Consider the following 57,671-nt stretch of genomic DNA (forward strand, 5'->3'; position numbering starts at 1 on the left):
GTCTTCTACAACATTATATAGTGATGCTATGAGATGTTCTCGTAATGAATGGTTTAACGATTTTAAATCTGCTCATCACCTTGATGCATCTTCTATATTAAAATTTCATAAAACAGCGGGTAGTGGTAATGACGATTATGGTGTTATTATGGATCGAGGATTTGTGAAAACTACTAGCATTACTCAAATTCAAAAGCAAAAAGATGCGCTTGTTATGCGTTATGAAAATCTTCAAGATCACACTGTTACTGTAAAACACATTAATCTCACTCAGTCGGTAAATGAATAATACGGGCATCATTTTAACATTGGCTTACCCAGAAACCATTGTGATGGTATCTAAAGAGTGGTTTTCTCCTTTTTTGCAATATTTTGGTATTGGTAAAAAGAATTACCTAAAAGCAGGTCACGCTGCGTTGGTTTTAATCAATAAACAGACGGGTATATTGGAATACCATGATTTTGGTAGGTATATTACACCAGAGCCTTATGGGAGAGTACGGGGGAGTGAAACCGACAACGAATTGCATATCCCGATAAAAGCTATTATTGAAAAAGAAGCCATAGTTAATTTAGAAGCTATTTTGCAATTCTTGGCTACCCACCCTAAGATAACACATGGTGATGGTAAATTAGTGGCATCGGTTTGTAAAGCTGTAGACTACAGGAAAGCCAGGCAGCACATAACCATGATGCAAGAAAAACATTTTATTAGGTATGCAGCCTTTATGAAGAATGCTTGTAATTGTGCCCGTTTTGTTACAGATGCACTCATAGCATCGGTAACGGATGTCTTTATAAAAAAAGCTTTGAAAAAATCAAAGCGATTTACACCAAGTACTGTTGGAAATGTTTTGTTGGCAGATACAGAAAACAATGTGTTTGAAGTTTCTGAGTTGGGTGAAGTGTCAGAATTTAAGGGTTCGCAAAAAAGCGAGAACTTGCGTTGTTTTTTAGATCCATTAAAAGACCATAAACCTAGTTTTATAGGAACCTTAAAGCCGCGCCATGTTGATGCATTGCACGAAAAAGCACAATGGCTGCCAGGAATAGCTGCAGGTGCTTGGTTTGAATTGCATGAGACCGATCATGACAAGGTCTATCAGTATAGGCGTATATCGCCTTATGGTCACGTTGATGTCCATGATCTGTTTTGTGTTGAGAATACTTCATTTAACTACCATGAAGCCTTTGAATTTATACATTATTCAAATTGCAGCTTCTTTCATATAAGGCAGCATGGAACTGTTTTTAAGTTTGAACGGTTAAAAAAGAATATATACTAGTTAATTGCAAAAGGAGCACTTAATTTAAAGGTAGGTATAGTAACCTTAAACTTTTTGGTAGTGGTGAAATTAACCATATTGTAATGGCCATGCATGGCACCAAATGGTGATGTAAGTAAGCAACCAGAGGTATAAGTATGTGATTCACCAGGTTTTAAAACAGGTTTCTTGCCAATAACGCCTTCACCAGAAACAATTTCTACATTGTTTAAGGCGTCTAAAATAGTCCAGTGTCTAGCATTGAGTTGTACAGAATCCTTGCTTTGGTTTTCTATAGTTATAGTATAGCCAAAAGCATATTGTATTTTATAGTTTTTATAAAATGAGCCTTCGTAGTTAGTTTCTACTGAAATTTTTATGCCTCTTGTAACTTGTTGAACCATGTTATGTATTGATATACAATATGTTTTGGTTGCTAAAATAATAAATATTACATAGTAAATAGTAATTTTTAGGGTCTTTGCTTCAAAAAAACTGTTAAAAGGTATATTTAGTTTGAAATATTTACAGAGCTTCCTGCCCCAATACCAATTATTTTATCATAACGTGCCCCCAAATCCCTGTAATATACAATTACCTTATAGTCGTTTTCTGTTTGATAGAAGTTTCCACTTATAATCCCCTCATTTACACTACCATTGTTGTTTGTAGTTACATATTTGTAATTATAAAAGCCTTGCTTTAATAATATTTGACACTTAAAGAGTCCGCTGTCTTCATCGTAACTCATTTTGTTGGTTTCATCCAGAGCATAATTATTAAAATTACCATAGACATATACAGGTAATCTGGTGTCAAAATTAGAATTGGGAAGTAGTGAAAAATGCATCCAAACATAATCTGCTTCAATACTTGGGTTGTCTGCATCAACAACAGTTATTACATAATTTCCATTAATATCTGGGTTGTAGGTATAAGGTTTGTTGGCCCTTTCTATATTTGTAAATAAATAGTTATGATAGAGCTCTTGCAAATCAATAAATTGAATTCCGGTGTTGGCAGCCCTAACGTCCTTGTTTTCAAAGAATAGATATTCGTTACCTCCCCAAAAACTAGTTTCGGTGTCGTATTTGTAAATAAGTTGGTTGCCTACAGTGTATAAAGGCTTTAAGTTTTTTATGGCCGTTTTTAAATTGTTGTTTTGAACAATTAATGCTTTTACTGTTTGTTTGGGATTGTTAAATCGGATGCTATTTGAGGTTATGGTAATATCCACACGTTGCTTTTCTTCAATAAAAGCTATGTTTCTGGAGCGTTTTATACTAACTCCAACAGTAGCTTTGTCTTCATATATCATGAATTTTCTAGAAAAAATAAGGTCGTTATAGCTATTGTAAACATAAATCATATAGTTGCCTGAAACTTTCAAGGCTTTAGTTTGTTGATTTGGAATGGTTAATTTGTAATGCGAATAAATTTGATAGGTGTTAAAAGAATTTTGATAGCTCCTTATTCTTTGGTTGTCAAAACCACTCAAGTATTCAGATTTAACCAAAACCGAAGGAGTCCAGTCGTAATTGTAATGTTCAATTTTATAATAGTAATCGGCTTCATTCCCATTAAGGGCATCAAACTCCAAAACAAGATATTCACCAAGTTTTAAAATAGGCAGTTGGGTTTCAGGTGTATTGCCTTTGAAATTAATAGTCTTAATATAGTCTGGCGGATTTACTTCATGGATTTGTGCAAACCCAATCGAGTAAAAAAGCAGCGAACACACGGTGTATTTAATAGCTCGTATCATTTATTTGAAGAATATGTTGTAAATATATACAAAATTAATGCCTTGTTGGCAAGGTGTTATTTAGAATGAATACAAATAATAAACTATAATAAACAAAATATATTATTACTGTAGAAATTTGTATTTTTGCAGCGATTTTTAGACAACTAATTTCAATACTTCAATATAAAAAATATGTCAAACGACATTCGCATTAAAAAAGGTCTAGACATTAAGCTTAAAGGTGAAGCAGAAAAAAACCTAGAAAAGGCAATTTTAAGTAACTTTTATACCTTAAGACCTGAAGACTTCCATGGCGTTATACCTAAATTAATTTCTAAAGTTGGGACCAAAGTAAAGGCAGGAGAGCCTGTTTTTTTTGATAAGTCTGATGAAAACGTAAAGTTTGTTTCCCCAGTTGCTGGAGAGATTATTGAAATTGCCCGTGGAGAAAAACGTAAAATTTTATCGATTAAAATACAGTCTGATAAAGAACAGGTGTATCAGGACAATGGTAAGTTCGATATTGAAAACGCTAAGCCAGAGGATGTAAAGAACCATTTGTTGGCATCTGGTTGTTGGCCCTTTATAAAACAACGTCCTTATGATGTTATAGCCAAACCTCATAAATCTCCAAAAGCGATATTTATTTCTGGTTATGCCAGTGCACCTTTAGCTGCCGATTTGGATTTTACCCTTAAAGGTAAAGAAGCCGAGTTACAAGCCGCTGTTACAGCATTAGGCAAGTTAACCAAAGGTAAGGTACATGTCTCAGTTGGAGCTAACTCCAATTCACCTTTAGCAGGGCTGTCTGGAATTACACTTCATAAAGTTTCAGGACCGCACCCATCAGGAAACGTGGGTACCTTAATAAATAAAGTAGACCCTATAAACAAGGGAGAAACCGTATGGACTGTAAATGCCCAAGATCTTGTAATAATTGGAGAATTGTTATTAACTGGAAAATTTAATGCTGAACGTATTGTGGCATTAGTTGGGTCTACCATAGAAAAGCCAAGGTATTTCACTACAAAATTAGGAAGTGAAATAGCCACGATGATTTACGATAAAGGTATTTCTAAGGATGCTCATGTACGCATCATATCAGGTAACGTATTAACCGGTAAGCAAATTAATCCCGATGGTTATTTGGATTATTACAGTAATGTGGTTTCCGTAATTCCAGAAGGTGATGATTATGAATTTTTTGGCTGGAATAAGCCTGTATTCAATAAAATATCTACATCTAGGGCTTTAACATTTTCGTGGTTAAACCCTAAAAAGAAATACGATTTAAATACCAATACTAATGGCGAGCACCGTGCTTTTGTAGTAACTGGTAGTTATGAAGAAGTGTTTCCTTTTGACATTTATCCTATGCAAATACTAAAAGCTTGCATGTACAAGGATTTAGACGAAATGGAAGCCTTGGGAATGTATGAAGTGGCACCAGAAGATTTTGCCTTAACAGAATTTATATGTGTATCTAAGCAACCACATCAAAAAATAATTAGAGAAGGTTTAGACTTAATGCTTAAAGAAATAGGATAAAATGGGTTTAAAGAATAATTTACATAAACTTAAAGAAAAGTATAAAGGCACCAAAATGGCGCCAGCATTTAATGCAATACATACTTTTTTATATTTGCCAAATGAGACCGCACATAACGGAACTCATATAAAAGCAGCCGATGATTTAAAGCGTACCATGAACACCGTAATTATGGCAATGGTGCCATGTTTGATTTTTGGTATGTTCAATGCAGGATACCAACACAATTTAGCTGTTGGTGATATTGCATCTGTTTCAGCTGGATTTTTAAGTCCTGAATTTTGGACATTGGATAACTTCCTAATTGGTTTCAGGAAAATTCTGCCTCTGGTAATTGTTTCCTATGGCGTTGGACTTGGTATTGAATTCTTATTTGCAGTTATTAAAAAACACGAAGTAGAAGAAGGTTACTTAGTAACCGGTATGTTAGTGCCACTTATTGTTCCGGTAGATATTCCACTATGGATGTTGGCTGTGGCAGTAGCCTTTGGTGTGGTTATAGGTAAAGAGGTTTTTGGAGGTACAGGAATGAATATCCTTAATCCAGCACTTACTATCAGAGCCTTTTTGTTTTTTGCTTATCCTACTTGGATGTCTGGTGATAAAGTTTGGGTTGAAGGAGCCGTTGCAAGAGATAAAGCCATTGCTGCGGGCCAGAACCTAGATGCCATTTCAGGAGAAACCATTTTAGGTAGTTTAGCGCAAAGTAAAGAGATTGCTTACTCGACGGCAGATATGTTCCTGGGATTCATTCCCGGTTCGGTAGGAGAGACTTCAACCTTGTTGATTATCTTAGGAGGTTTGTTTTTAATCTTTACTAAGATAGGAAGTTGGAGAATCATGTTGTCTTCTGTTATAGGTGCTTTGGTTATGGGATTGGTATTCAATCAAGTTGTCGATGCAGGCATTATAAACGAAGGTAGTAAATTTTATGGTCTAATGAATACCCCATTCTGGCACCATTTAATTATTGGTGGTTTTGCTTTTGGTATAGTGTTTATGGCTACCGATCCTGTTACTGCTTCGCAAACCAACAAAGGAAAATGGATTTACGGATTTTTAGTTGGGTTTATTTCCATATTAATACGTGTATTCAACCCAGCATATCCCGAAGGCGTTATGCTAGCCATTCTTTTAATGAACGTGTTTGCACCAACCATAGATCATTATGTGATTAAAGGTAATATTAAGAAAAGAATGAAACGTTTAAAAGTTAAAACGGTTTAATAATGGAAAAGAGAACGGAAAAAAACTCATATACGATTCTATTTGCCATAGGTATGGTACTTGTGGTAGGAACGTTGTTGGCATTTGCAGCATCATCGTTAAAACCAAACATTGATGAAAATAAGCGTTTGGAAAAGCAACAAAATATTTTGTATGCTATGGGAGTGAATGAAAACGATGAAAACAGTGCAAATTTTGTGTCCACAGATAAAGTAGCGGATGAATTTTCAAAGTACATAAAAAAGCAATTGGTTATAGAGGAAGGTAGAGTGTCTGAAGATGACCAAGCCTATTTAATAGATGTTAAAAAACAACAGACCAATGCCAAAACCGGTGGGATTAGAAAATTACCGCTAATGGTTGGAGAAAAAGAAGGTAAAACATACTATATAGCCCCTATTAGAGGTAAAGGTCTTTGGGATGCTATTTGGGGTTACATTGCTATGGATGAAAATATGGTAATTCAAGGCGCCTATTTTGACCATGCGGGAGAAACACCAGGTTTAGGGGCCAATATTAAACAGCGGTTCTTTATGGACGATTTTATTGGTGAGCATTTATTGGATGCTTCTGGTAATTTTAAAGGTGTTGATGTAGCCAAGGGTAATGCAGATCCAAAAAACGAAAATAAAACAGATAATGAGGTTGATGCCATTGCTGGAGCTACCATTACAGGAAATGGTGTTACAGCAATGATCAAGAGTGATTTAAAGCTTTACAAACCTTTTTTCGATAATCTAAAAAATAATTGATCTATGGGAATTTTATCAAAAAAAGATAGCAAACTGATATTAGATCCATTAGCGGACAACAATCCTATTACCATTCAAGTATTAGGTATTTGTTCGGCTTTGGCTATTACTGCCGAACTAAAAGCCTCTATAGTAATGGCAATTTCTGTTATGGCTGTTTTAGGTATAGGGAATGTGGTAATTTCATTAATGCGAAACATTATTCCTTCCAAAATTAGAATTATTGTACAGCTTGTAGTGGTTGCAGCCTTGGTAATTATTGTAGACCAAGTTTTAAAAGCTTTTGCATATGAATTAAGCAAAACACTATCAGTGTTTGTGGGACTTATTATTACCAACTGTATCATTATGGGGCGTTTTGAGGCGTTTGCTTTAGCAAATGGTCCTTGGAGGTCATTCCTAGATGGTATTGGTAATGCAGCTGGTTATGGCTTAATTTTAATTATAGTAGGGTTCTTTAGAGAATTGTTTGGTTCTGGTACTTTATTAGGATTTAGTGTACTGGGTGACGCTATAGAAAAAACAGGATTGTATAAGTATGGTTATGAGAATAACGGATTTATGTTATTATCACCCATGGCATTAATAGTTGTAGGAATCATTATTTGGGTACAACGTAGTAGAAATAAAGCATTAATAGAAGATCATTAATTCCGAATTCATAATTAAGAATATATGGAACATATAGAATTATTTTTCAAATCAATATTTATAGACAATATGGTATTTGCCACGTTCTTAGGAATGTGTTCTTATCTGGCCGTGTCTAAAAAAGTAAGCACAGCTATAGGTCTTGGTGCTGCTGTAATTTTCGTTTTAGCTATTACAGTACCTTTAAACTGGTTATTGGACCAATATTTATTACAGCCAGGGGCCTTAAAATGGTTGGGAGCAGAATATGCCGAGTACGACTTAAGTTTCCTATCATTTATCATGTTTATTGCTACTATAGCTACTATGGTACAATTGGTTGAAATAGTAGTAGAGAAGTTTTCGCCCTCACTGTATAACTCACTTGGTATCTTTTTACCACTTATAGCAGTTAACTGTGCTATTTTGGGAGGTTCATTATTCATGCAGTCTCGTGAAATTCAAACCTTAGGTTTGGCAACAACATATGGTATTGGATCTGGAATAGGATGGTTTTTAGCCATTCTGGCCATAGCAGCTATTCGTGAAAAGATTAGATATTCCAATGTACCGCCTGCATTAAGAGGCTTAGGTATTACATTTATTATAACAGGATTAATGGCCATTGGTTTTATGAGTTTTGGAGGAATGTTAACAGGTGGTGACGATGATTCTAAAAAAGAGGAAAAAACCGTTAAGGTCGATTCTAAAAAAGACAAACAAGAAGAAGTGTTAGCTAACAACATAAAAGGAAATGAGTAATATGATATTAGCCGCAGGTACCGTAGGAACAATATTAGCAACAGTAACAGCATTTTTAATTATTACGCTTTTATTAGTAGTATTGCTATTAGTAGTTAAACAAAAATTGTCGCCTTCAGGTCCAGTAAAAATAACCATTAACGGTGAAAAGGAGATTGAAGTAGGATCAGGAGGGAGCTTGTTATCTACTTTAGGCAATGCAAAAATATTTCTACCATCTGCATGTGGTGGAGGTGGAACATGTATTCAATGTGAATGTCACGTACTGGAAGGTGGTGGAGAAGCATTACCTACCGAAACCCCTCATTTTACACGTAAAGAATTAAAAAGCGGTGCACGTTTAGCATGTCAGGTTAAAGTAAAGCAGGACATGAACATTACTATCCCAGAAGAGGTTTTTGGTATTAAGAAATGGGAAGCAACCGTAGTGCGTAACTATAACGTAGCGTCATTTATAAAGGAATTTGTTGTAGAAATCCCAGAAGATATGGGTTACAAAGCAGGAGGGTATATTCAAATAGAAATACCGCCATGCGAAGTAAAATACTCTGATATAGACATTACAGCACATCCACAAGAGCACGAAACGCCAGATAAATTTCAAGCAGAATGGGATAAATTTGGTCTTTGGTCCTTAGTGATGAAGAATGATGATACGGTTGAGAGAGCCTACTCTATGGCTTCTTATCCAGCCGAAGGTCGCGAGATTATGTTGAATGTTCGTATTGCAACCCCGCCATGGGATAGAAATAAAAATGGCTGGATGGAAGTAAACCCTGGAATAGCTTCGTCTTACATATTTAATCAAAAGCCTGGAGACAAAGTAATTATTTCAGGTCCTTACGGTGAGTTCTTTATTAACGAATCCGATTCTGAAATGCTATATGTAGGCGGTGGAGCAGGTATGGCTCCTATGCGTTCACATTTGTACCACTTGTTTAAAACCCTTAAAACCAATCGTAAAGTAACGTATTGGTATGGAGGACGTTCTAAACGTGAGTTATTCTATTTAGATCACTTCAAGCAATTAGAGAAAGATTTCCCTAATTTTAAATTCTATTTAGCACTATCAGAACCGTTACCAGAAGACAACTGGAAGGTTAAGAAAGACATTAATGATACTGAAGGGGACGGGTTTGTTGGTTTTATTCACAATTGTGTGATCGATAATTATTTAAGCCATCATGAAACACCTGAAGATATTGAGTTATATTTCTGTGGGCCACCATTAATGAATAAAGCGGTTCAAAAAATGGGAGAGGATTTTGGAATCCCAGATGAGCACATAAGATTTGATGACTTTGGAGGATAATAAACATAAATAGCAACTAATAATAAAATAAAAGCGGCTTTTTCTCAGAAAGCCGCTTTTATTTTGCCATTTTTAGATTGGTTAGGCCTTTGGAGGAATGGGGGCTGGTACTATGTTTTCAACAGGTTTTTGGTTTTTTAAATAAGCAAAAATAGCCTTTAGATCATCATCAGTAAAATTTTTATAATGTTCCCAAGGCATTGGCGGTAATAAAGGTCTACTGTCTTCATGACCTTTAAAAAGTCCTTTTTTAATACAAGTTAAGAATTGTTCTTCCGTCCAAGTTCCTATACCCGTATCGTCTGGTGTTAAATTAGCGGCAAATGAAGTACCCCATGGCCCTGTAGCTGATGTAAGTCCCATAGAAAATAAAACATACGATTGCGCCGTTGCTGGATCGTAAGGCGGTAATGCTTCCTCTGCTGGATGGCCAGAAAGTAACCGATCGAGGTCTAGCTCCATGCCTTTCTCTGAGAATTTTTTTGGTGAGTGGCAATCATGACATCCATTAGTATTAACAAGGTATCCACCGCGTTCAACTGGATCAACAACAACGGTTTCAACAGGTTCATATTCAAATGGGGCTTTGTCCTTTTTGTTGGAATTACATGCGTACAATACCAGACATAGGACAGTCACTGAAAATAAGACATTTGTTTTCATAAACTGGTTGGTTAGTGTTAAATAAATAATTAATATGAAGATACATATTTCGTTTTAATTTAAAAAAACTTTATTTATGCCACTAGGCCTCCATAATTTCAATAACTCAATAATGACTACTAAAATATCATGGGCAAGAAAAACTTAAACAATATGATAAGCAGTAATACAGAAATAATGTTCAGTACAATGCCTACTCGAGCCATTTGGTTAACTTTAATATAACCACTGGCAAAAACAATGGCATTAGGTGGGGTGGCCATGGGGAGCATAAAGGCACAGCTACTGGCAATGGTTACAGGAATTAAAAGGTATAATATGGGAATTTCCAATCCAATGGCAATTCCGGCCACAACGGGTGCCAAAACAGCAGTTAATGCTACATTGCTCATCAACTCCGTCATAAATAACATTAAAATAATTAATAATGATGCTGTTAGTAAAATGCTAATATTGCTGTTGGAAATATGGTTAGCTACGGCATCTACAATACCAGTGGTCGACATGCCCTCGGCTAATGCCAAACCACCACCAAAAAGTATTAAGATGCCCCAGGCCAGATTTTTGGTGTCACCCCACTGTAATATAAAATCACCTTTTTTTAAATTAAAGGGAACTGTAAACAAAGCTAAAGCTCCAAAAACACTAATCATAGTATCAGAAAGCCCTAGAGCAGGTATTATAGAATTTAAAAGGCTCCTAAAAATCCAAAGAAAGACTGTAACCCCAAAAATGAAGAGTACATGTTTTTCCTTGGGAGATAGTTTCCCAAGCTTTTGAAGCTCCAAATCAATAAAATCTTTAGAAGCATTAAATACTAATCCTTTATTTGGGAAAAGCCATTTAACCAAAACCAAGTAAATGATTCCAATTAAAATAATAGAGAAGGGCAGTCCTAATACCATCCATTTTACAAATGAAATTTGAATGTTGTACTCATTTTCAAGTAGCCCAATTAAAATGGAGTTTGGGGGAGTACCTATAACAGTGGCAATACCACCTGCATTAGCAGAAAACGCAACACCAAGCATAACGCTAATAGCAAAGTTTTGATCTTTTTTTGTAAAGCCATCGGTATCATTAATAAGCAACTGTATAACAGACATGGCTATAGGCAACATAACTACGGTACTGGCCGTGTTGCTTATCCACATACTCATAAAACCAGTAGCAATCATAAAGCCTAAAACAATCTTATTGGGTGTTGTGCCCGTTTTTTTAATAATGCTTAAAGCAATACGTTTATGAAGGTTAACTTTCTCTAAAGCCAATGCCAGAACAAAACCTCCAAAAAACAGAAACACGATAGGACTGCCATAATTAGCACCTACAGCATCCATGGGCATCACTTTGAAGAGCGGAAATAGCAGTAATGGTAATAAGGCTGTAACCGATATAGATACCGCCTCAGTAATCCACCAACATACCATCCACAGCGCAGAAGCAATTACAAACGTGGCGTTTATAGAAATGGTTTCAAAGGTGTAAAATTGAAGAAGAATAAATAATATGGGGCCTAAGAAAAGTCCAATTTTTTTAGAGCTGGAGTGCGCTTTCATTAATATAATTCTTATAAATGGTTTAGTTAGTGTTTTTAAAGTTAAACAATTTTTTATACTAGCTTAACCAAATTATTAATATTATTTTTGCATTATGGGTAAACCTCTAACAAAACAAGAACTACATAATTTGGCCATGAACCATGTTGGAAAAGATTTGGAAGAACGTGGCTTTGAGTTTATTGCCATTAATAGTAAGCTGAAAAAGCACCCACAATTTGTTTGCATTGATAAAAATAAACAGTATTATTTTGTTATAGTAAGGGTGGTTATACTACCAGATAATCCAAATAATTATGATGTGGTTTGGATGGAAACTTTTAAAAAGCATGCCAGAGAACAAAATGCTAAAGTGCTTTATGCGGGTGTAGGTATTGGCAATTTAGAAGGCGGAAAGCGTCCTATCTATCTAAACGAGGATTATTTGTTGGAATACAATGGTATTCAAGTTTTAGAAACCAATCTTAATTAAATGAAATACTTTTTAAGCCTGTTTTTAGTGTTATTTATTATTTCTTGCAATGAAACCTATAAAACAACCAAGCTAGCTGGAACTGCTTTTGGAACAAGTTATTCAGTAATTTACGATGGTAAAGAAAATTATGAACTCCAATTTGATAGCCTGTTTGCCATTATCAATAAATCGATGTCTACTTACCAAACAAATTCCATGATTTCTAAATTGAACAGGAATGAAGACAGCTTGGTGGATTCCCACTTTATAAGTGTTTTTGAAGCATCTAAGCGTATTTATGAGGAAACCGATGGTGCTTTCGACCCAACTATTGGTGCTTTAGTGAATGCGTGGGACTTTGGCCCTGAAGGAAAGATAGTTACACTGGATAGCCTTAAAATAGATAGTTTAATGTTCTCAGTTGGTTTTGATAAAGTAACTAGAATTGATAATAAAGTGCAAAAACCCAAAGAAACTTTTATAGATTTTAATGCTATTGCAAAAGGTTATGGTGTGGATGTGTTGAGTGATTTTTTGGAAAGCAGGCATGTAGACAATTATTTAGTGGAAATAGGCGGCGAAATACGTGTAAAAGGTATAAACACTGAAAAAAACACGCCTTGGAAAGTAGGTGTGGAGATGCCCCATTTTGATGGCACCCAATCTATTTTAAAAGCCATTAGTTTGCACAATGAGGCTATGGCAACTTCTGGCACTTACCGAAAGTTTAAGATTGATGAAAAAGGTAATAGATATGCACATATTATAGATGCCAAAACGGGTTATCCTAGTAAAACTAATCTATTGAGTATATCGGTAATAGCAGATAATTGCATGGAGGCCGATGCCTATGCCACAGTTTTTAAAACTATGGGAATTGAAAAAGTAAAAGCGTTTTTAAAGAAACATCCCAGTTTGAGAGTGTTCTTGATTTTTGATAATGAACATGGTGAGCTGGAAACGCTCTCTTTAAATGGATTTCCAGAAGTATAACTTATTTGTAAACCACAGGAATAATTTCTCCTTTAGCTAGGCAGTAGCTATTTATATCTTGCTCTGAAAAATTGGAGGTATAATCTACAGCATCCACTTTAAAACCTACCTGTTGTAATTTGTCAAAATAATCGCGACCGTACACTCTTACATGGTCGTATTGACCAAATATTTTAGCCCGCTCTTTTTTATCAGTAATGGCATTGTCCTCAAAGGTATCTATTCTACTTAAATCCTGTGGTATTTGAAAAATTCCCATACCTCCAGTTTTCATAACACGGTACAACTCTTGCATGGCTTTTGTGTCATCAGGAATGTGTTCCAGTACGTGGTTACATAAAACCAAATCAAATGTATTGTCTTTAAAAGGCAGTTCGCATATATCTGCTTTAACATCGGCCAATGGCGAGTTTAAATCTGTTGTAGTATAATCTAAGTTGTTCATCTTTTTAAACCGCTTGTAAAAAGCCTGTTCAGGAGCAAAATGGAGTACTTTTTTCTTGGCTGAAAAGAAATCTGTTTCGTTTTTTAGAAACAACCATAATAAGCGATGTCTTTCTAAGGAAAGAGTGGATGGTGATAATACATTGAGACGTTGGGTGCCATAACCATAGGGTAAAAAGGTTTTAAAACTTCTACCATCAATAGGATCAGTATAGGTATTGCCTTTTAAAGTGTAAGCTAATATAGGTCGTATAAAGTAACTTAGCCTTATCAACAAAGGTCTAGGAACAATGTTTAGTATTGTTTTTATAAGCTTTTTCAATGCATTTAATTTGACACATAAGTGTTATAGAACTAAAGCTTTTTGTCTAAACTCGTCTTCTTCGTTCGAGGTAATACCAAGGGCGTCATAAATGTATGCAAAGGTAGAAAGTAACTCTGGCTTGCCTTCAACAAGCGCTACATTATGCTCAAAATGGGCGCTGGGCTTATTGTCAAGGGTAGTAATGGTCCAGCCATCATTGTGTTGCTTTATGCGGTGTGTTCCCATATTTATCATAGGTTCAATAGCTACTACCATTCCCTCAATAAATTTTTTACCCCTACCACGTTTGCCATAGTTTGGCATTTCAGGGTCTTCATGCATGTCTTTACCCAAACCATGCCCAACCAATTCCCTAACCACACCATAGCCGTGATCTTCGCAGTATTTTTGAATGGCATAGCCTACATCGCCAACACGGTTGTTTTTTTTAAACTCCCTTATACCAACGTATAGTGATTCTTTGGTAATTCTTAGTAATTTTTCAGTTTCAGGAGCAATTTCCCCAACAGCAAAGGTATAAGCATGATCGCCATAAAAACCATTCTTTAAAGCCCCACAGTCAATAGAAATAATATCTCCTTCAACTAGCGGGATACTGTTGGGAATACCATGAACTACTTGAGTATTCGGACTCATGCAAAGGGTATTTGGAAAATCATATAAGCCCAAAAAACCAGGTATGGCACCGTGGTCCCTAATACACGTTTCGGCAATTTTATCTAACTGTAATGTTGTAACGCCTGGTTTAATTTCTTTAGCTACTTCTCCTAATGTTTTGGATACTATTAAAGCGCTTTCACGCATCAACTCTATTTCTTCTTTTGTTTTTGTAACGATCATTTTTTTAAAATAATGGCAAAGATACTTAAAATGCTATGATTGACTTGTTTTAAGACTGAAAAAGCTTTATTTAAAGAGACTGAAGAATCCTTTCTTCTTTTCATGAGTGGGAGGGGCACTGTTTGTAAGCATTTGATAGATTTCTCCCCAACCTAAAAAGCCACCAATATTTCTATCATCAATAAATAAGTCGGCATGAATTTTTCTACTCACGGTATCGTTATATATTTCTTCAGGAAAACTTTTGTTAACAGCATAGAAATGTATCCCATTAGCTTCACAAAACTTAACTGCTTCATCTAATCGGGAACCACTGCGGTAGGTCCATAAGATAAGGCGGTGCCCTTTTTCTTGTAACATCTTTAAAGTTTCAAAGGCAAAAATGATGGGCTTACCTATTTTAGGGTAGGCGTCTTCTACTATGGTGCCGTCAAAATCGACAGCAATAATAAGTTGTTCGTTAAAATTCATTTAAACTACAGACTTGAGTTTTCACAAAAGTACAATAATTTATCTTTCCTTGGTTTTAAACAAGTGCATGCTGCGTCATGGCTTCAGGTTGTGCTATTCCCATAAGTTTTAAAATGGTAGGGGCCATATCTCCCAAAATACCATCATTAATGGTTTTTAACTCATTATCTATTAAAATAACAGGTACAGGGTTTGTTGTATGTGCTGTATTTGGCGACCCATCTGGGTTTATCATGGTTTCACAGTTTCCATGATCGGCAATTAAAAGGGTGGTATAGCCATTGTTTAGGGCTGTAGTTACAACATCCTTCACACAAGTGTCAACAGCTTCACAGGCTTTAATGGCTGCTTCCATAACACCAGTATGTCCAACCATGTCGCCATTGGCAAAATTTAAGCACACAAAATCCACCTCGCCTTTTTGTAATTCAGGAACTAGGGCATCTCGTAATTCATAAGCGCTCATTTCGGGTTGTAAATCGTATGTTGCTACTTTTGGAGAGTTTCTTAAAATACGGGATTCACCCTTAAAAGGAGCTTCCCTTCCACCAGAAAAGAAAAAGGTTACATGCGGGTATTTTTCTGTTTCGGCAATGCGAATTTGAGTTTTATTATGTTTTTCCAATACCTCCCCTAAAGTTTCATTTAGGTTTTCTTTATTGAAAATAACTTGAATGTTTTTATAAGTATCGTCATAATTTGTAAGCGTTACATAATGCAAATTCAGTTTATGCATATTTTGCTCATGAAAATCTTTTTGTGTTAAGGCTTCAGTTAATTCGCGGCCACGATCAGTTCTAAAGTTAAAGAAGATCACTACATCGTCATCTTTAATTTTTGCAACAGGTTCACCGTCATTATTAACCATAATTATTGGTTTAATGAATTCATCGGTAATATCGTCGTTATAACTTTTTTGAATGGTTTCGGTTATGTTTGTTGAGGTTTCTCCTATGCTATTTACCATAGCATCATAGGCTAGCTTTATGCGTTCCCACCGTTTATCTCTATCCATAGCATAGTATCGACCCGTTACAGTAGCTAGTTTACCATTGGTTTTTTCTAAATAGGTTTCCAGCTCGGTTAAAAACCCGAAACCTGATTTTGGGTCTACGTCCCTACCGTCGGTAAAGGCGTGGACATAAGTATTTTTTAAACCAAAATCGTTTGCTGCGTCCAATAGTCCAAAAAGGTGGTTAATATGGGAATGTACACCTCCATCACTAAGCAAACCTAAAAAGTGAACATCTTTATTATTGGTCTTTGCATAATTAAAAGCATCAACCAGTACTTTTTCAGTATTAAGTGTTTTATTTTTTACTGCTAAATTAACTTTCACTAAATCTTGATACACAATACGTCCAGCACCAAGATTCATGTGGCCAACTTCACTATTTCCCATTTGCCCTTCAGGTAAACCTACATGAAGGCCGTCTGTTCTTAAGGTAGCAAAAGGATATTTTTTGTAAAGGGAATCTATAAACGGTGTATTGGCATGATCGATGGCTGAAACTTTAGGGTCTGGAGAGTTTCCCCAACCGTCAAGTATCATTAAGATGACTTTTTTGTTCATATTTATATTAAAATTTTAACAGTATTCAAAGATACTGAAGTTTGATAAATAAAGTAAAATTAACCACTTAAAAACCCCTGTAATGTTCACTTTTTGATAGAAATTAAAAAAAAAGCTGCTCCGTTAATGATATGTGAATTAAACGTTAAAAATCTGTTATAAAATACTTTTTATGTAACAGATTAAAAATTTTATCGTCTCTTTAATATATCAAAAAACGAAATCATTAATCAAATTAAAATCTTTCATCATGAGAAAAACAATCATCATTTCTGCTATTGCATTATGTTTTACTGTAATAACTGTTAATGCAAAAACTGTAGTTCCCCAAGTAAAAGACACCAACGTTGAAGCCGTATTTAAAGTAAATTCTTTTTGTGTTTCTATTGCTAAAGGCGATATAGAAACTGTGAAAAAACTCTTGGCTAGAGGTGAAGACGTTAATCAAAAATCTGAAGGTATGACACCTGCCATGTATGCTGCTAAGTATAACCGGGTTGAAATTTTAAAACTTCTAATTCAGAGAGGAGCCAACTTAAAAGTTAAATCCAGTAAGGGTTTAACAGCAATGAAATATGCAAAACTACATGGGGCAAAAGATGCTCAAAAAGTTCTTGTTGAAGCATTATCTAAAAAATAATTAGAAACCTATATATAATTATTTTGAGTTAGTCACTCGTAAAAGCTATGGTAAATCATGGCTTTTACTTTTTTATTGATCTTTATATTTCTCTATAGCGGCTTTTATCTTTTCAATCCTGTTGTCAGGATCGGGATGTGTGCTTTGAAATTCTGGAACACGGTTAGGGCCTGCAGCATCTTTTAAAATTTCCATAACGCCAATCATTTCTTCAGGTGTATATCCGGATTTTATCATAAACAACACACCCAATTCATCACTTTCTAGTTCATCATCCCTACCATTGGTTAGTAATGTGTTTTGACCAATACTACCTACTAAATCTCCAATATCTGCACCTACAGAACCTGCTGTGGCCAGTCCTTGCCAATACTCGGTTTCTGCAATCCGTTCAGCGCTATGACGCCCCAAAACATGTCCTATTTCATGACCCAAAACACCAGCAAGTTGGTCTTCGTTTTCTAATTTCGAAAATAAGGCATAGGTTATAAAAATCTGCCCACCCGGCAATGCAAATGCATTAATTGTATTTGAGTCGTTTAGTAGATGAAATTCATATTGGTACGGAGTATTTTCAGCAATACTGTTTTTTACTAGTTTGTTGCCAACTTGGTCTACCAAAGCTTGATACCGATTGTTTGGGTGTAACCCACCATACTGTTGTGTTATTTGTGGGGCACTTTGCAAACCAATTGCTATTTCTTTGTCTGGAGACATCGATATGGTTTGTGTTCTACCTGTATAGGGATTAACTTCTCTTTGGCTACAACGCTTCACCACAAAAAATAAAGCAATGGCTAAACCAATTAGAACTCTATATTTTAAATTTTTACGTTTCATATGCCGTAGTTTAAGCACTAAAATACAAATTAAATGGTTTGTATTTTATAATGTTTTGTACATGATATAGTGCTTGCCTATTTCTTCAATATTAAAGGGGGTGCCAATAATTTTAAAATTGTTTTTCTTATAGAAATTAACCGCTACCTCTCTAGCGTTGCACCAAACCACTTCAATGTGTTGTTGCCTTAAGAGTGTTTCGGCATAATTAACAATGCACTTTCCTAATCCCATGCCTTGAAATTCATTTAACGTGGCCATGCCTCTTAATTGGTATTGCAACGAGGTACGCAGTAATGGGTGCGAGTTCTTTAAAAATGAGCTAACACCAACAAGTCGATTTTCAATATACAATCCTAGATGAAAGGTTGTATCCAGCTCATCACCATCAAAAATACAACTTTCAATAGGCCTGACAGGTCTTAAAATGGGATGTCTTACGGCAAATGTTTCAGAGGCACTTATTGTTTTTATTGTGTGGTTTAATGGCTTGTTCATTATCAGGGATGAAATAATAAGCCAAACATAAACAAAATTATTTTTTAAGGTGTTGAGATTAACCAAATTCTTTAATTTAGCCTAAAAACAAATATGGCATTTGTATTTAAAATTCTTGACAACGAGGAAATATTGGATGTGGTTCCCTTGGTGGAAATCTTAAATAATTATAAGATACCAAGACAAGTTTTGGAACAACGTTTTAAGGAAATGGCTGCTCAAAACTATGAGTGTGCGGTAGTTTACGATAATGACAAATTAATGGGGGTTTGTGGATTGTGGTTTTGTACAAGGCACTATTCAGGAAAGAGTGTAGAACCAGATCATGTTTATATTGATGAAGCATATCGTGGTAAGGGTATTGGCAAACAGTTTTTTAAATGGATTTATAACTATGTTAGGGATAAAGGTTTTGAAACCATAGAGTTAAATACCTATGTAAGCAACCATGCTTCGCATAAGTTTTATTTTAATGAAGGCTTCATTATATTAGGGTATCATTTCTTAAAAAAGTTGTAGTTTTTTCTTGTACTATAATAAACGGTTTTTATATATTTGCAATCATTATTGCGGGAGTAGCTCAGTTGGTAGAGCGTCAGCCTTCCAAGCTGAATGTCGCCGGTTCGAACCCGGTCTCCCGCTCCAAGTTGAATGTTGTCACGCCCGAAGCGTGATTTCCCGCTCTAAAAAACTTCATGAAACATGAGGTTTTTTTATTTTAAATAATTAAGCTCCGTATCGGGGTTAACCTCATAAGGAACTTTATTGTACTCAAAAATACGCGCTTTCAGAGTTCCTTTTAAAACAATGGAATTTCCAGAAACATGTAACCAACTGCCTTCCCGTAAGCCAATAACAGGTGGCGAATTATAATGGTGGAATTCTTTAATGCGGGTTTCCCTGGTTTCTCCCATGTGGGTGCTTGTGGTATCAGGATCTAGATAATGCGGATTGATATTGAATGGAACCAAAGCCAGTGCATTAAAACTGGGAGGGTACACAATAGGCATATCATTGGTCGTTTTTATAGTAAGTCCGCAAATATTGCTTCCAGCACTGGTACCCAAGTAAGGCGTGCCATTCATTACAACAGTTTTTAAAGCATCAATTAAATTGTTTTTGTACAATTGGTAAGTAAGTACAAAGGTGTTACCACCTCCAACAAATATAGCTTCAGCCTTAGTAACAGCTTCAGTAGGATTGTCAAATTCATGAACCCCCTTTACAGTTTTGTTAATTTTAGCAAAAGCTTTTTTTGCGGTTTCAGTATAGGCATCATGAGAGATTCCTCCTGGTCTGGCATAAGGAATGAATAAAATGCTTTTGGCATTCTTAAAAAAGACTTCCAAATCATTTAAAATATATTCTAAATAACCACTACCATGTATGGTAGATGTACTGGCAATAACAATATGTTTCAATGGATGTTTCATTAATTGAATTTTAGAGCATAAATGTATATAAATGCAAGGTTTAACAAAAGTTTAAAGTCATTTTTCATTTTATTTAAGACTTCATGAGCGTTCTTTATATTTTAAAAAAAGAGATGTGAAACATATATTACTATTGTTTATTTTAACAGTCTATATAACTTCAATGGGTGGCCAAACCGTTGAGCGCATTGAAGTTAAGGGCGTAGTTTTTGTAGATGATAATGATGTTGAGAATATTACAATTTTTAACACATCTTCAAATAAAGGAACTATAACGAATAGTGAAGGTGAATTTGTGATTGAAGTTGCTTTAAATGACCAAATTGAGATTTCTGCTTTACAATTTGAATCTGTTACTGTTACAGTAGATGAATCTGTTATAAAGACTAAAGAATTAAAAATCTATTTAAGAGAACACATTAATAGTCTTGATGCCGTTTTATTAAGACACGGTCTTTCTGGCAATTTGGTTGTAGATGTTGAAAATGTAGAACCACCACCAGTAATTAAAATTTATCTTGGTAATATGAATGCGTTAGACGCAGAGAGTAAAGCTCTTGACAATAAAGTTATTGAAGACGCTTTAAATTCTACAATGAATAAAGGACAGTTATACAATGGTATCAGTTTCAATAAACTATTTAAAGCCATTTTTAAATCTAAAAAAAATAACTCTGTTAAAAGTGAACTGTTACAAGAACAGAAACCTAAGGAACTGTTAGATGTTTACTCCCATACTTTTATTAGTGAAACATTTAATATTCCATTGCAAAGTGTAGAAGCTTTTTTGGCCTATGTTGAAAAAGAAGGAATACCCCAAGAATTATTAGAAGATGAAAATGAGATACGCCTTATAGAGTTTTTAATTAAGCAAAGTAATGAGTTTTTAAAAAAGGATTGATATTGAAAATTAGATATTTTGTACTTTTTTTAATCACTTGCCATTTTCAAGGCATGTTTTCTCAATCTGTCGAAATTATAGGTAAAGTGGATGGTAATACTGATGTTGAAAACATACATGTTATAAACAGCACGTCACAAACTTTTACGATAACGAATGCCTATGGGGAATTTAGGATAGTGGCGAAACTATATGATACAATTCAATTTTCATCGATACAGCATAAACCCAAAACAGTTGTTGTAAATAAAAACATATTCTTACTAAAAACACTTAGAGTGGTTATGGAAGAACAGATAAATGAATTAGATGAAGTTGTAGTGGGCAAAATATTTACGGGAGATTTACGGTCTGATATTAAAAGTATAGAAGGTAAGACTCCCATTAATTTTTATGATGTAGGCATTCCAGGATATACCGGTAAACCAGCAACTCAAAGTGAGCGACGTTTGAGCGAGGCAGGGGAATTTACGCCAAGAATGTTACTAGGTGCCCTTACGGGATCGGTGCCTTTAAACCCCATATTAAATGGTATTTCTGGTAGAACAAAAATGCTTAAAAGAAGAGTAGATCTTGAAGAAAGAGAAACCCTTATGCAAAGTATAAAAGCCCGATTGGCAAAAGATTTTTTTGCTTCAAACCCTATGGAGGAGGATTTAAAAATGGACTTTTTTTATTTCTGTGCCGACGATAAAAATTTTATAGCCTATTGTAAAGACCAAACCGATTTTAATATCCTCATCTTTTTAAGAATGAAGTACAGGCAATACAAAGAGAATCTTGCCACACTAAAGAACTGATTTTGGAATGCTTTTTGAAAAGACTAAAGGGGTATTAAATCTATAACAATAAAATAATTACATTAGCACCAAATATTAAAAATGAAGTTTTTTAAGATTATATCACTGGTTTTGGCATTATCATTTTTTGCGTTTAAAACCGTACATAAATACTATATAAGTGTTACGCAAATAGAATATGTACAAGAAAAACAAGCTGTACAGATAATTACAAGAATATTTATTGATGATTTTGAAAATCTCTTACAGGAACGTTATAACAAAGCAATTACATTAACAAGAGAAAACGAAGCCACATTAGTAAATGATTATATAGAAATATATTTAAAGGATAAAATTAAAATAAAGATTAATGGTAGTGAAGTTGAAAATATGTCTTTTATAGGGAAGGAGTATGAGGCAGACATTGTTAAATGCTATTTGGAGATAAGGGGCATAGAGCGTATTCAATCATTTGAAATCAGCAATAAAGTTCTATTCGATTTGTTCAGTGACCAACAAAATATTATTAAAACCAAAATTAATTCTAAGCAAAATAGCTTTATTCTTATTCCTCAAAAAGACCATATACTGTTAAAATTTAACTAAATAAAAGTTAATTGTCTTTATAATTCCTTGTATTCTGGCGTTTTTTGTAACAATTATGTATTGGTTAGCACCTATATCCAAAATTCATTAGAGAAATAACAATTTAGCTATGTTAAAATTTAAGTATTATATGCTGTCTGTGTTTTTTATTTCAGCAATTTCATTTGTACAAGCACAGGAAAAAGCAGAACAAAAAAAAGGACACACAAATACAAACAAGTTCAGACAATTATATGACGTGTTTGCAACCCCCAATATGTATAGGTCTGCCTCAGGAGCTCCAGGTTCAGCATATTATCAGCAGCAGGCAGATTATGAAATGGATATTGTTTTAGATGATAAAAATACTAAGCTATCAGGGTTTGAAACCATTACCTATACAAACAACTCACCAGATAACTTAAATTATTTATGGGTACAGTTAGACCAAAACAAAAGGTCTAAAAACTCTAAAACACCATTAATTGAATCTACAGGTGTAAAGCCATGGGCCACACCAGGACAATTTACTTCTGGGTTTCTACAAGATCCGTTTGATGGCGGATTTAATATTCAAGAAGTTAAAGACACTAATGGTAATGCACTGCAGCATACAATAAACCAGACAATGATGCGTGTTGAACTGCCAAAGCCATTAAAGAGCGGCGAAAAATTTTCATTCTCAATTAAGTGGTGGTATCAAATTAATGACCACGTGCCATTAAGAGACCGTTCAGGATATGAATATTTCTCAAAAGACGGTAATAGAGTCTATGTTATTGCACAATTTTTTCCAAGAATGGCGGTATACAATGACGTTGAAGGGTGGCAAAATTCCCAGTTTTGGGGATATGATGAGTTTGCATTGCCATTTGGTAATTACAAAGTGAGCATTACGGTGCCGGCAGACCACATTCTCGATGGTACGGGTAAGCTAATGAACAGAAAAGAAGTGTTTTCAAAAACCATGATGAGACGTTATGAGCAGGCCAAAAAATCATATGACAAACCTGTTTTTATTGTAACCCAAGCAGAGGCCGAAGCTGCCGAAAAAGGGTTTTCAAATAAAACTAAAACATGGAAATTGTATGCTGAAAACGTCCGTGATTTTGCTTTTTCAACTTCTAGAAAGTTTATTTGGGATATGATGGCCGTTAAAATAGGTGATAAGGATGTAATGGCAGTCTCTTTATACCCTAAAGAAGGAAACCCGCTTTGGGAAGAATGGTCTACCAAAGCTGTAGCCAGTACTTTAGAATCGTATTCTAGAATGACATTTGATTACCCTTATCACAAAGCCATATCGGTACATGCCAAAAACCAAGGTATGGAATACCCCATGATTTGCTGGAACCATGGTCGCCCTAAAGAGGATGGTACTTATACCGATCATGTAAAGTATGGTATGATGGGGGTTATTATACATGAAGTAGGTCATAACTTTTTCCCCATGATCGTAAATAGTGATGAGCGACAATGGACTTGGATGGATGAGGGACTCAATACGTTTGTGCAATATGTGGCCGAACAGGAGTTTGGAGAAAAATACCCAGAAGCTTTATCGCCACAAGACACCCATTTTCCTTCCGACCGCGGACCAGCACAATTGATTATTCCTTACATGCGTGGTACCCAAGATTTAATGGCTCCAATTATGAGCAAAGGAATTAATGTATACCAATTTGGTAATAATGCCTATGGTAAGCCAGCAACTGCCCTAAATATTTTAAGGGAAACAGTTATGGGACGAGAATTGTTCGATTATGCTTTTAAAGAATATGCACGCCGATGGATGTTTAAACATCCAACACCAGAAGATTTCTTTAGAACTATGGAGGATGCGTCAGCATTTGATTTGGATTGGTTCTGGAGAGGCTGGTTCTATACTACCGACTGGGTTGATATAGGTGTAAAAGATGTAAAAAAATATTATGTCTCTTTCGGACCAAACCAATACATAAAGGATTATTTAAAAACAATAAATAAAACAGTAAAAGACTTAAAACCGTTGGTATATTTGGTAGAAGAAGGCAGTGAAGAATATACTGAGGCTATGAAAGAAGGGTCGCCTGTAGAAAATTCACAACCGCTTAAAACATACTTAATGGATAATTTTACAGAGGCTGAAAGAAAGAACATAAAAGCGCCTAAGTACTTTTACAATGTAACTTTTGAAAAACCAGGCGGATTGGTAATGCCCATTATTGTAGAATATACTTATGTGGATGGTACAACAAAAACAGAAACATACCCAGCAGAGATATGGAGGTTAAACGATTATGAGGTTAGTAAGGTTATTGCTTCCAATAAAGAAATTGTAGGTATTACTGTAGATCCTAATAAAGAAACCGCTGATGTTGATACTTCCAATAACTCATGGCCAAGAGAAGCACAGGTAAGTGAATTTGAGCAATTTAAGAATAAGGTAAAAGGTTAACTTAATTCACCTTAAAAACCCTAGTGTTTATGTGGACTAAAAGAGACGCGCATCAATCCATGGATTCATGTGCGTCTCTTTGTTGGTTCATGCTTATCAATTTACCAATTGATGCGCACCAATTATAAGAGGAGGCTGCAAAGACATCCGCATTTCTTTTATTGTGTAAAAACATCTCACTATATTTGCGTTGTGAAATTACATACTACATTTTTGTTTATTAGTGGTGCAGAAATAGTTTTTATACTGTTTATTGTGGTTATGGTTTTTGGTGCAGACAAATTACCAGAAATAGCCCGTGGTTTAGGTAAAGGCATGCGTACACTTAAGGATGCCACTAACGATATTAAGAATGAAATCACTAAAACTGCCGAGAAAAGTGGTATTGATACCAGTATTGTGTCCGATGTAAAAAAAGAAATGGATGGCGTTAAAGACGATTTAGACGACTTTACTGGTTCGGTAAAACGAAAATTATAAAACTTATTTTTTTCTGCTAATGGTTAACCCATCCCTAATGGGCAACAAAACGGTTTCTATTCTAGCATCTTCTTTTAAAAGTGTATTATATTCTAAAACAACTTGAGTTGCAAGGTCTTTCGAGTCTAAAGGTTCAACCACCTTTCCATGCCATAATACATTATCTGAAATGATGATGCCGCCGGGATTTAGTTTATCAATTATTAAATGAAAGTAGTTAACATAATTGGGCTTGTCGGCATCAATAAATATCAAGTCGAAGGTTTTGTCTAAAGAAGGAACAATATCCAGGGCATTGCCCAAATGTTGAAATATTTGATGCCCATATTTAGATTTATCAAAATACCTGCGTTGGAAATCCACAAGTTCTTCATTAATATCTATGGTATGCACTTCGCCATCTTGTTGCACGCCTTCAGCCAAGCATAAGGTTGCATAGCCAGTAAATGTGCCCAACTCTAATATGTTTTTTGGATTAACTAGTTTAGAAATCATACTTAGTACCCTGCCTTGGTAGGGGCCACTTAGCATAATGGGCTGTAATATTTTTTGGTATGTTTCTCGGGTAAGTTGTTGTAACAATTCTGGTTCGTTTTCAGAATGTGCAACAACATAATTATCAAGTGCCTCTGGTAAAAAATGCATTAAGAAAGAATTCTATTGATTAGTTTTTGTTTGCTGGGCTCGTCATCACCACAAAGCCATTGTATAACATTATCTTGCCAAATGGCATGGTATTCATCTTGGTTTATAATATCTCGTTCCATAGCCAAGTCCAATATTTTTCCTGGGTAAGAAGATTGCTTAATATTTTCCATTTCACCCAATGGATACGGATCGTCCAACCCCATTAAAACTTGTTTAGCGCCTTGGTTTTTAATTAACAATTCTAATCCTCCAGTATCATGAACCAAAGTATCAAAGAAAATATTTTTATGGCCAACGGCTTTTCTGGGATGGTGTTTTCCTTCAAACAAATCGGGTCTGCCATCAAACCCTTGTATGCGGCGCCCTATATTAATTTGGGCCAGTTGGCCACCATGGGCAAAACATGTACGCATATTGGGATATTTTTCTTGGTATCCATTTAGGGTTAAAAAATGATAAGCATCAGCACATTGGGCAAGCATCCATATTAAATGGAAGCGCCAGGAAGTGTTTTCCAGTTTAATGAACTTCTCACCATCGTAAGGGTGAATTTCAACAGCTAAATTGTATTTATTGGCCAATTCAAAAATAGGCTCGTTTTCTTCATCAAAAATACAACGCCAAGTACCAATGGTATCCATAAAATGTGTTGGAAGGCACAAAAGCTGCATGCCATGTGTTTCCACGCAACGTTCAATTTCCCAACAAGCACTTCTTATAAATCCAGGATGTACTACAAAACCACAGGTAAACTTGCTTGGGTTTTCATGTTGAATACGGGCATTAAAATCGTTTTGAAATCGCAATGCTTGTTTCATTTCTTCCACCCGTAAGCCATTACCATATAACTGGGAAAGATTTAAAACAACAGCATGGTCTATATTATTATGTGCCATCCACTCCAATTTTTCATGTAAAAAGAAACTGGAATGGGTTACAGGCCGACTCCAATCTTTCTGGAGCATAAATTTCCGGTCTTTATCAACCCAAAAAATGCCTTTCTCGCGCATAAATGCAGGAATCTCTTCTGGGTAGGGAAGTAAATGCGAGTGACCGTTAATACGCAGTTTACGATTCATAAAAATTAATCGATTTTCACTTTTTCTGGTGGGTTCATCACATGCCCGCAATTAGGGCAGGTACGTTTATCCAAATTGCCGTAATATTTATCAAAAATCTTAGGCATATCGGTTTCTATATTTTTTAGCTTAAAATTTTCTTCATAAAGTTTGGTGGTACATTGTTCGCAAAACCAAACCAGGGCATCTTGTATGCCTTCGGGGCGCTTGTATTCAATAACCAAGCCCACGGTATTGGCACCACGTTGTGGCGAATGTGGTACTTTTGGGGGTAACAAATAAATATCACCTTCTTTAATATGAACATCTTTTGGTGTGCCGTTGTCTATTATTTTTAAAACAATATCACCTTCTACCTGATAGAAAAATTCTGGGGTTTCATTATAGTGATAATCCTTTCTACTATTGGGGCCACCAACAACCATAACTATAAAATCACTGTCTTTCCACACCACTTTATTGCCAACAGGTGGTTTTAAAAGGTGTCTGTTTTCTTCAATCCAATCCTTAAAATTTAATGGAGAAACTAATTTGCTCATTATCGTGTGTTTTAAAGTATAAAGTTACAAAGATTTTGTTCTACCACCATCAACAGGTAAGTTAATTCCGTTTATATAACCTGCCGCTTCACTGGCCAAGAATACAATAGCATTGGCTGTTTCTTCAGGCTTTGCAAAACGTTTTGCAGGTGCATATTTTTTCATGGTTTCAGCCATTTCCTCTATAGAAGTTTCAGCACTGTTGGCCTTGATTTTAATAATTTCATTCAAACGGTCGGTTTCAGTAAAGCCTGGCAAAATATTATTTACGGTAATGCCAAAAGGGCCAACCTCTACAGATAGGGTTTTACTCCAATTACCAACACCACCCCTAATGGTATTGCTTACGCCCAAGCCTGGAATGGGTTCTTTTACCGAGGTGGAAATAATATTTATAATTCTACCAAAACCCACTTCTTTCATAAAAGGAATGGTAGCTTGCGCCAGTACATGGTTGCATTTCACATGTTGTGTAAAGGCACTATCAAATTCGTCTAAGCTTGCTGTTAAAATTTCACCGCTTCTAGGCCCCCCGGTATTATTAATTAATATATGAAAGCCGTGGTTTTTGTCTATAAATTTAATGACTTGCTCTTGTAACTCTCTGGGGTTCGAAAAGTCCGCTACAATAAAATCATGGGATTCACTATTGGGCAATTCTGCTAATACTTGTTTTATTTTTTCTCGGTTTCTAGCTATTAGTGTTACTTTAGCACCTTCATGGGCTAAAGCCATGGCTGTGGCTTTTCCAATGCCAGCTGTACTACCACAAACTAATGCGTATTTGTTATTTAAGTTTAAATCCATGTTTTTAGATTGAAAGATTGAAAAATTAAAAGATTGATAGATTGAAAATTTAACGATTTAACAATTTGTAATAAGAAACTATAATACTTAGAGTATGTAAAGTTAGTAATCATAATTAAAGTTATTTAATCTTTAAATCTTTTTAATATTTAATACAAACATTTTTTGCCTCTGTAAAAAAGCGTAAAGCCTCAAAACCACCTTCACGACCCACCCCAGATGATTTGGTGCCACCAAAAGGCGTTCTCAAATCGCGAAGCATCCAAGTGTTTACCCAAACAATGCCAGCTTGTAGCTGATTGCTCATTTGCATGGCACGTTTTAAATTGTTGGTCCAGAGCGTTGCCGATAGACCATATTTTACTTTATTGGCCATTTGCAGTGCGTCGTCTTCAGTATTAAAAGGCATGATGGTTACTACGGGACCAAATACTTCTTCTTGGTTTATTCGGCATTCATGGGTTGGTACTTCTATAATAGTGGGCTCTAGGTAATAGCCGTTTTCGTAACCCTTAACGGTTGCTTTTTTACCTCCATAAAGGACAATACCATTTTCTTTTCTAGCAATTTCTATGTAGCTCAATACTTTTTCTAGATGTGATTTTGAGACCAATGCACCAATATCTGTTTCTTTATCTGATGGGTGCCCCACCTGCAGTTGTTTTACTTTTTCAATAAAATCTGTTTTGAATCTTTCATAAATAGATGCTTCAACAAAAATACGGCTACCACATAAACAAATTTGGCCTTGATTGGAAAATGACGACCGTACTGTTGTTTCTAACATGTCTTTATAATCGCAATCGGCAAAAATAATATTAGGGTTTTTACCGCCTAACTCCAACGAAAGTTTCTTGAACATGGGAGCAGCTATTTTAGCAATATGTGCTCCCGTAGTTGTACCCCCTGTAAATGAAATGGCCTTAATGTCTGGATGCTCAATAATGGCTTGTCCTGTTGTTGTACCTAAGCCATGTACAATATTTAATACGCCTTTTGGCAAACCAATTTCATTACAAATACCGCCCAGTAAATAGGCTGTCATAGGTGTAATTTCACTGGGTTTAGCAACAACACAATTGCCTGCAGCTAGGGCTGGTGCAATTTTCCAAGTAAATAAATAGAGTGGAAGGTTCCATGGAGAAATGCACCCTACAACACCAATGGGTTGGCGTAAGGTATAGTTAACAGCATTTAGGCCTACACTTTCATGACTTTCGCTGGCAAATTGCGTGATGGCATTTCCAAAAAAGCGAAAGTTACTTGCTGCTCTTGGGATATCTACAGTTTTAGCCAGTTGGTAGGGTTTGCCATTGTCTTTACTTTCGGCTTCGGCAAATTGCTTTAAGTGAAACTCTAACGATTCTGAGATTTTTATAAGGATTCTACTGCGCTCTTCTACAGGTGTTTGAGACCAACTAGGAAAGGCCGATTTTGCTGCGATATAAGCATTTTCTACATCAGCTTTAGAACTATTTGGCGTTTTCCCGTAAACTGTACCATCAGAAGGACAATAGTTGTCTAGCCACGCATCATGTAATGGATCGTGAAAATTACCGTTTATGTAGTTTTGAATTTTAAGCATTATAATTTTTTATAAGCCATAACCTTTATTTCTATTACTAAATCTGGATGGGGCAATTGGTGTACGGCAACTGTGGTTCGTGTAGGTCCTGTTTCTTTATCAAAGAATTCAGCATACACTTTATTATAGCCTGCAAAGTCATTCATATTTACCAAGAATGTCGTTATATCTACAACATCCTTTAACGTAGCACTTTCTTTTGCGAGATTTTTTTCAATGTTAAGCAGTACCTCCCGGGTTTGTGTTTCAATATTTAAATGCTTTGTTCCCATGTTATCAATTATATCCACCCCAGCAATGGAATTATCTGTGCGTCTGGAACTGGTACCAGAAACAAATATAAAATCTCCAACACGTTTGGTGTGCGGATAAGCACCTCTGGGCGTAACGGGTTTGTCCATAATTATCATTTTAGTCCCGCAATTCTATCATCTTCTAGAATGGCGTTGGTTTCTTCTTTTATTTTTGCTAGGGTTATTTTTAAATCATCATTTAAATCAATTTTCTTATCAGCTAGCATATTTAAAATGGCCTTATCTTGGGCCCTTCCCTTTAGCATGGCTTCCCGATAGCCAATGCCTTCATTAAAGGTTACCAAAGAATATTTAGAGGCGTAATCCTTTGGGAATTGTTTTTCTAAAGCCATTTCTAAGTTACGTTTTTCTCTAAACATAACATGGTTTACATGGCCTTTCATTTCATGAAAATTGTCAATGGCCAAATCTGCTATGGCATCGGTGTCTTTTTTTCGCTTCCTTTCGTAGGTTTTAAACAGGGTTTCCCAATCGCTTTTGCTTGTTGGTGGGTTGTGAGTTTCTAATACAGTGTCAAACTCAACAACATCCTCAAAGGAGGCGTTCATTCCTTGTCCGTAAAACGGTACAATAGCATGGGCGGCATCTCCCATAAGCATGGTATTGCCTTTGTAATGCCAGGGCGAACATTTTACAGTACCTAAAGGTGATGTTGGATTTTTAAAAAAATCGTCGGCCAAATTGGGCATCAAGTCCAAAGCATCCTTAAAATAGGTGCTAAAGAAATCTATAACACGTGCTTTAGATGTTAAGTTGTTAAAATTGTATTTGCCTTCATCATAGCTTAGGAAGAGGGTAACGGTAAAGCTACCATCCATATTGGGAAGCGCAATGAGCATAAAAGCATCACGACCCCAAATGTGTAAGGCGTTTTTATAGGTTTTGTAACCACCTGTTTCTGTTGGCAAAATGCTCAATTCTTTATAGCCGTGTGTTAAATACTGTTGCGAGAAACTAAACAGGAATTTTTTGCCCAAAAAGTAACTTTTGCGCATGGCTGAACCTGCACCATCGGTAGCAAAAATAACATCGGCATCTTCTACAAACTCACTTTTGGTTTCGTAATCGTAAAATAGAGCTGTGGTATTTTCGAAGTCGACCGACTTACATTTTTTATTAAAGTGGATGGTAACATTTTTATGGGTTTCGGCCTCATCCAAGAGTAATGCGTTTAATTGGCTTCTGGAAATAGAGTTAATGTATTCATGTTCTTTACCACTATAAGGAGCCAAAATGGTTTGGCCTTCTGTATCATGAAGCATGCGCCCATGCATGGGAATACAGAGTGCTTTTACTTTTTCTGCTATGCCCACAAGTTTCATGGCTTTATTACCTCTATTGGAAAAAGCTAAGTTTATGGAGCGTCCGGAATCTAAATTGACTTTCCGTAAATCGGGGCGCTTTTCATAAACGGTAACATGATACCCCCGTTGCCCCAAACGCAGTGCCAATAAACTGCCACAAAGTCCAGCACCAATAATTAATATGTTTTGCTGTTTAGGCATTTAAAACTTGTTTTAAGCGTTCCACTAATTCATAAACATCTTTAAAGGAATTGTAAAAGGGCGTTGGGGCACAACGAATTACATCAGGTTCGCGCCAGTCGCTAATTACGCCAGCTTGGGTTAGCTTATCATGTAATGCCTTATCGGCATTTTTTACTTGAATAGAAAGTTGGCACCCACGTTCGTCAGGATTAGCGGGGGTAATTATTCTAATGGTATCTTCACCCAAAGTTTTTAAAAGAAATTCTAAATACCCCGTTAGTTTTCTTGATTTTTTGGTTAATGTTTTTATGCTCACTTCCTCAAATAAATTTAATGAAGCCCGAATGGCTGCCATAGATAGTATGGGCGGATTACTTAATTGCCAACCTTCAGCACCAGGTAACTGGTCAAACGCACCTCGCATATTAAAACGGGTCTGTTTGTTATGGCTCCACCAACCCGTAAATCGGTTTAAGGTTTTGTCGTGGGCATGGCGCTCATGTACAAAACAGCCGCCTAAACTTCCTGGCCCAGAATTTAAATACTTATAGGTACACCATACTGCAAAGTCGGCACCTGAATGATGCAGATTCAAAGCCACATTTCCAGCGCCATGTGCACAATCAAAACCCACTTTACACCCATACTTGTGCCCCAGTGTGGTAATGCGTTTTAAATCAAAATACTGCCCTGTGTAATAATTAACACCACCAACCATAATAAGGGCAATCGTTTCACCGTGTTCTTCCATGATCGTTTCCAAATCCTCATATCGTAGTAATTCTTCACCTTCACGGGGTTTCCAAAGTATAACACCCGTTTTATCATCGTAGCCATGGTGGCGTAACTGCGACTCTACGGCATACTTATCCGAAGGAAAGGCATCCGATTCAATCAGTATCTTATAACGGTCTTTAGTAGGTTGGTAAAACGAAACCATCATGAGATGCAGATTGGTAGTTAGCGTGTTCATTACAACCACTTCAATGGGTTTAGCACCCACAACATGTGCCATGCTATGGGTTAAAAGCTCATGATAAGGTAGCCAAGGGTGTTTGGCTTCGGTATGGCCTTCAACACCTAAACGGGCCCAATCGTCCAGCATCTCATTGATATATGTTCTTGTTAAAGTGGGCTGAAGGCCTAGGGAGTTTCCCGTCATATAAATAACCTCATTACCTGCGGTATCTTTCGGGATATGGAATAAATTTCTATAATTGACTAATGGGTCTTTTTTGTCTAGTTCTATAGCAAAATTGAGCCCTAATTTATAATCAAACAATGCTTTTTATTTTTAGGTTTCAAACAAAAATAAGCATTCTAAAGTTAGAAATAAAGTTACAAAAGACACTTAATATTGGTAGGTAATATTTTTTCGTATATTTAAAAACTTCTATAAATACTGTTTTTATGAGCAAAGTAAAGGAATATACCAATGGTGAAGTTACCGTTGTTTGGGATGCTAAAAAATGTATCCATTCTGCCATCTGTGTAAAAGGATTGCCCAGTGTGTTTAGGCCTGGGGTAAGACCTTGGGTACGTATTGATAAAGCTACGACTGAAACTATTGTGGATCAAGTAAAAAGATGTCCATCAGGAGCTTTAAGCTTTTATATGAATGATAAAAAAGATAAGACGGCCGAAATATTGAAAACTAAAGTTGAGGTTTTGGAGAATGGTCCTTTATTGGTTTATGGTACATTGCATGTAACACATAAGGACGGTAACCAAGAAATTAAAAACCGAACGACAGCATTTTGTCGTTGTGGTGAATCTAAAAACAAACCTTATTGCGATGGCTCGCATGTAAAGAAAAACTTTGTGGGATAACAAAAGAAAGCCCTTCCGCTAAAGTAACGGAAGGGCTTTAAATATATAGAGACACTTTACGTGGAATTTTCTTTGTACACTTTATATACGTTTTAGTTTAACCTTTCGGATTTTTTAATGTGATTCTTTCAACAGCTGGGGAAACTTAGCCTTAAAGCGATTTAGCCTGGGAATGGATACATTTTTAATGTAGGAGTTGTTAGGGTGCAAACGTTCATAGTTTTGATGATAATCTTCTGCAACCCAAAATTTTTGAAAAGGATACACTTCAGCCGCAATGTTGGTATTTAATTTTTTGGCTAGTGCTGCTTTCTTTTTTAGGATGATTTGTTTTTGTGCTTCATTTTGATAGAATATAATAGACCGGTATTGAGAACCTATATCGTTACCCTGGCCATTAACCTGTGTAACATTTTGCGAACCAAAATAAACATCTACCAAAGTTGCAAAACTTACCACGTTCGGGTTGTAAATTACCTCTACGGACTCGGCATGGCCTGTTCTGCCTGTATTGCTGGCTTCGTATGTTGGATTTTGGGTGTGGCCTCCAGAATACCCACTAATAACTTCATCTACGCCTTTAACGCTTTCATAAATAGCCTCAACACACCAAAAACACCCACTAGCAAAGTAAGCACGGGCTTTACCATCTTTAATAGGGACTTCTACTGGTTTGGCATTGATAACGGCATTTTGGTTGGCTTTGTTTTGGGCAGAATTTTGACAACTGATAAAAAGGGATAGAACAAGTGCAGCAATGATATGTTTCATGATTTTTTTTGTTGTTTAGACGCTACATGTTTAAAAACCTTAACAAGATTATGTTAAGGTTTTCTAAAATTACAGATAGTATTTAATTGTCAAGTTTAAAAGTAAGTTGTTCTTAAGCTTAAAAGTAATTTGTCCCTAAGTTTAAAAGTAATTTGTTTTTAACTTAATAGTAAGTTGCTATTAAGTTAATAGTAAGTTGTTTTTAAGTTAATAGTAAGTTGCTGAAAGGTTGATAGTGACTTGCTGTTAGGTTATAAAAAAAGCCTTTACAATAAGTAAAGGCCTTTGATATATATTTTTGGATATGGTTTATCCTAATTTGGAAAACAGTTTTTCCATTTTTTCTTTTTGTTCTTCAGCCAATTGGGCATCTACTAGAATACGACCACTGTGTTCGTCGGTAATCACTTTTTTACGAGCAGCAATTTCTACTTGAATTTGTGGAGGAATTGTAAAGAAAGACCCACCTGAAGCACCTCTTTCAATGGGGACCACTGCTAAGCCGTTTTTTACGTTCTTACGAATTCTATTGTAAGCGGCTACTAAGCGAGATTCTATTTGATTTTTGTAATCTTCAGATTTTTGAATTAAGGCTTGCTCTTCTTTTTCAGTTTCAGCTAAAATGGCATCTAGCTCACCTTTTTTATGTTTTAAGTGATTTTCGCGTTCTTTTAAACGCTCTTTGGTTTCGGCAATCACTTCTTTTTTCTGCTCAATCTGTGCTTTAAATTCCTTGATGTGCTTTTCTGCCAATTGAATTTCTAATTCTTGAAACTCTACTTCTTTGGTTAAGGAATTATACTCTCTGTTATTTCTAACGTTTTTTTGTTGTTCTGTGTACTTTTTTATTAAAGATTTAGCTTCTTCAATAAGATTTTTTTTAGAAAGAATGTCGTTATCGATAACTTGTAAGCTAGAAACTAATTTTTCTAATCTAATGTTCAGTCCAGCAACTTCATCTTCTAAATCACGAACTTCTAATGGAAGTTCTCCGCGAACATTTCTGATTTCATCTATACGTGAGTCAATGAGTTGTAAATCGTATAAAGCTCTTAAACGCTCTTCTACAGTTACTTCTTTATTTTTAGCCATACTTTAAAAATACTTAACAGGATTGGTATTTGTGTTTGATAAAATGATTGCAAAATTAGTAAATTTTTTTGTAAGATGCGCTACTAAACCGTTTTTTGTGAATTGCTCGCTTTCATAATGTCCTATATCGGCTAAAAGGATGCTATTTTCGGCTGTAAAAAAGTCGTGATATTTCAAATCGGCTGTTATAAAAGCATCAGCGCCAGCTACTTTAGCGGCATTGATGGCAAAACTGCCCGATCCGCCCAACACGGCTACTTGTTGTACTTTTTTATTTAAAAAATGGGAATGACGAATGCATTCGGTGTTCATTTTGGCTTTTACATAGTCTAGGAACTGTAATTCGTCCATTGGAGATTCTAGACTTCCTATCATGCCCATGCCTATATTTTGGTTTTTGTTTTCTAGTGTTATCACTTCATACGCCACTTCTTCATAGGAATGTGTTTTAAAAAGTGCCTGCAAAATTTTGTGTTCTAAATGTTTTGGAAACGTTACGGTTATTTTGGTTTCTTCTTCTGTGTGCAGTGTGCCTTTTTGCCCTTTGGTGGGATTTGTATTGGTATTGCCTTTAAAAGTACCATGCCCTTCTACATTAAAGCTGCAGTTGGAATAATTACCAATATTGCCTGCACCAGCTTGAAACAGTGCAGCTCGCAATGTTTCTGCCTCGTTTTTTGGAACATAGGTAGTTAGCTTTTTTATGGTTTCAGATTGTGGGATTAAAATACGTTTTTTTGTAAGGTTTAATTGATTACAAATCATGTCGTTAACGCCGTGTAATGCATTGTCTAAAGCCGTATGTATGCTATAAATGGCAATATTGTTTTCTATGGCTTTTATAACCACGCGTTCTACATAACTCTTGCCTGTAAGTTTTTTTAAACCCTTAAAAATGATAGGATGGAAGCTAACAATGAGGTTGCAGTTCTTTTCAATGGCTTCATCTACAACGGCTTCAAGCGTGTCCAATGTTACTAGTACTCCAGTTATTTTTGCATGTTTATTGCCCACTAAAAGGCCCACATTGTCAAAATCCTCGGCATAAGATAAAGGGGCAAGTGCTTCTAAATGGTCAATAATGTCTTGAACAATCATAAAATATTTTATTTGTACCAAAGATAAAATATTCTACTTTAGCCGTAATGAAGTTAATTAGAAAAATAGCTTTTCCGTTAGTGCCTGTTTATTATGTTGCAACTTATTTACGGAATATGTGTTATGATTTGGGGATAAAAAAATCGCAATCCTACGACTTTCCCGTAATATGTGTTGGCAATTTAAGTGTAGGTGGTACGGGTAAAACCCCTATGATTGAATATTTGATTGATTTGCTTAAGAAGGATCATTTAGTGGCGACTTTAAGTAGGGGGTACAAACGTAAGACAACAGGTTTTCAAGTGGCCAATGAATTTTCTACGGCAGCGGCTATTGGTGATGAGCCTTTTCAGTTCTACAATAAATTTAAAAATGACATTGTTGTTGCGGTTGATGCTGATAGGGCCCATGGTATCAATCAACTGCGTATGATGGAAAGGGAGCCCGATGTGGTTTTGCTAGATGATGCTTTTCAACATAGAAAAGTGGCTGCAGGCTTGAATATATTGCTTACTACTTATGGCCACATGTACACGAATGATGTGGTGCTGCCCACGGGCAACTTGCGTGAGCCAAGAAGCGGCGCTAAAAGGGCGCAGATTATTATTGTTACTAAATGTCCTGAAACAATTTCAGATTCTGATAAACAACGTATTATTAAAGCGATTGCTCCTAAACCTTACCAAAGGGTGTTTTTTAGTAGTATTGTTTATTCCAGTACCTTGTTTTCTTTAGAAACTACTAAAAGTATAGGGGACCTAAAGGATTTTACTTTGGTAACAGGGATTGCCAATGCGGGGGTGTTGGTTGACTTTTTAAAGCGGAAGGGCCTTGCTTTTGAGCATTTAAATTTTAAAGACCACCACGAGTTTTCGCAACAAGATATAGCCGAATTGAAAAAAAGAAAGCTTATTGTAACTACTGAAAAGGATTTTATGCGCCTTAGGCATTATACATCCTTAAATGATACCTTGTTTTATTTACCCATTACAACACGTGTTACTGATTCTGGTACTTTTAACAAGCTTGTTAAGGACTTTGTTAAGGCTTAAGCCGATGTAGGCTTGTTTTTGTTTGATGCCAAGGCGTTGTAAAGTTTTTTCTCGAATTCTTCTTGCTTAAATGGTTTGGGGATAATATCGGTAAACCCAGCTTCTTCAAACTCATGCATTTTATCTTCAATGGTAACAGCTGTTAAGGCAAAAATGGTAAGCTCTTTATCAAACGATCGTACAATTTTAGTTGCTTCTATACCACTAATACCTGGCATGTGAATATCCATAAGAATGATGTCGTACTTATTGGCTTTTATCATATCTACGGCATCTTCACCATTATCTATAATATCACACTTAAGATTCATTTTAGTTAAAATCTTTTTGGTGATCATTTGGTTTATTTTATTGTCTTCTACTACTAAGATCTTAACATTTTTAAGGTCTAAATCTTTTGTGTCGCCTTTAAAGTAAGTTTTAGAGCTGTTATCTGCTGCTTCTTTAGTAGCTGTATACTCCAAAGGAATTTCAAAATAAAAGGTAGTTCCTTTGTCCAATTCACTTTTTACATAAATCTGTCCTTTCAAGATGTCTATTAAGCCTTTTACAATGGAAAGCCCTAAGCCGGTACCACCATATTTTCGGTTAATTTGTATGGACCCTTGAGAAAAACTTTCAAACATGTTCTCTTGCTTTTCTTGGCTAATACCTATGCCATTATCTTCAACCTCAAAACGTAAGGTGTAAATTTTGCCTTTTTCTTCAATCTTGTATATTCTAATCCAGATATCACCATCTTTGGTAAATTTAATGGAGTTACCTATTAGATTGATAAGGATTTGGGATATTTTTAACTGATCGGCAATAAAGTTCTCCGGCAAATTCTTATCGTATTCTAAATGTATTTTAACATTATTGTCTTGAGCCGAGTTGTTTAGGGCCAAAACAATATTGTTTATTTTCTTTTTAAGGTTAAATGGTTCTGGCTCTATATCAACCTTATTAGCTTCAATTTTATTAATTTGAAGAATGTCATTAATAAACGTTAACAAATAGTCTCCTGAAAACTTTAACGATTTTAGGTGCTGTATTTGCTCTGGTTTTGGGTTTTCTTCTAAAAGCATATTACTTAAGCCAGTAACGGCGTAAAGCGGTGTACGTAATTCGTGTGTTACTGTAGATAGGAAATTAGCTTTTGTTTTTGATGCTAATTCGGCTTTTTCTTTGGCAATAATAAGTTCTCCATTCTTTTTGTGGAGCATATTATTTGTTTTTAACCGGATATTGTTGTTTTTATATAGCGATAATGTTAATAACGAAAGTATGGTAATAAGCGCCACACTTAAAATGGAAATAAGGGTGCCCAAACTTTTGTCGTCTTCAGCTTGTTCCAACTTCTCTACAATTTCATTGTTCTTCTCAATGGCATCGTTAAGTAAATATTGTGTTTCTTGCGCTTTGGATGAGTTTGAACGTTTTATGTTTTCTAGTGAATCTGAAACCTCGATATGCTTCTTTAAATATTCTCTTGAAAGTTTATAGTCTTCTATTTCGTTATAAATGTTACTAAGCACTAAGTAGCCCTCATCTAATGTGTTTAGAAAATTATGTTCTTTTGCAATTTGTACACCTTCATTGGCTATAGAAAGGGCTCTTTCATTATTGTTAAGCTTGTTGTAAATAATACTTTGGTAGATTAACGCATCACTTTGGGTTTGTAATTGATTCTCCTTTTTGGCTAGTGCTAATGATTGTTCAATAATATCTCTGGCTTTTCTATAATTTTTTAAATAATAGAATGTTTTTGCCTCACATAGAAGCACTTCTGCCAACTCGGCATTTAAGCCTTCTTCTCCAAACTTGGTTTTAGCGGCCGTATACGAATCGAGTGCTTGGTAATAATCTTTTTTCGCAGAATAAACATCACCAAAAATTTTATAGGACCGGCCTAAGTTTTTGTTGTCATTAATAATGCGTTGTACTTCAATGGCTTTGTTAAGAGACTTTATGGCTTTGTCTTCTTCTTCTATAATAAGCTGTAACTTTCCTTTTACAGTATAAATTTGGCCAATACTTTCTTTGTTATCTAATTTTTCGGCCAATGCTAAGGCCTCATCTAGATTTTTTTGAGCTTTAAAATAATCGTAGTTCTCTAACTCGGTTTGAGACTGCTCAATGCGGTAATTAATGTTATTTTGTATTAGTTCGGGGTCTTCATCTATTGTTTTTTGAGACCAAACACTAATGCTTAATAACATCATTAAAATGGATATGTAGCGTATAATTTGGGACATTTTAATTAATTATTACCGACAAATATAATTATTTTATCGATAAAACACACTTTTTTTCCGATAAATTGCATATTAGGTCGATAATTCTTTTAGAATAACCAGTTTCATTATCGTACCAACCTATAATTTTTACCATGTTTCCAATAACGGATGTCATACCTGAATCAAAAATACAGGAATGGGTGTTTCCTACAATATCGATAGATACTATTGGTGCTTCGGTGTACTCTAAAATACCTTTATAATGGTTTTTTGATGCTTCTTTAAAGGTATTGTTTATGGTTTCTATGCTAACAGGTTTTTTTACGTTAAATGTAATATCGGTTAATGAACCATTAATTACGGGTACGCGAATACCACAACCACCTATGACTTCGGACAATTCTGGAAATATTTTTGTTAATGCTTTGGCAGCTCCTGTAGTTGTTGGGACTATAGATTGGCTTGCTGCACGAGACCTTCGCAAATCTGGATGTGGCTGGTCATGTAAGCTTTGGTCTGTTGTATAGGAATGAACAGTTGTAATATAGGCCTGGTTAATACCGCATAATTTGTTTATAATGTCAATCATAGGTGCGGCATTGTTTGTAGTGCATGAAGCGTTTGAAATGACGGTCTCAGAACCATCTATAATAGTATCATTAACACCTAAAACAATGGTCTTTATATCATCATCAATAGGAGGAACGCTTAGAATTACACATTTAGCCCCATTGGATACATGATGTTGTAACTGCGCTGTTGTTTTGAACTTTCCAGTAGCTTCAACAACAAAGTCTATATTATAGGGCTTCCAGTTAACATTTTTAGGATGCTTGTGCTTTAATAAGGGTATATTTTTGTCGTTTACCGTAATATGCCCATCATCATACGAAACATAATTGTTAAAAATTCCATGAACACTATCGTATTTAAGCAAATGGCTTAAGGTTTTGGCGTCGGCTAGATCATTAATGGCTACCACTTGTATATCATTATAATCCTGTAGAAGCCTAAATACACGCCTACCTATCCTACCAAAGCCATTGATAGCAATATTAATCATAACTAATTGATATGTTTTTGAGCTTTATATGAAGAGCGTACCAATGCGCTACTTTCTACATGACGGAAGCCTAACTCTAAGCCTATGTCTTCATACTCCTTAAATTGATCGGGAGTAATGAACTGTTTTACAGGAAGGTGTCTTTTACTAGGTTGCAGGTATTGCCCTATAGTAACTACATCTACATCATTGGCTTTCAGGTCCTGTAATGTTTCAATAACTTCCTCACGAGTTTCTCCCAAGCCCAACATAATGCCCGATTTTGTGCGACGTTGTCCTTGTTGCTTTAAATATTTTAAAACCCCCATACTTCTATCGTATTGTGCTTGAATTCGAACTTCACGAGTTAAACGTCTAACGGTTTCAATATTATGGGAAACTACTTCCGGTGCTACATCTATAATTCTATCAATGTGCTTTTCTATACCTTGAAAATCTGGAATTAGTGTTTCCAATGTGGTATTGTGGTTCATTCTGCGTACTGCCTTAACGGTTTCTGCCCACATAATACTACCCATATCCTTTAAATCATCTCTATCAACACTGGTTAGAACGGCATGTTTAATATTCATGATCTTTATAGATCGTGCTACTTTTTCAGGTTCATCCCAATCAACAGTTTCTGGGCGACCTGTTTTTACACCACAAAAACCACATGAACGGGTACATATATTTCCCAAGATCATAAATGTAGCAGTACCTTCACCCCAGCATTCGCCCATATTGGGGCAGCTGCCAGATGTACAAATGGTGTTAAGTTTATATTTGTCTACCAAACCTCTAAGTTCTGTGTATTTTTTTCCTGTTGGAAGTTTTACACGCAGCCATTTGGGTTTTGCTTGTCGCTCTGGTAAGGTATTTGAAATTGTTTCTGGACTCATACTAAAAAATAAAGCACAAAGATACAAAGTATTCTTTTAAAAAGGTCTTATAAAGTAGTTAGATACCATATGCTAAACCCTATTAAAAAGACTATTCCCATCCAGCTTAAAATATGGAGCCATTTTGATGGATGCCAATCCTTGGGTGTATGCTTACTTGATATTAATATATAATTCATGATGGCATAAAATGGCGCTGTAATAAAGGATAGAATGGTAGCTATTTTTATGAGAAAACCCATTTCTGAAGCCCAGAAGAAGAAAATGAAAATAGTTCCAATGGTCAATAATACCATCCAAAATAAATAACCAAACCTTGAAGATTTTTTAAAAAGTAGTTGGGTTGCTTTGGTCATAGCCCTAGGTGATGCATCTAAAGTTGTTAATGTTGTGCTAAACATGGTTGTAAAAGCTGCAATGCCAATAATAATGTAGGCCCAATTACCCAAGTTCTTGGTATACATTTCAATTAATTGTTTAGAGAATATACTAGCAGAATCGCTAAATGTTTCACCGCTACTATACATTACCAAAGCACCTAAAAGCAAAAATCCTAAACCTAAAATAATGGTGCTTACGTAGCCAATATTAAAATCGAAAAGGGCAGATTTTGGTGTGTACTGGTTTGTGTCTTGATTTTTTTCGATGGACCAAAGCGATTGCCATATAGAGATATCCAGTGGGGCGGGCATCCATCCCATAAAAGCTATTAAAAAGGCAATATCCAAAGGTTCTATTGGTAATACCTGCACCATTGAAAAGTGTTCTTGGTTATTAGATAGCGCCATACCAACCGCAACAATTGTACTAATGGTTAATGTAATGACAATTATTTTCATTAATCTGTCCAATAATTTGTATTTGCCTATAATGAGAAGGGAAAAACAAACAACAAGAATGATAACGGTCCAGGTTTCGGTACTGCTTATAGATACGTGGCCAATATTTAAAGCACCAAAGCCCGAAAATAAATTTGAGGCCAAGCCAGCGGTAACAATGGTTACACCCGTTTGTATGGTGAATATGGTTGCGAAATTTAATATGTAATAGGTTGTTAATACACCTTTGCCCAACTTTTTGTATCCATCTAATAAGCTTTCACCAGTAGCTGTTGCATACCTTGGGCCATATTGAAAAAATGGGTATTTAAATAGATTTACTAAAAACAAGGCCCATATAAGCCCCAGGCCAAAACTCGCACCCGCACGAGTAGATTGTACCAAATGTGATACGCCAATAGCGGCACCAGCAAACAGTAAGCCAGGGCCTAGGTTTTTTAGTTTAGTTGTCATTCTTATTTAATTCTCTTGGATAATTTTGGCTAATAATTTTTTAGCTCGTAGCAATTTAACTTTAACATTATTTATAGGCTCTTTTAATTGTATGGATATTTCTTTATAGCTTAACTCCTGAAAGTACCTTAAGTTTATGATGTTTTGATAATGGGGTTTTAATTTTTTAACATCACGCAGTAATTTTGCTAAATTCTGCTCGGTTATTAGCTTGTCTTCTGGTGTAGGGGATTCATCTAAGATTTGATAGACAGATTTATCATCATTGGAGATAATTTTGGAAATAGAATGCTTCTCTTTTCGCAATAAATCGATGTGTATATTCTTTGATATGGTTATTAGCCATGTTTTGAATTTGTAGGATTCATCAAATGTTTCTATCCTGTCAAAAGCTCTAGAGAATGTTTGTATGGTAATGTCTTCGGCGTCATTTTCATTTTCAATGCGCTTTAATTGAAAGCCATAAACATCATCCCAAAACGTATCTAATAAAAAGTTGAACGCTTTTTGATCATTTTTTTTTGCTCGCTTAATGGCATCACTTATTTCCAATGACTTGGTTTTGATATTAGATTATTTATAAAGATAGTTAATTGTACTATAATTAAAAAAACTTCTAAAAAAGGAATGAAAACCAGCAAATCGGTTTCGTTTAGTTTTTTTGAAGATACCCCTATAACTATATATTGAACGGTAATACGGATTAAAACCAATGCCACCACAATTTGCCAATAGTGCATAGCCATTAATAAAACAGCAGATAAACACCAGAACAATAATTGATTTGAATATAGTAAAGCCAACAATACTTTATGACTCAATTTATAGTGCTTTGCAGTAGAGATATGGCGCCTTTTTTGTTTTATCCAATCCTTAAAAGTTGTTTTTGGAATGGATGTTGTAAAACTATTTCTAGAAAAACAAATGGCGGTATTTTTTTTTGTAGCAACTTGGTTTACAAATAAATCGTCATCACCTGACCGCACTTTTATATGTTTGATAAACCCATTGGCATTGAAAAACTCTTTTTTTGTGTACGCTAGGTTTCTTCCAACACCCATATACGGCATACCCATTTTGGTAAAGGAAAAATAGGTGACTGCGGTAATTAAAGTTTCAAACCGAATGAGTTTGTTTAAAAATGAATTCTTGATTTTTGAATAGGCGCCGTAACCTAAAATAATGGATTTTTTGTTGTTGAAGTGTGCGCAAATATCTTGTATCCAATATTTTGAAACAGGTATGCAATCAGCATCGGTAAATATTAAGTGCTCGTTTTTAGAAGCTTTAATACCAAGTGTTAAGGCATATTTTTTATTGCCCCAAAAGGCTTCAATATTTTTAACATCCACTATCTTAATATTGTTGTGAAGTTCCTTGAAATGCTTCATAACTTTAAGTGTGTGGTCACTTGAAGCATCATTGATTAGTACAACCTCAAAGTCGGGATAGTCTTGTGATAAAATAGAAGGCAAAAAACGCTGTAGATTTTTAGCTTCGTTCTTAGCACAAATTATTACGGAGACGGGTATTTTATTTTTCGGTCTTTTTTTGGGTTTAAAAAAAGCAAACTTTCCAAAAATGAGTAAATAAACTATAACTTGAATGGTTACTACAGCACAGAATGCGTAGAATAAAAAATCAAGTAAACCCATAAAGTATTATGAATGTTGTGTTTCGTTGCAGGTTTCAAATTGATCGGGGGTTTTGCCGCAAAAGCCACAGGCTTCGCCATCTTTATTTAGCATTGGGTTTTGACTTGCGCAAGTACCAGCAAATTTGCCATCTTTTTTGGCCCATATTTTTATGGCAATTCCAGCAATTCCTAATCCCAATAATACCAATGTAATTAAAAGAAGTTTCATGTTAATTTATTTTATGCAAAGGTAATGCTTTTAAAGATAAATTGACAACGAGATTATAAGATAGTGACAATTCAAATTTAATTTTTGTAAAGTTTTACGTTACAATAATTCTTATCTTTAGTTGGTTAATCTTTAAAATTTTATTTCATGAAAAAATTATTTGCAGAGTTTTTTGGGACATTTTGGTTAGTTTTTGGTGGTTGTGGAAGTGCAATTTTCGCGGCAGGCTATCCAGAACTAGGTATTGGTTTTGCAGGGGTAGCATTAGCTTTTGGTCTAACCGTGTTGACCATGGTTTTTGCAGTTGGTCATATTTCTGGAGGACATTTTAACCCAGCCGTATCTTTAGGTTTATGGGCAGGAGGCAGGTTTCAAGCTAAAAACTTAATTGGTTATATAGTAGCTCAGTTAATTGGTGCAATTGCAGCTGCAAGTGTGTTGTATTTAATTTTTTCAGGAAAATCAGACTTTGTTAATGTTGGTGGTTTTGCTGCAAATGGTTATGGTGAATTGTCTCCTGATGGCTATTCTATGACATCTGCATTAATAATTGAGTTTGTTTTAACGGCATTTTTCTTATTAATAATTTTAGGAAGTACTAATGAAAGAGCACCGAAAGGTTTTGCTCCCATTGCTATTGGTCTTGGGTTGACATTAATTCACTTAATAAGTATTCCTATTACTAATACATCGGTTAATCCTGCTCGTTCTACAAGTCAGGCAATATTTGCAGGATATGATTTTACAGCACAATTATGGTTGTTTTGGTTAGCCCCTATTGCAGGAGCCATTGTAGCAGGTTTTATACATAAAACGTTATTTGATAAAGAGTAACTTTTTATGAATTAAAGACAATAAAATAATAAAAAGCCCCACTTAATTTTAAGTGGGGCTTTTTACATGAGGGATTTTGTAGATAATATACTTGTTATTTTAAATCTATTTCAGCTACTGAATTATCTAAAGAAGCTGTAGTATTGCCACCTTTGGGCTCAATTGTTATATTTAAAGCAAGAGCATCTTCTGTATAAGGAATGGCCTTAAGCTGTCTGTCTGTTTCACTTAAAATACCCAAACTAACCATTTTACCTTGTAATTCTGCCCATATTTGGTAACATTGCTCTTCTGGCAGTTGAGGTAAAGAAACTACATCAATCATAGAGGTCTTTTCTTTGGTATTTATATAGGCAACTGTTTTTAAATTTTTAGCACGATTGTTACCTTGCATAATGTATTTATAAGTTTCCGGGTCATTAAGCTGTTTAAATTGTTGCATAATGTCGTCTAACTTTTTATTATTCATTTCAATATCACTACGTAAATCAAAAATCTCATCGACTACAATCTGGTTTTCTTCACTCAATTTCTTGTTTTGATTGTAAAAAATGTATGAAGTACCGGCAAATAATAAAGCTGCAATGCTTGCTGCAATACTATATTTGTACCAAGATTTATAGGTCTTTGAAGATTTCATATTTACTACAGGTGCCTCATCAAGTTCATCTAAAATCTTGTTTAAGATACCTTTGGGAGCTTCTACGGCATTGCTTTTGGCAACTATTTCCAAATTGGATTGCAATGTATTGTAGGCATTTTGTACTTCTGGGTATTTTGAAATATAGGTTTCAACCTTTTCTGTTTCAGCAACAGTAGTTTCACCTAAAAGATATTTTTCTAATAGGCCAGAATTTAAAAAAGTAGTTATTTTCGCATTCATGACGTTTTTAAGTTAAGGATTGTAAATTTTTTTCAATTCACGTAATCCAATTTTTAATCTCGATTTTATAGTTCCCAGTGGAATATTTAGTTCATCACTGGCTTCTTGTTGTGTCATGCCCTCAAAAAAGAGTGCATTTATTACTATTTTATATTTTTCATCTAAGCTACTAAGGTGTTTTTTTATATCTAAAACATCCTCATTTAGTTCAAATGCTGATATCTTATATACGATTGAAGTTTCTATTTGGACTTCTTTACCGCTTTTATTTTTTTGTGATCTAACTTTATCTATGGCTGTATTATAGGCAATTCTATATAACCATGTAAATAGCTTGGCTTTGCTTGCATCATATTTTTTTGAATAGCGCCATATTTTTACAAAACTTTCCTGTAGAACATCTTGTGCAGTATCATCGTCTGATATAATCTTTTTTATAACGCCATATAAAGAATCTGCATAGTTTTCATATAGCAGGGAAATAGCTTTTTTATCACTACGTTCCAAAAGGCCAACTATTTCTTTTTCAATTGGAGATGTCAAGTTTAATCAAGATTAAAAGTTAAAATTTTAATGGTATAAAAACACCAAAGTTAGAAATTTCTTTTATATATTATATAATATTTACTTCTGCTTCAATATAAATACCAAATAGACGTCTTACAGTTTCTTGGATTAATTTTGAAAGCTTTAGAATATCTGCTCCTGTAGCATTGCCATAATTTACCAAAACCAGAGCCTGGTTTTTATGTACACCATAATCACCAAAACGCTTACCCTTAAACCCAGCTTTTTCAATAAGCCATCCAGCTGGAATTTTCATGTGCTCTTCTAAGACGGGATAAGCAGGAATATCTTTAAAGTTTTCTAACAATACATTGTAATGTTGCTTAGTAACAATAGGGTTTTTAAAGAAACTACCACTGTTTCCAATAATTTTTGGGTTAGGTAATTTACTTTCTCTAATCGCAATTACTGCATTGGATACATCTTTTATGCCTGGTGCGGTTATTTGCATTGTTTTTAATTGCGACGCAATAGCACCATAGTCCATATGTAATGTATGGTGGTGTCTTGTAAGCTTAAAAGTAACACTTGTAATAATATATTGTCCTTTAGCCTCTTGTTTGAAAACAGAGCTTCTATAATCGAAGTTACAGTCTGTTTTCTTAAATGTTTTTATTGTTTTAGTAGCAATGGCAATAGCTTCACAAGATTCAAAAGTATCTTTTAATTCAACACCATAAGCACCTATGTTTTGTATTGGCGCTGTGCCAACATTACCAGGAATAAGTGATAAGTTTTCTATACCCCCGTAATTATTATCAATACACCAAAGTACAAATTCATGCCAGTTTTCACCAGCATTTGCTTTTATATAAGCAAAATTAGCATCCTCACTTATAACTTCAATACCTTTAATGTTTATATGTATTATAAGCCCATCATAATTCTGCGTAAGTAGCATGTTACTACCACCACCTAAAATAAGTTTGTTTGAATAGGTTTTTAAGTCTAAGACAGTTTTTAGGTCTTTAATACTAGCAACCGAAACAAAGTATTTTGCAGTAACATCAATACCAAAAGTATTATAGGGTTTTAAAGATATGTTTTGTTTTATTTGCACTAATCTTTATAAACTTTTAAAGCTTCTTTTATAATGTTTACAGCTTTTATCAAGCTTTCTTTATTAAGCACATAGGCAATTCTAACTTGGTTTAACCCAATACCAGGGGTCGAGTAAAACCCACCAGCAGGTGCAACCATAACAGTTTCACCGTCAAAATCAAAATGTTCTAACAACCATTGTGCAAAATAATCAGAATTTTTTATTGGTAGCTCTGCAATACAGTAAAAAGCGCCTTTTGGTTTTCCTACTTTTACACCTTCAATCTTTTGCAATTCGCTAATGAGTATATCCCTTCTTTCCACATATTCGGCAATAACATTGTCAAAATAGCTCTGTGGTGTATCTAAAGCAGCTTCACTGGCAATTTGTGCATAAGTAGGCGGACTTAAACGTGCTTGCGCGAACTTAAGTACCGTTTGCATAACAATTTTATTTCTAGAAATAAGACATCCTACACGGGCTCCACACATGCTATAACGCTTAGATACAGAATCTATTACTATGGTGTTTTCATCCAATCCTTCTAATTGCATAACAGAATAATGTGTGTTGCCATCATAGACAAATTCACGGTAAACCTCATCGGCAATTAAAAACAGATCATGCTTTTTAGCTAAAGAGGCTAATTTTTTAATTTCATCTTCAGAATACAAATATCCAGTTGGGTTTCCAGGATTGCATATTAGTATTGCTTTTGTTTTTGGTGTAATGAGCTTTTCAAAAGTTGCTATATCAGGCAAAGCAAAATTGTTTTCAATACTACAAACAGCAGGAACAACATTAACGCCTGTAGCAGTTGAGAACGCTAAATAATTTGCATAGAAAGGTTCTGATACAATAACTTCATCTTCGGGATCCATAATACTACTAAACAAAAACAACAATGCTTCACTAGCGCCAGTTGTTACAATAATATCGTTGTGTGAAACACTAATTTGATGTTTTTTGTAATAGGCCGCTAATTTTTTTCTATAGTCGTCAGATCCTTCAGAACGAGAATAAGAAAGTATCTCTATGTCGTTGTTTTTTACAGCCTCTAAGGCTACTTCGGGGGTTTTAATATCAGGTTGCCCAATATTTAAATAATATATAGTTTTTCCATCTCTTATGGCTTGTTCGGCATAAGGAACTAATTTTCGTATTGGCGATTCGGGCATTAATTGCCCTTTTCTGGATATAGTTGGCATTATTATTAGTATAAGGCGCAAAGTTGAGAAAATTATCTTAAAGTTTTTTTAAAAAACGGACTAAAATAGATGCCGTGTTTTAAAGATTTGTAAATTGAATAGATAAATGTTCATGCATGCCTTTATGAAAAAAATCATTACGTGCTTCATATTTCTTTTTTTAAGTCAGGTTGTTTTACCCCAAGACCAATTTATAGTTCAAAACAAGCGACAGTCTGATAAGATTAAATTTAAACTTATAAACAATTTAATTATTATCCCTGTTGAAATTAATGGTGTTAAGCTATCTTTTGTGTTAGATACCGGTGTAAGCAAGCCCATTATATTTAATTTCTTAAATGTGTCCGACACTTTAAAGATAAAGCATACAGAAAAAATCTTTTTAAGAGGATTGGGCGAAGGTGAATCTGTGGAAGCATTGAAATCGGACAATAATATTATAAAGATAGGCGATGCCATTAAATTTAGCCAAGATTTATATGCCATTAACAATAATAACATGAACTTTTCACCTAAACTTGGAGTACTAATCCATGGTATTATAGGGTATGATTTGTTTAAGGATTTAATAGTTGAAATTAATTATTCTAGAAAATATGTAAGACTAACAAACCCTAAGGCTTTTAGATATAAAAAATGTAGAAAGTGTGAACAATTAAATTTAGAATTTTATAATAATAAACCCTATATAAATGGTGTAGTTCATAAGGATAAAAAAGATATCCCTATAAAACTGTTAATCGATTCGGGTGGAAGTGACTCGCTTTGGTTATTTGAAGACGATTCCCTAGGAATTAAATCCAATAACAATTTCTTTTACGATTTTTTAGGCCACGGTTTAAGCGGCAGTGTATATGGAAAGCGCTCTAAAATAGATGGATTGTCATTAAAGAGCTTTAAATTAGAAAAAGCAAATGTTGCATATCCTGATGCTTCATCAATAACAATAGCCAAGCAATTTAAGGGTAGAAATGGCAGTTTGGCTGGAAATATATTAAAACGGTTCAATATTATTTTTGATTATCAAAGAGCTATAATAACACTAAAAAAGAATCATTATTTCAAAGAAAAGTTTAGCTACAACAAAAGTGGTATCGAGTTAGAACATAGTGGTGTACGTTTAGTGAAAGAGGTGGATAACAAGATAGCATCAGAAAGGTCTGGATTAGAGCAAAGTGAAAGTGCCATTAAACACAATAAATTTATTATAGATACCCAATATAAAGTAGCATTAAAGCCAGCATATGCTATTGTAGAGTTAAGAACAAATTCGCCAGCTTACGAAGCAGGATTAAAAGTAAACGACGTTATTTTGTCTATAAACGGACGGTCAACATATCAATATACCTTGCAACAATTAACACATTTTTTCTATGACGATGCGGGCACGCGCATAAAACTAAAAGTAGAAAGAGGGGGCAAAAGCTTATATTTCAATTTTAACCTAAAAGATCCGTTATAAAAAAAGAGCCAAGTTAAATTGGCTCTTTTTCTATTAATTATATTATAACTAATTTATTGTTGCTGAACAATACTTTTACCTTTCTTTTCAAGAACACTACCGTCTTTGCTGTCTACAACTTCACCTTTAATTTTTAAAGCCACCGTAGGGGTTTCAGCATTAGATATAACAGTAATTGTTTTTCTAATAGGGTTTACTCTATTAGTATCATATTTAACTTCAATCTGTCCGGTTTTACCAGGTAGAATAGGATCTTCAGGTTTTTTAGGAATAGTACAACCACAACTAGATGACACTTTAGAAATAATTAAAGGGGCATCACCGGTATTTGTAAATTCAAAAACACGCACACCATCAGAACCCTTTTCTATAGTTCCATAATCAATGGTGTCTGTTTTAAACTCTATTTTCGCTTGGGCGTTAAGAGAAAAACTGATTAATCCGATACATAAAATTGTAATTAATTGTTTCATGGTTTTATATTTTCATTAATTAATTTTCTTAACATTTTTATGGCATACGCCCATAAATTATGCATTTTTTTCATCATTATGCATGTCAAACATAGTTACTTTTTCTACATTCTACAAAATTATTAGACGAATGGTAAATATATTAACACACTAAAATCGGTCAAAATCCTCATGTCTTTTCTTATGATTTCTCTCACCTGTAAAATAAAGCCCAGCAATTCTTATCATAATATGGCTTTCACAGAAAAAGAAATATAAGTACTTTTGCAAATCAAAGTTCAAAAACTATTCCAAAGTATGCAGATGCCTTCAAAATATGATGCCAGTCAGGTAGAGAACAAATGGTATAATTACTGGATGAAACACCAATATTTTCATTCAGAACCCGATGCAAGAGAGCCGTATACCATAGTTATTCCACCGCCCAACGTTACTGGGGTGCTTCATATGGGGCATATGCTTAACAATACCATACAAGATGTTTTAATACGCCGTGCGCGTTTAAAAGGAAAAAATGCTTGTTGGGTACCAGGAACAGACCATGCATCTATTGCTACCGAGGCCAAAGTTGTGGCCAAGTTAAAAGAGCAGGGCATTGATAAAAATAATCTAACCCGTGAAGAATTCCTTAAGCATGCTTGGGAATGGACCCATGAATACGGAGGTGTTATACTTGAACAACTTAAAAAGTTAGGTTGTTCATGCGATTGGGACAGAACCAAATTTACGATGGATGACGATATGTCAGAAGCCGTTATCAAGGTATTTGTAGATTTATTCAACAAAGGGTTGATTTATAGAGGGTATCGTATGGTAAATTGGGACCCCGAAGCCAAAACAACGCTATCGGACGAAGAAGTGGTCTATGAGGAAAAGCAAGGCAACTTATATTACTTAAATTATAAAATTGAAGGTAGTAATGATGTATTGATCATTGCTACAACACGACCCGAAACCATTTTTGGAGACACCGCCATTTGTATTAATCCAAATGATGGACGCTTTACACATCTTAAAGGCAAAAAAGCCATTGTACCAATTTGTGAACGCGTTATTCCTATTATTGAAGATGATTATGTAGATATGGAGTTTGGTACAGGTTGCTTAAAAGTAACCCCTGCCCATGATGAAAACGATAAAACCCTAGGCGATAAACACAATTTAGAGGTTGTTGATATTTTTAACGATGATGCCAGTTTAAATAGTTTCGGATTGCATTACGAAGGTCAAGACCGTTTTGTGGTTCGTAAGGAAATTGTAAAAGAGTTGGAAGCTAATGGAGCTTTGGTTAAAACAGAAACCCATATTAATAAAGTAGGAACGTCTGAACGCACCAAAGCGGTTATAGAACCAAGATTGAGTGATCAATGGTTTTTAAAGATGGAAGCTTTGGCAAAACCGGCTTTAGAAGCCGTTTTGGGTAACGACCCAGAGATAAAGCTATTTCCAAAGAAATTTGAGAATACCTATCGCCATTGGATGGAAAACATTCGCGATTGGAATATTTCTCGTCAATTACTATGGGGGCAGCAAATACCAGCCTACTATTATGGTGACGGAAAAGAAGATTTTGTAGTGGCCGAAACTATTGATGAAGCCGTAGAACTTGCAAAACAAAAAACCAACAACCAGCAACTAACAGCCAAAAACCTATGCCAAGATACGGATGCCCTAGATACATGGTTTTCATCCTGGTTATGGCCCATGAGTGTATTTGATGGTATTAGAAACCCCGATAATGCCGATATAAAATATTACTATCCTACTAACGATTTGGTAACAGGACCCGATATTTTGTTCTTTTGGGTAGCCCGTATGATTATTGCAGGTTATGAATACAAAGGCCAAAAACCCTTTAACAATGTCTATTTAACAGGTTTGGTGCGGGATAAGCAGCGGCGCAAAATGAGTAAATCCCTTGGGAACTCACCAGACGCCTTAAAACTTATTGATACCTACAGTGCCGATGGTGTTCGAGTAGGATTGTTATTAAGCAGTGCTGCTGGTAACGATTTAATGTTTGATGAAGCCTTGTGCCAACAAGGTAAAGGCTTTGGTAATAAGATATGGAATGCTTACCGACTGGTTGATGGTTGGGATGTTAATAATACTATTGAACAACCCAAATCCAGTAAAACCGCAATAGCTTGGTACGAATCAAAATTTCAAAAAGCCTTATTGGAAATTGAAGACCATTTTAGCAAGTATCGATTAAGCGATGCGCTAATGGCAACCTATAAGTTAATTTATGATGACTTTTGTGGTTGGTTACTGGAAATGGTAAAACCAGCTTACCAACAACCCATCGATGCTACAACTTACAATGCCATTATAAGTATTTTTGAAGCTAACTTAAAAGTAGTGCACCCGTTTATGCCATTCTTAACAGAAGATATTTGGCATTATATAGCAGAACGCACACCAGAAGAGGCTCTTATTGTAGCCCAATGGCCCGAAACGAGACCAGTTAACGAAACACTAATTACCGAGTTTGAATTTGCTTCTGAAGTTATTTCAGGTATTAGAAACATTCGTAAAGAAAAAAACATAGCCTTTAAAGATCGTATCGGTTTTTCAGTCATAAACAATGAAAATGTTGCGTCCACTTTTGATAGTATTATCATAAAACTGGGTAATTTAGAAAGTTTAGAATACGTTTCAGATGCCTTAGAGGGCGCCATGACATTTCGGGTAAAATCCAATGAGTATTTTATTCCTATGGCAGGAAGTATAGATGTTGAGGCTGAAATTAAAAAACTCACCGAAGAACTTACATATACCGAAGGGTTTCTAAAATCTGTACAAAAGAAACTAGCCAACCAACGTTTCGTTGCAGGCGCTCCGGAACAAGTCGTTGCTTCAGAAAGGAAAAAAGAAGCCGATGCCTTGGCTAAAATAGAAACCTTAAAAGCAAGTTTAGCAAGTTTAAATTAATAGGCTATAGCACTAAATTATCTTAATGCCTTTGGGAGCATTAACCGTCGATTTAATTTTACCGCTGGGCATCTTGGTGTGTTTTACTTTTACAATTCCAAGAGGTGTAGGGAACGTTCCTTCTGCCCATTCTAAAGCTCCCAAATGGGGTTCAATCTTTAAGGTTTTACACCCTGCTTCCATAACCTTTATGCCCAAAACATTTTCAGTAAGCCAAGAGGTAACGCCAGAGGACCACCCGTGGCACAAACTATGTCGGTAACTGGGGTAACAATATGCTCCAAAAGAACCATGAATATCATTCATGCCCTCTGGTGTGAACTCATCAAGTCTTGCAGAATTTTCCATCCACTCAATATTAAAGTCTTCCCAAAACGTTGTGGCTCCCATATCCAGCATACCGCCCCAATACGAGTCAATAATATCAAGCGCTTGGTGCTGCATGCCCGCCATAGATAAAGCATCAAGCATATAAAGTCCGTAAAAAGTAGAAAAACGTGCCGCACCATCTACAGCAATCACTTCGTTACAGGCTTTAACTGGATCTAGAATACCGGCAACAGCCATTAATGCCGCTGCTTGTTTTAGGCTATTGTGGTCTTTAACATTTCGGTTTAATTTATCAATAGCCTTTTGGCATTGCGCCAATGCTTCTTTTTCGCCTAAAATATGGCATAGTTTCATGGCATCCTTTAATGCCCAAACCAATAGGGCCCTATAGCCAGCTTCAACACCTTCTTTATTAGGGGTAGAAGGCCAGTCTAAGAACCGAAATTTGCCTAAGGTTTCAGAGCCATCCTCACTAATCTTCGAATCAATTTGGTCTATTAATCCCACAATGTATTTTTGGTGTTTCTTTAAAAAATCAATATCGGCATTCTGCATGTACCAATCGTGGTGTATAATTAAGTACCAAAACGAGTATGAGCTCATGCCGTTCATCCAGTTGGGAAGCGGATATTGTTCACAGGCCAAATCCAGACTTTTAGGCACCACCTCGTTGTAGCCAAACACTTTGGTAATAGTAATGAGTTCTGGGTGAAAATCGCCCAGCCACACCAATCGGTCACGCTTAATGCCATCCCAAAGGTATTCTTGCATATTTAAATGGGTGGTATAGGCACCTGTTAACCAAATAGAATCTAACCGTGGATTACTGCTTTTAAAAGTGCCTAAATATGGAATATCGCGATACCGCAAAATGGCTCGGGCCTCTTTTAAGTTAATTGTTGTATTAGGTTGAAGCAAATCAATACGTACAAAGCGAAACCCTGTATTGCCAATTTCAAACAGGCCTGTTCGTGGTATTTCTACAATAATATCGCGTTTAGCATGGTCGTCAGTAGAAAAACCCATCAGCCAATCCGAATTGTAGGTTTGGCTGTTTGCTTCGCCAACCGATTCCCCAAAACGTATGCGTACTAGGGAAGGTTCTCTTCTAGAAGATCCACCCATAACCAGTTGAAGGCCACCATGAATTTCTTTACCATAATCCAGTAAAATGGAAGCAGTATCGGTTTCAGTGCTTTTTGCAGAACAAAATTGGGTTACACGACTCATGTCTGATTGACTGTTGCCCATTTTAAGAAGTACCTCGGTGTTTTTTATTAATTTACCAGTAGTATCAGAAGTCCACATAACGCGCGTAGGCGAAATATAAGTTCGGGTAAATTCATCTTTTTGTGTAATGCCATCATATTCAGACCCAAAAACAGGTGGTAATTGGGCATGGCAATTAAAAACGAATATAAAAATAGCAAAAATTGTAAAGAAAAGAATAAATTTAGAAAAGGTATGTTTCATTTTGTCTAATAAATTAAGAATAAATGTGAAAGTATTACAGTTATAACAACTTATTTGTCTTTCATAAAATGTATTTTCATAAACTCTAAAAACACATCGTAGTCACTGCGTACAGTGCCATGTCCTCCAGCATGCATCAAATATCCAAGATCATGTAAAACAGGTATGCCAGCAGCAGGCCAAGTGTCAACTTCTAATCCCTTTTTACCTAATAGTTCAAAAACAGGCCCAGCAGCTACAGCCGCAACAAATTCTCCTTTGGGATCCGACCAATTATCCGTATCGCCAGTTTGTAAAAGTAGCGGACGGGGGGCCATCAAGGAAATTAACATATGGGCATCAATAGGCGAAGTATTTGGATTATTGCCATATTTAGCCCGATTTGCACAAAATTGATAGAAATAACGCGTAGAATCGATCATATGTTTAATGGTTTCACCATATTGACGTCTGGATATGGCAGCACCCCCTTCACCTGAGCAACTAGCAATAACCATCCCAAACCGATCATCGTTAGCACCGGTCCACAAAGCCGTTTTTCCCAAGCGGGATACTCCAAAAAGGGCTACCTTTTCCGAATCTATTTGCTTATCTGTCTCAAAATAATCCATAACACAGCTAAGACCCCAAGACCACGCCGAAATAGCACCCCATTCATCAGGAGCCGGAGCAGAATGGCCAGGTTTTAAATAATGCCCCCGAATACCATATTCAATACCTTTTGGAAAATCAGGCTCAATATCACCATAGTAAATCGTAGCAAACCCAATACCATTGGAGATGAATTTTTCAACATCAAACGAACTAAACCGTCTGCCTTCCGAAGCAGGTACACGCATACCTTCACGGGTCCATCGCATACCTTCACGAACACCAGGGTCATTCACAGAAAGACAATTAGGAGCAAATCCTATTTGCAAAAGTATTGGTGCTGGTTTATTAGTTTTGGCAGGCGTATAAATAAGAAGGTCTGCCTTGTAGTTCGCAGTATCTTTTGTGAAATATATAGTAACCTGTTTTCTAATAGCTGTTCCACCAAACACCAAAGTCCCTTTGTCAAAAACATTAAAGCTAATAGTATTTCTATCGGGCATCTTGCCAAATTGCTCGCTTCTAAACAATTCTAGGATTTCCATACGTCTTTTAGAGTACCAAGTTTTAGCATCGGTTACCTTTTTGCCATTTTGTAAAATCAATGGGTTAGGAAGTGTATACGACGGGACTTTAGATTCGTCGTAATTAACAGGAATACCTGCCACTTCAATTGGGGCATTTTGGCAGGTAGTGGACAAGGAAAAAAGAAGGGCTAGAATAAATACAAAAGAAGTTTTAAAAGAAATGGCACGTAGTTTAGAGATTTGTGTTTCCAATGGTTTAATGGGTTTAGTTTAGTTGTAATGATAGCCTAACAAATTTAGAATTTTTTATTAAAAATTGTCGTGTTATATAATATGTTTTTGTATAACCCTTTCATTTTCAAGTAAATTGTAAAAAAAATGGTAATACAATATAAAATAGTAAAGTCACTAAACTATACCTTACATACTTAAAAGTAAACCCTAAAACTAACATTGGGTGTAATGCCCAAAGATTGATTTTCTACTTTGTTAACCATATTCTCATCATCTAGGGTATAATAGGCGTTAATAATATTCTTTTTGTTTAGAATATTCCAAACAGA

General features: G+C 35.4%; 59 protein-coding genes and 1 tRNA gene (2 of these 60 only partly in view). 23 read left to right on the top strand and 37 right to left on the bottom strand.

All coding sequences use genetic code 11. The features are described from left to right. A protein-coding gene (locus tag AC5SR4_RS10815) for an NRDE family protein (protein ID WP_495356260.1) crosses the window boundary here: on the top strand, positions 1–289 show its end. The gene continues 437 nt to the left of window position 1, outside the view; 289 of the gene's 726 nt are visible here — the last part of the coding sequence; its start codon lies beyond the left edge, outside the window; it ends in the stop codon at positions 287–289. Continuing rightward, the gene (locus AC5SR4_RS10820) at positions 282–1,286 is read left to right on the top strand and encodes a DUF6695 family protein (RefSeq protein WP_495356261.1); all 1,005 of its coding nucleotides are present in this window, start codon (positions 282–284) and stop codon (positions 1,284–1,286) included. The genes AC5SR4_RS10815 and AC5SR4_RS10820 overlap by 8 nt, the downstream gene beginning before the upstream one ends. Here the strand turns inward: AC5SR4_RS10820 and apaG are convergent. Both apaG and AC5SR4_RS10830 read right to left on the bottom strand, forming a co-directional pair. Next, positions 1,283–1,669 (bottom strand): Co2+/Mg2+ efflux facilitator ApaG/CorD, encoded by a 387-nt coding sequence (gene apaG / locus AC5SR4_RS10825; protein ID WP_495356262.1) that lies wholly within the window; start codon positions 1,667–1,669, stop codon positions 1,283–1,285. The two genes, AC5SR4_RS10820 and apaG, sit on opposite strands and share 4 nt — an antisense overlap. Positions 1,670–1,776: 107 nt before the next feature. Then, positions 1,777–3,030, bottom strand: coding sequence for a type IX secretion system plug protein (locus AC5SR4_RS10830; protein ID WP_495356263.1), 1,254 nt, complete (start codon positions 3,028–3,030; stop codon positions 1,777–1,779). 174 nt (positions 3,031–3,204) lie between these two features. Here AC5SR4_RS10830 and AC5SR4_RS10835 point away from each other — a divergent pair, with 174 nt between their 5' ends. From AC5SR4_RS10835 to nqrF, 6 genes are read left to right on the top strand one after another with little or no spacing between them, the layout of a single operon-like run. Then, positions 3,205–4,560, top strand: coding sequence for a Na(+)-translocating NADH-quinone reductase subunit A (locus AC5SR4_RS10835; RefSeq protein WP_495356264.1), 1,356 nt, complete (start codon positions 3,205–3,207; stop codon positions 4,558–4,560). A gap of 1 nt (position 4,561) precedes the next feature. Beyond that, entirely contained in the window at positions 4,562–5,788 is a 1,227-nt protein-coding gene (locus AC5SR4_RS10840; RefSeq protein ID WP_495356265.1) for an NADH:ubiquinone reductase (Na(+)-transporting) subunit B, read from the top strand. A gap of 2 nt (positions 5,789–5,790) precedes the next feature. Further along, positions 5,791–6,540, top strand: a complete 750-nt coding sequence (locus AC5SR4_RS10845) for a Na(+)-translocating NADH-quinone reductase subunit C (protein ID WP_495356266.1) — start codon at positions 5,791–5,793, stop codon at positions 6,538–6,540. 3 nt (positions 6,541–6,543) lie between these two features. Further along, positions 6,544–7,191, top strand: coding sequence for an NADH:ubiquinone reductase (Na(+)-transporting) subunit D (locus AC5SR4_RS10850; protein WP_495356267.1), 648 nt, complete (start codon positions 6,544–6,546; stop codon positions 7,189–7,191). A gap of 24 nt (positions 7,192–7,215) precedes the next feature. Then, positions 7,216–7,932 (top strand): NADH:ubiquinone reductase (Na(+)-transporting) subunit E, encoded by a 717-nt coding sequence (nqrE, locus tag AC5SR4_RS10855; RefSeq protein WP_495356268.1) that lies wholly within the window; start codon positions 7,216–7,218, stop codon positions 7,930–7,932. Between the two features lies 1 nt (position 7,933). Further along, positions 7,934–9,244: an NADH:ubiquinone reductase (Na(+)-transporting) subunit F gene (gene nqrF, locus AC5SR4_RS10860; protein ID WP_495359177.1), complete on the top strand. Its 1,311-nt coding sequence runs from the start codon at positions 7,934–7,936 to the stop codon at positions 9,242–9,244. Between the two features lie 81 nt (positions 9,245–9,325). Here the strand turns inward: nqrF and AC5SR4_RS10865 are convergent, their stop codons facing one another. After that, positions 9,326–9,907 carry a diheme cytochrome c-553 gene (locus AC5SR4_RS10865; protein ID WP_495356269.1) on the bottom strand — a complete coding sequence of 194 codons (582 nt, stop codon included), beginning with the start codon at positions 9,905–9,907 and terminating at the stop codon, positions 9,326–9,328. 119 nt (positions 9,908–10,026) lie between these two features. Further along, entirely contained in the window at positions 10,027–11,466 is a 1,440-nt protein-coding gene (locus tag AC5SR4_RS10870) for an SLC13 family permease (RefSeq protein ID WP_495356270.1), read from the bottom strand. Positions 11,467–11,560: 94 nt separating this feature from the next. On the opposite strand from AC5SR4_RS10870, the gene AC5SR4_RS10875 reads away from it, so the two are divergent. Together AC5SR4_RS10875 and AC5SR4_RS10880 are read left to right on the top strand one after the other, a co-directional pair. Then, positions 11,561–11,938, top strand: coding sequence for a DUF8840 domain-containing protein (locus tag AC5SR4_RS10875; RefSeq protein WP_495356271.1), 378 nt, complete (start codon positions 11,561–11,563; stop codon positions 11,936–11,938). Further along, positions 11,939–12,913: an FAD:protein FMN transferase gene (locus tag AC5SR4_RS10880; protein ID WP_495356272.1), complete on the top strand. Its 975-nt coding sequence runs from the start codon at positions 11,939–11,941 to the stop codon at positions 12,911–12,913. Between the two features lies 1 nt (position 12,914). Here AC5SR4_RS10880 and AC5SR4_RS10885 read toward each other — a convergent pair whose 3' ends face one another. The 4 genes from AC5SR4_RS10885 to gpmI form a co-directional block, all read right to left on the bottom strand. Next, a complete protein-coding gene (locus AC5SR4_RS10885; RefSeq protein WP_495356273.1) occupies positions 12,915–13,679 on the bottom strand; it encodes a class I SAM-dependent methyltransferase in 765 nt (254 codons plus the stop codon). Positions 13,680–13,703: 24 nt separating this feature from the next. Next, positions 13,704–14,522: a type I methionyl aminopeptidase gene (map, locus tag AC5SR4_RS10890; protein WP_495356274.1), complete on the bottom strand. Its 819-nt coding sequence runs from the start codon at positions 14,520–14,522 to the stop codon at positions 13,704–13,706. Positions 14,523–14,588: 66 nt separating this feature from the next. Beyond that, positions 14,589–14,993 (bottom strand): BT0820 family HAD-type phosphatase, encoded by a 405-nt coding sequence (locus AC5SR4_RS10895; protein ID WP_495356275.1) that lies wholly within the window; start codon positions 14,991–14,993, stop codon positions 14,589–14,591. Between the two features lie 55 nt (positions 14,994–15,048). Next, positions 15,049–16,566 carry a 2,3-bisphosphoglycerate-independent phosphoglycerate mutase gene (gene gpmI, locus AC5SR4_RS10900; RefSeq protein WP_495356276.1) on the bottom strand — a complete coding sequence of 506 codons (1,518 nt, stop codon included), beginning with the start codon at positions 16,564–16,566 and terminating at the stop codon, positions 15,049–15,051. A 250-nt stretch (positions 16,567–16,816) separates the two neighbouring features. On the opposite strand from gpmI, the gene AC5SR4_RS10905 reads away from it, so the two are divergent. Further along, positions 16,817–17,206 (top strand): ankyrin repeat domain-containing protein, encoded by a 390-nt coding sequence (locus tag AC5SR4_RS10905; RefSeq protein ID WP_495356277.1) that lies wholly within the window; start codon positions 16,817–16,819, stop codon positions 17,204–17,206. A gap of 72 nt (positions 17,207–17,278) precedes the next feature. Here the strand turns inward: AC5SR4_RS10905 and AC5SR4_RS10910 are convergent, their stop codons facing one another. Both AC5SR4_RS10910 and AC5SR4_RS10915 read right to left on the bottom strand, forming a co-directional pair. Beyond that, entirely contained in the window at positions 17,279–18,046 is a 768-nt protein-coding gene (locus tag AC5SR4_RS10910) for a M48 family metalloprotease (RefSeq protein WP_495356278.1), read from the bottom strand. Positions 18,047–18,091: 45 nt separating this feature from the next. Beyond that, positions 18,092–18,544, bottom strand: a complete 453-nt coding sequence (locus AC5SR4_RS10915; RefSeq protein WP_495356279.1) for a GNAT family N-acetyltransferase — start codon at positions 18,542–18,544, stop codon at positions 18,092–18,094. 93 nt (positions 18,545–18,637) lie between these two features. Between AC5SR4_RS10915 and AC5SR4_RS10920 the strand changes: the two genes are divergently transcribed. Both AC5SR4_RS10920 and AC5SR4_RS10925 read left to right on the top strand, forming a co-directional pair. Further along, a complete protein-coding gene (locus AC5SR4_RS10920; protein ID WP_495356280.1) occupies positions 18,638–19,063 on the top strand; it encodes a GNAT family N-acetyltransferase in 426 nt (141 codons plus the stop codon). Between the two features lie 50 nt (positions 19,064–19,113). Continuing rightward, positions 19,114–19,189, top strand: a tRNA-Gly gene (locus AC5SR4_RS10925). 68 nt (positions 19,190–19,257) lie between these two features. Here the strand turns inward: AC5SR4_RS10925 and pepE are convergent. Continuing rightward, the gene (gene pepE, locus AC5SR4_RS10930; protein ID WP_495359178.1) at positions 19,258–19,965 is read right to left on the bottom strand and encodes a dipeptidase PepE; all 708 of its coding nucleotides are present in this window, start codon (positions 19,963–19,965) and stop codon (positions 19,258–19,260) included. Positions 19,966–20,092: 127 nt separating this feature from the next. Between pepE and AC5SR4_RS10935 the strand changes: the two genes are divergently transcribed. From AC5SR4_RS10935 to AC5SR4_RS10955, 5 genes are all read left to right on the top strand, one after another. Further along, positions 20,093–20,878: a BamP family beta-assembly machinery protein gene (locus AC5SR4_RS10935; RefSeq protein ID WP_495356281.1), complete on the top strand. Its 786-nt coding sequence runs from the start codon at positions 20,093–20,095 to the stop codon at positions 20,876–20,878. A gap of 2 nt (positions 20,879–20,880) precedes the next feature. After that, positions 20,881–21,678: a hypothetical protein gene (locus AC5SR4_RS10940; protein ID WP_495356282.1), complete on the top strand. Its 798-nt coding sequence runs from the start codon at positions 20,881–20,883 to the stop codon at positions 21,676–21,678. A gap of 81 nt (positions 21,679–21,759) precedes the next feature. After that, positions 21,760–22,266: a DUF6702 family protein gene (locus AC5SR4_RS10945; protein WP_495356283.1), complete on the top strand. Its 507-nt coding sequence runs from the start codon at positions 21,760–21,762 to the stop codon at positions 22,264–22,266. A 109-nt stretch (positions 22,267–22,375) separates the two neighbouring features. Continuing rightward, the gene (locus tag AC5SR4_RS10950; RefSeq protein ID WP_495356284.1) at positions 22,376–24,682 is read left to right on the top strand and encodes a M1 family metallopeptidase; all 2,307 of its coding nucleotides are present in this window, start codon (positions 22,376–22,378) and stop codon (positions 24,680–24,682) included. Between the two features lie 192 nt (positions 24,683–24,874). Next, the gene (locus AC5SR4_RS10955) at positions 24,875–25,162 is read left to right on the top strand and encodes a Sec-independent protein translocase subunit TatA/TatB (protein ID WP_495356285.1); all 288 of its coding nucleotides are present in this window, start codon (positions 24,875–24,877) and stop codon (positions 25,160–25,162) included. Positions 25,163–25,165: 3 nt separating this feature from the next. Here the strand turns inward: AC5SR4_RS10955 and AC5SR4_RS10960 are convergent, their stop codons facing one another. The 8 genes from AC5SR4_RS10960 to kynU all read right to left on the bottom strand — a co-directional run bounded on the left by AC5SR4_RS10960 (position 25,166) and on the right by kynU (position 32,903). Beyond that, complete coding sequence (locus tag AC5SR4_RS10960; RefSeq protein ID WP_495356286.1) at positions 25,166–25,807, bottom strand: O-methyltransferase; 642 nt, start codon at positions 25,805–25,807, stop codon at positions 25,166–25,168. Continuing rightward, positions 25,807–26,889, bottom strand: coding sequence for an amidohydrolase family protein (locus AC5SR4_RS10965; RefSeq protein ID WP_495356287.1), 1,083 nt, complete (start codon positions 26,887–26,889; stop codon positions 25,807–25,809). Before AC5SR4_RS10965 ends, AC5SR4_RS10960 begins: the two co-directional genes overlap by 1 nt. 5 nt (positions 26,890–26,894) lie before the next feature. Then, positions 26,895–27,428 carry a 3-hydroxyanthranilate 3,4-dioxygenase gene (locus tag AC5SR4_RS10970; protein ID WP_495356288.1) on the bottom strand — a complete coding sequence of 178 codons (534 nt, stop codon included), beginning with the start codon at positions 27,426–27,428 and terminating at the stop codon, positions 26,895–26,897. Positions 27,429–27,452: 24 nt separating this feature from the next. Next, a complete protein-coding gene (locus tag AC5SR4_RS10975) occupies positions 27,453–28,235 on the bottom strand; it encodes an SDR family oxidoreductase (RefSeq protein WP_495356289.1) in 783 nt (260 codons plus the stop codon). Positions 28,236–28,377: 142 nt separating this feature from the next. Then, positions 28,378–29,820 carry an aldehyde dehydrogenase gene (locus tag AC5SR4_RS10980; RefSeq protein WP_495356290.1) on the bottom strand — a complete coding sequence of 481 codons (1,443 nt, stop codon included), beginning with the start codon at positions 29,818–29,820 and terminating at the stop codon, positions 28,378–28,380. Continuing rightward, the gene (locus tag AC5SR4_RS10985; protein WP_495356291.1) at positions 29,820–30,221 is read right to left on the bottom strand and encodes a RidA family protein; all 402 of its coding nucleotides are present in this window, start codon (positions 30,219–30,221) and stop codon (positions 29,820–29,822) included. Before AC5SR4_RS10985 ends, AC5SR4_RS10980 begins: the two co-directional genes overlap by 1 nt. Before the next feature lie 5 nt (positions 30,222–30,226). Beyond that, positions 30,227–31,639, bottom strand: coding sequence for an FAD-dependent oxidoreductase (locus AC5SR4_RS10990; protein WP_495356292.1), 1,413 nt, complete (start codon positions 31,637–31,639; stop codon positions 30,227–30,229). Next, a complete protein-coding gene (gene kynU / locus AC5SR4_RS10995; protein ID WP_495356293.1) occupies positions 31,632–32,903 on the bottom strand; it encodes a kynureninase in 1,272 nt (423 codons plus the stop codon). The genes AC5SR4_RS10990 and kynU overlap by 8 nt, the downstream gene beginning before the upstream one ends. 128 nt (positions 32,904–33,031) lie before the next feature. Here kynU and AC5SR4_RS11000 point away from each other — a divergent pair, with 128 nt between their 5' ends. Next, positions 33,032–33,451: a (4Fe-4S)-binding protein gene (locus tag AC5SR4_RS11000; protein WP_495356294.1), complete on the top strand. Its 420-nt coding sequence runs from the start codon at positions 33,032–33,034 to the stop codon at positions 33,449–33,451. A gap of 114 nt (positions 33,452–33,565) precedes the next feature. Here AC5SR4_RS11000 and msrA read toward each other — a convergent pair whose 3' ends face one another. From msrA to AC5SR4_RS11015, 3 genes are all read right to left on the bottom strand, one after another. Then, positions 33,566–34,222 (bottom strand): peptide-methionine (S)-S-oxide reductase MsrA, encoded by a 657-nt coding sequence (gene msrA, locus AC5SR4_RS11005; protein WP_495356295.1) that lies wholly within the window; start codon positions 34,220–34,222, stop codon positions 33,566–33,568. 309 nt (positions 34,223–34,531) lie between these two features. Continuing rightward, complete coding sequence (locus AC5SR4_RS11010) at positions 34,532–35,314, bottom strand: zinc ribbon domain-containing protein (RefSeq protein ID WP_495356296.1); 783 nt, start codon at positions 35,312–35,314, stop codon at positions 34,532–34,534. Between the two features lie 3 nt (positions 35,315–35,317). Then, positions 35,318–36,412 carry a Nif3-like dinuclear metal center hexameric protein gene (locus AC5SR4_RS11015; RefSeq protein WP_495356297.1) on the bottom strand — a complete coding sequence of 365 codons (1,095 nt, stop codon included), beginning with the start codon at positions 36,410–36,412 and terminating at the stop codon, positions 35,318–35,320. A gap of 47 nt (positions 36,413–36,459) precedes the next feature. On the opposite strand from AC5SR4_RS11015, the gene lpxK reads away from it, so the two are divergent. Further along, complete coding sequence (lpxK, locus tag AC5SR4_RS11020) at positions 36,460–37,464, top strand: tetraacyldisaccharide 4'-kinase (RefSeq protein WP_495356298.1); 1,005 nt, start codon at positions 36,460–36,462, stop codon at positions 37,462–37,464. On the opposite strand, the gene AC5SR4_RS11025 is transcribed toward lpxK, so the two are convergent. From AC5SR4_RS11025 to AC5SR4_RS11055, 7 genes are read right to left on the bottom strand one after another with little or no spacing between them, the layout of a single operon-like run. Next, complete coding sequence (locus AC5SR4_RS11025) at positions 37,461–39,701, bottom strand: ATP-binding protein (RefSeq protein ID WP_495356299.1); 2,241 nt, start codon at positions 39,699–39,701, stop codon at positions 37,461–37,463. The genes lpxK and AC5SR4_RS11025 overlap by 4 nt on opposite strands. Before the next feature lie 28 nt (positions 39,702–39,729). Further along, on the bottom strand, positions 39,730–40,746 hold the full coding sequence (gene gap, locus AC5SR4_RS11030) for a type I glyceraldehyde-3-phosphate dehydrogenase (RefSeq protein ID WP_495356300.1): 1,017 nt from the start codon (positions 40,744–40,746) through the stop codon (positions 39,730–39,732). 2 nt (positions 40,747–40,748) lie between these two features. Then, a complete protein-coding gene (gene lipA, locus AC5SR4_RS11035; RefSeq protein ID WP_495356301.1) occupies positions 40,749–41,627 on the bottom strand; it encodes a lipoyl synthase in 879 nt (292 codons plus the stop codon). Positions 41,628–41,674: 47 nt separating this feature from the next. Continuing rightward, positions 41,675–42,919: an NRAMP family divalent metal transporter gene (locus AC5SR4_RS11040; RefSeq protein WP_495356302.1), complete on the bottom strand. Its 1,245-nt coding sequence runs from the start codon at positions 42,917–42,919 to the stop codon at positions 41,675–41,677. A gap of 6 nt (positions 42,920–42,925) precedes the next feature. Next, positions 42,926–43,471 carry an RNA polymerase sigma factor gene (locus tag AC5SR4_RS11045; RefSeq protein WP_495356303.1) on the bottom strand — a complete coding sequence of 182 codons (546 nt, stop codon included), beginning with the start codon at positions 43,469–43,471 and terminating at the stop codon, positions 42,926–42,928. Continuing rightward, a complete protein-coding gene (locus AC5SR4_RS11050; RefSeq protein ID WP_495356304.1) occupies positions 43,462–44,574 on the bottom strand; it encodes a glycosyltransferase in 1,113 nt (370 codons plus the stop codon). The genes AC5SR4_RS11045 and AC5SR4_RS11050 overlap by 10 nt, the downstream gene beginning before the upstream one ends. 6 nt (positions 44,575–44,580) lie before the next feature. Beyond that, positions 44,581–44,784, bottom strand: coding sequence for a membrane or secreted protein (locus AC5SR4_RS11055; protein ID WP_495356305.1), 204 nt, complete (start codon positions 44,782–44,784; stop codon positions 44,581–44,583). 147 nt (positions 44,785–44,931) lie between these two features. On the opposite strand from AC5SR4_RS11055, the gene aqpZ reads away from it, so the two are divergent. Continuing rightward, on the top strand, positions 44,932–45,618 hold the full coding sequence (gene aqpZ, locus AC5SR4_RS11060) for an aquaporin Z (protein ID WP_495356306.1): 687 nt from the start codon (positions 44,932–44,934) through the stop codon (positions 45,616–45,618). A gap of 94 nt (positions 45,619–45,712) precedes the next feature. Here the strand turns inward: aqpZ and AC5SR4_RS11065 are convergent, their stop codons facing one another. The 4 genes from AC5SR4_RS11065 to AC5SR4_RS11080 all read right to left on the bottom strand — a co-directional run bounded on the left by AC5SR4_RS11065 (position 45,713) and on the right by AC5SR4_RS11080 (position 49,318). Further along, positions 45,713–46,501, bottom strand: coding sequence for an anti-sigma factor domain-containing protein (locus AC5SR4_RS11065; RefSeq protein WP_495356307.1), 789 nt, complete (start codon positions 46,499–46,501; stop codon positions 45,713–45,715). A 12-nt stretch (positions 46,502–46,513) separates the two neighbouring features. Beyond that, the gene (locus tag AC5SR4_RS11070; protein ID WP_495356308.1) at positions 46,514–47,044 is read right to left on the bottom strand and encodes an RNA polymerase sigma factor; all 531 of its coding nucleotides are present in this window, start codon (positions 47,042–47,044) and stop codon (positions 46,514–46,516) included. 70 nt (positions 47,045–47,114) lie between these two features. Further along, positions 47,115–48,128, bottom strand: coding sequence for a UDP-N-acetylmuramate dehydrogenase (gene murB, locus AC5SR4_RS11075; RefSeq protein ID WP_495356309.1), 1,014 nt, complete (start codon positions 48,126–48,128; stop codon positions 47,115–47,117). Beyond that, complete coding sequence (locus AC5SR4_RS11080; protein WP_495356310.1) at positions 48,128–49,318, bottom strand: pyridoxal phosphate-dependent aminotransferase; 1,191 nt, start codon at positions 49,316–49,318, stop codon at positions 48,128–48,130. The genes murB and AC5SR4_RS11080 overlap by 1 nt, the downstream gene beginning before the upstream one ends. A gap of 124 nt (positions 49,319–49,442) precedes the next feature. Between AC5SR4_RS11080 and AC5SR4_RS11085 the strand changes: the two genes are divergently transcribed. Next, positions 49,443–50,780: a retropepsin-like aspartic protease gene (locus tag AC5SR4_RS11085; RefSeq protein WP_495356311.1), complete on the top strand. Its 1,338-nt coding sequence runs from the start codon at positions 49,443–49,445 to the stop codon at positions 50,778–50,780. A gap of 53 nt (positions 50,781–50,833) precedes the next feature. On the opposite strand, the gene AC5SR4_RS11090 is transcribed toward AC5SR4_RS11085, so the two are convergent. Then, positions 50,834–51,253: a DUF1573 domain-containing protein gene (locus tag AC5SR4_RS11090; protein ID WP_495356312.1), complete on the bottom strand. Its 420-nt coding sequence runs from the start codon at positions 51,251–51,253 to the stop codon at positions 50,834–50,836. Between the two features lie 297 nt (positions 51,254–51,550). On the opposite strand from AC5SR4_RS11090, the gene AC5SR4_RS11095 reads away from it, so the two are divergent. Then, complete coding sequence (locus tag AC5SR4_RS11095) at positions 51,551–54,187, top strand: valine--tRNA ligase (RefSeq protein ID WP_495356313.1); 2,637 nt, start codon at positions 51,551–51,553, stop codon at positions 54,185–54,187. A gap of 12 nt (positions 54,188–54,199) precedes the next feature. Here the strand turns inward: AC5SR4_RS11095 and AC5SR4_RS11100 are convergent, their stop codons facing one another. The 3 genes from AC5SR4_RS11100 to AC5SR4_RS11110 form a co-directional block, all read right to left on the bottom strand. Continuing rightward, entirely contained in the window at positions 54,200–55,990 is a 1,791-nt protein-coding gene (locus tag AC5SR4_RS11100; RefSeq protein ID WP_495356314.1) for an alpha-L-rhamnosidase-related protein, read from the bottom strand. Between the two features lie 50 nt (positions 55,991–56,040). Then, positions 56,041–57,360, bottom strand: a complete 1,320-nt coding sequence (locus tag AC5SR4_RS11105; RefSeq protein ID WP_495356315.1) for a glucuronyl esterase domain-containing protein — start codon at positions 57,358–57,360, stop codon at positions 56,041–56,043. 176 nt (positions 57,361–57,536) lie between these two features. Continuing rightward, positions 57,537–57,671 carry the 3' end of a TonB-dependent receptor plug domain-containing protein gene (locus AC5SR4_RS11110; RefSeq protein ID WP_495356316.1) on the bottom strand. Its footprint extends 2,223 nt past the window's final position, so 135 of the gene's 2,358 nt are visible here — the last part of the coding sequence; its start codon lies beyond the right edge, outside the window; its stop codon occupies positions 57,537–57,539.

It is taken from the genome of Aestuariibaculum scopimerae (assembly GCF_059428085.1).

Excerpts from the sequence above, each read along its gene's own strand:
- AC5SR4_RS10820 (WP_495356261.1), top strand. The coding sequence starts at position 282 with ATGAATAATACGGGCATCATTTTAACATTGGCTTACCCAGAAACCATT.
- apaG (WP_495356262.1), bottom strand. The coding sequence starts at position 1,669 with ATGGTTCAACAAGTTACAAGAGGCATAAAAATTTCAGTAGAAACTAAC.
- AC5SR4_RS10830 (WP_495356263.1), bottom strand. The coding sequence starts at position 3,030 with ATGATACGAGCTATTAAATACACCGTGTGTTCGCTGCTTTTTTACTCG.
- AC5SR4_RS10835 (WP_495356264.1), top strand. The coding sequence starts at position 3,205 with ATGTCAAACGACATTCGCATTAAAAAAGGTCTAGACATTAAGCTTAAA.
- AC5SR4_RS10840 (WP_495356265.1), top strand. The coding sequence starts at position 4,562 with ATGGGTTTAAAGAATAATTTACATAAACTTAAAGAAAAGTATAAAGGC.
- AC5SR4_RS10845 (WP_495356266.1), top strand. The coding sequence starts at position 5,791 with ATGGAAAAGAGAACGGAAAAAAACTCATATACGATTCTATTTGCCATA.
- AC5SR4_RS10850 (WP_495356267.1), top strand. The coding sequence starts at position 6,544 with ATGGGAATTTTATCAAAAAAAGATAGCAAACTGATATTAGATCCATTA.
- nqrE (WP_495356268.1), top strand. The coding sequence starts at position 7,216 with ATGGAACATATAGAATTATTTTTCAAATCAATATTTATAGACAATATG.
- nqrF (WP_495359177.1), top strand. The coding sequence starts at position 7,934 with ATGATATTAGCCGCAGGTACCGTAGGAACAATATTAGCAACAGTAACA.
- AC5SR4_RS10865 (WP_495356269.1), bottom strand. The coding sequence starts at position 9,907 with ATGAAAACAAATGTCTTATTTTCAGTGACTGTCCTATGTCTGGTATTG.
- AC5SR4_RS10870 (WP_495356270.1), bottom strand. The coding sequence starts at position 11,466 with ATGAAAGCGCACTCCAGCTCTAAAAAAATTGGACTTTTCTTAGGCCCC.
- AC5SR4_RS10875 (WP_495356271.1), top strand. The coding sequence starts at position 11,561 with ATGGGTAAACCTCTAACAAAACAAGAACTACATAATTTGGCCATGAAC.
- AC5SR4_RS10880 (WP_495356272.1), top strand. The coding sequence starts at position 11,939 with ATGAAATACTTTTTAAGCCTGTTTTTAGTGTTATTTATTATTTCTTGC.
- map (WP_495356274.1), bottom strand. The coding sequence starts at position 14,522 with ATGATCGTTACAAAAACAAAAGAAGAAATAGAGTTGATGCGTGAAAGC.
- AC5SR4_RS10895 (WP_495356275.1), bottom strand. The coding sequence starts at position 14,993 with ATGAATTTTAACGAACAACTTATTATTGCTGTCGATTTTGACGGCACC.
- gpmI (WP_495356276.1), bottom strand. The coding sequence starts at position 16,566 with ATGAACAAAAAAGTCATCTTAATGATACTTGACGGTTGGGGAAACTCT.
- AC5SR4_RS10905 (WP_495356277.1), top strand. The coding sequence starts at position 16,817 with ATGAGAAAAACAATCATCATTTCTGCTATTGCATTATGTTTTACTGTA.
- AC5SR4_RS10910 (WP_495356278.1), bottom strand. The coding sequence starts at position 18,046 with ATGAAACGTAAAAATTTAAAATATAGAGTTCTAATTGGTTTAGCCATT.
- AC5SR4_RS10915 (WP_495356279.1), bottom strand. The coding sequence starts at position 18,544 with ATGAACAAGCCATTAAACCACACAATAAAAACAATAAGTGCCTCTGAA.
- AC5SR4_RS10920 (WP_495356280.1), top strand. The coding sequence starts at position 18,638 with ATGGCATTTGTATTTAAAATTCTTGACAACGAGGAAATATTGGATGTG.
- AC5SR4_RS10945 (WP_495356283.1), top strand. The coding sequence starts at position 21,760 with ATGAAGTTTTTTAAGATTATATCACTGGTTTTGGCATTATCATTTTTT.
- AC5SR4_RS10950 (WP_495356284.1), top strand. The coding sequence starts at position 22,376 with ATGTTAAAATTTAAGTATTATATGCTGTCTGTGTTTTTTATTTCAGCA.
- AC5SR4_RS10960 (WP_495356286.1), bottom strand. The coding sequence starts at position 25,807 with ATGCATTTTTTACCAGAGGCACTTGATAATTATGTTGTTGCACATTCT.
- AC5SR4_RS10965 (WP_495356287.1), bottom strand. The coding sequence starts at position 26,889 with ATGAATCGTAAACTGCGTATTAACGGTCACTCGCATTTACTTCCCTAC.
- AC5SR4_RS10970 (WP_495356288.1), bottom strand. The coding sequence starts at position 27,428 with ATGAGCAAATTAGTTTCTCCATTAAATTTTAAGGATTGGATTGAAGAA.
- AC5SR4_RS10975 (WP_495356289.1), bottom strand. The coding sequence starts at position 28,235 with ATGGATTTAAACTTAAATAACAAATACGCATTAGTTTGTGGTAGTACA.
- AC5SR4_RS10980 (WP_495356290.1), bottom strand. The coding sequence starts at position 29,820 with ATGCTTAAAATTCAAAACTACATAAACGGTAATTTTCACGATCCATTA.
- AC5SR4_RS10985 (WP_495356291.1), bottom strand. The coding sequence starts at position 30,221 with ATGGACAAACCCGTTACGCCCAGAGGTGCTTATCCGCACACCAAACGT.
- AC5SR4_RS10990 (WP_495356292.1), bottom strand. The coding sequence starts at position 31,639 with ATGCCTAAACAGCAAAACATATTAATTATTGGTGCTGGACTTTGTGGC.
- AC5SR4_RS11000 (WP_495356294.1), top strand. The coding sequence starts at position 33,032 with ATGAGCAAAGTAAAGGAATATACCAATGGTGAAGTTACCGTTGTTTGG.
- msrA (WP_495356295.1), bottom strand. The coding sequence starts at position 34,222 with ATGAAACATATCATTGCTGCACTTGTTCTATCCCTTTTTATCAGTTGT.
- AC5SR4_RS11010 (WP_495356296.1), bottom strand. The coding sequence starts at position 35,314 with ATGGCTAAAAATAAAGAAGTAACTGTAGAAGAGCGTTTAAGAGCTTTA.
- AC5SR4_RS11015 (WP_495356297.1), bottom strand. The coding sequence starts at position 36,412 with ATGATTGTTCAAGACATTATTGACCATTTAGAAGCACTTGCCCCTTTA.
- lpxK (WP_495356298.1), top strand. The coding sequence starts at position 36,460 with ATGAAGTTAATTAGAAAAATAGCTTTTCCGTTAGTGCCTGTTTATTAT.
- AC5SR4_RS11025 (WP_495356299.1), bottom strand. The coding sequence starts at position 39,701 with ATGTCCCAAATTATACGCTACATATCCATTTTAATGATGTTATTAAGC.
- gap (WP_495356300.1), bottom strand. The coding sequence starts at position 40,746 with ATGATTAATATTGCTATCAATGGCTTTGGTAGGATAGGTAGGCGTGTA.
- lipA (WP_495356301.1), bottom strand. The coding sequence starts at position 41,627 with ATGAGTCCAGAAACAATTTCAAATACCTTACCAGAGCGACAAGCAAAA.
- AC5SR4_RS11040 (WP_495356302.1), bottom strand. The coding sequence starts at position 42,919 with ATGACAACTAAACTAAAAAACCTAGGCCCTGGCTTACTGTTTGCTGGT.
- AC5SR4_RS11050 (WP_495356304.1), bottom strand. The coding sequence starts at position 44,574 with ATGGGTTTACTTGATTTTTTATTCTACGCATTCTGTGCTGTAGTAACC.
- AC5SR4_RS11055 (WP_495356305.1), bottom strand. The coding sequence starts at position 44,784 with ATGAAACTTCTTTTAATTACATTGGTATTATTGGGATTAGGAATTGCT.
- aqpZ (WP_495356306.1), top strand. The coding sequence starts at position 44,932 with ATGAAAAAATTATTTGCAGAGTTTTTTGGGACATTTTGGTTAGTTTTT.
- AC5SR4_RS11065 (WP_495356307.1), bottom strand. The coding sequence starts at position 46,501 with ATGAATGCGAAAATAACTACTTTTTTAAATTCTGGCCTATTAGAAAAA.
- AC5SR4_RS11080 (WP_495356310.1), bottom strand. The coding sequence starts at position 49,318 with ATGCCAACTATATCCAGAAAAGGGCAATTAATGCCCGAATCGCCAATA.
- AC5SR4_RS11085 (WP_495356311.1), top strand. The coding sequence starts at position 49,443 with ATGAAAAAAATCATTACGTGCTTCATATTTCTTTTTTTAAGTCAGGTT.
- AC5SR4_RS11090 (WP_495356312.1), bottom strand. The coding sequence starts at position 51,253 with ATGAAACAATTAATTACAATTTTATGTATCGGATTAATCAGTTTTTCT.
- AC5SR4_RS11095 (WP_495356313.1), top strand. The coding sequence starts at position 51,551 with ATGCAGATGCCTTCAAAATATGATGCCAGTCAGGTAGAGAACAAATGG.
- AC5SR4_RS11100 (WP_495356314.1), bottom strand. The coding sequence starts at position 55,990 with ATGAAACATACCTTTTCTAAATTTATTCTTTTCTTTACAATTTTTGCT.